Below are 57,671 nucleotides of genomic sequence, written 5' to 3'. Positions count from 1 at the left end.
TGTTTCTCTTCCATAGAATTGAACATGGTATCTAAAATAACGACTTTACCACCCGTAGGTAGTGCATTGTAATACATTTTTAAAGCTGAGTGTTTTTCCTCATCTGTAAGGTGATGAAAGGCGAATGATGAAATTATAGTATCATAATCTTGAACATCAAAATTTAAAAAATCACCAGTAACAAAAGATAAACCCGTCTTTGCTTCACCAATCTTAAGCATGTCTTCGCTTGGTTCAACAGGTGTTACTTTTAAGCCGCGTTGCATCAGTTTATGGGTTAAATTACCAGTCCCTGGTCCAAATTCGATCGTATGACCGAATGCTTCTTGGCTTGCTTGTTGTAACATAAAATCATAATTGACAAATACATCTTTATACTCAGGATTTTCTCCTGAAACAGCACCATCATAATCATGTGCCCATTCTTTAAATATATCCATAAAAGGTAATGACACCTTAAATCACTCCTATAAGTTTAATAAAACTTTTTATTCCTATCAGATTACTCGGAATTAATAATACCATGCACTTTATGAAACTTCAAGTGTTTGATTTTCCTATATTTAATTTTAAAATGCACTTAAAATTTTATAATTACACCCATGTTTTTTCTTTTTTATGGTATAACTTTGTTAAAGGGAGTGGACATATGCCAAGAATATTAATTGTAGAAGATGAAGTAGAAATTGCTGAAATGATTCGATTTTTATTGTTTAAAGAAGGGTTTCAAAAAGTGACTTTAAAACATACGTATCAAGATGCGTTAGATGTTTTAGATGATCAATTTGAAATGTATATATTAGATATTAATTTAGGGGATGGCTCAGGTTTTACTTTGGCCGAAAAAATTAGAAATCAATCGGATGCACCGATTATTTACGTTTCTGCCAATACAGCGGATCAAGATAAATTAAGAGGATTTAAAACAGGTGCGGATGATTATATCACGAAACCATTCAATCCAATGGAACTTGTTGCACGTATAAAAGCAAACTTAGTAAGATATGTCGGTCAACATTACAATAAGCCATATGAATTTGATGAGCGCCGTGCTTTATTGACTGTGCGTGGTACAAAACATGAACTTTCAGGGAAAAGTTATTTATTGATGCAATTTTTATACGAAAATCAAGATATGATTTTGTCTAAAGAACGTATTTATGAAGCGGTTTGGGATAGTCATTTTGTCGATGACAATATCATTATGGTTTATATTCGTAAGTTACGACAATTACTCGAAGAAAATCCAAGTGACCCTAAATTTTTAGTGACAGCTCGTGGCACTGGATATATGTTGAAGTCTGGTAGAAATCTATGAATTTGAGTCAAAAATTTATTTACAGATTAATCGGCTATTTCTTTCTGTTTTATATTTTATTTACATTAGTTGTGCTCGGCACAATCGGCGCCGCGTTTTCTGTTTATCAAGATAAATTATTAGAAACGTATGTAATGGACGAATCGACGACTACGATGCGTAGTTATATTGATACTTCTACTGATAATGTTAAGGTGAAAAAGGTTTTATTAGATAAAGTGAAAGAATCTGGTACACTTTATGTTAAAAAAAATAATAAAATCATCTATCAATCAGGCAAAGAAAAATTATTACCGCTTGCGGAATATGACGAATGGCTGTATTCGACATGGCAAACGGAGAAAGATATTGAAGTCATCTTTGTTGAATATAATCCAATGTTAAGATCAAAAATGAAATTTGAAGTGGATGCGAAAGATCGATATGACTATTTAAAGAAAAAACACATGTCTTTATTTAAGTATGTCAAAGGTAAAGGTGTAGAAAAGGTTATCGGTAATTTGAACGTTAAAGATGTGAATCGCGAAATCTTTAGAAATTATAATACGGATGATTATTCGAAGTATGCATTTACAACTTTTACTAAAAAGAAAGTGAAATACTTTATTGTGAAAAAGAATGAGGATGTTCAAGATGAGCGTTCAATATACTCTGATGATTTAAAATACAATAAAGAGCTTGTAGATGCGTTAAAGATATTTGCGAAATGGTTCTCTGTCTTTAATATCATCATCATTTTAATTATTATTTTCATCGCATGGTTAATTGGTGGTAGGTTAACAAGACCACTACTTCATTACATTTCATGGGTAGAACAACTTGGACTTGAGCATTATCAATCACCAAATAATACGAAACTCTATAAAAATGGTTATTTAAAAAGAAAATACCGTATGTATGACGCGGTCGATAAAGCTATTAGTAAATTGACGCATAAGTTATCCAACGATAAAGATTATAGACAAAAGGTGAATAAATTACGTGAAGATTGGGTGCGAGGCATTACGCATGATATTAAAACACCGCTCAGCTCGATATATGGTTATTCTAAAATTTTAAATTCAGGCATGGAAATGACGGATGAAGAACGTTTGAAATTCACGAAGATTATTGAGGATAAATCAGAATACATTGACCAGTTATTAAAAGATTTAAATATGACGTATCAACTTAAAAATGATGGCATCGATATTCATCCTGAACCTGTGTTATTAAATGGATATATTAAGGATTTTGTATCGAAATTTAATAATGATTATTTAGCCTATGTCAATGATACTGAAATTTCAGTGATGATAGATAGTGAACGAATGGACCGTGTGATGAATAACATTATTACGAATAGTTTCTTACACAATAAAGATGTGAATGTTTGGATTAATACTTTTGTTGAGGGTAACGAAGCCATCATCAAGATTTCAGACAATGGTTCAGGCATTGATCCTAATGATTTGCCACATATTTTTGATCAATTTTACCGAGGACAAAAAACGACAGATCATCATAGTGGCTCAGGTATTGGTTTAAGTGTAAGTAAACAAATCGTTGAAGCTCATAACGGTAAAATCGAAGTTCATTCAAGTGGTGAAGGGACGCAATTTGAAATTCGTTTACCTGTACAATAATTCATTTAATTTTCATTGAAATCGAATAAAATGATGATAGAAATCATGAAAATTCTGAATATTTTATTGACAATAACTTGAAAAAACCTTATAGTTAAACAAAAATCAAATACTTATCAAGAGAGACCGAGGGACTAGGCCCAGTGACGTCCGGCAACCTGCAAATGTAAGGTGCTAACTCCTACAGCGATTAGCTGAAAGATAAGCTTAAGACATCACTTATCTTTTAAGTGGTGTCTTTTTTAATATAAGGAGGATGTTTATGACTTTAGAACAACGTGTGATTCAATATATCAACCAAAATCAAAAAGTTTACCAAAATATTAGCCATCAAATTCATGCACACCCGGAGCTTGGGAATGAAGAATTTTTTGCTTCTAGAACTTTATCTAAGCAATTAGAAAAAGAAGGATTTCAAGTTGAACGAGACATTCATGGCCATGAAACAGGATTTATTGCAACGTATGATTCAGGAGAGCCAGGTGCCAATATCGCATTTTTAGCAGAATACGATGCGCTACCTGAAATTGGACATGCTTGTGGACACAATATTATTGGTACGAGTAGTGTACTTGCTGGTATCGCACTGAAACAAGTGATTGATGAAACAGGTGGTGTGATTCGTGTGTTTGGTTGTCCAGCAGAAGAAGGTGGCGTTAACGGGAGTGCGAAAGCCACGTATGCCAAAAATGGTGTCTTTGATTCAAGTGATGTTGCTTTAATGATTCACCCTGGTCATGAGTCCTATCGAACAGTGCCGACACTTGCGGTAGATGTATTTGAAGTAGAATTTTTCGGCAAAAGTGCCCACGCTTCTGAGAATGCACATAATGGTATTAACGCACTCGATGCGATGATCAGCTTCTTTAATGGTATTAGTCAATTGCGTCAACATATTAAAAAGACAGATAAAGTACATGGTATTATTTTAGAAGGTGGCGCAAGTGCGAATATTGTTCCAGAGTACACAAAGGCGAGATTTTATACACGTAGTATTTCAAGAAAAGACTTAAACATTTTAACCGGTAAAGTCGACCGTGTGGCACAAGGAGCGAGTATTACTGCAGGTGCGACATATAAATTAACACATATTCAAAATGGCGTAAATGAATTTATTCGAAATGATTTATTAGACGACTTGTTTGAGCGTCATGCAAAAATGCATGATGAAGTTATTTTACACGATGATTTTGGTTTCGGATCAACGGATACAGGGAATGTAAGTCATATCATACCGACCATTCATCCACATATTAAAATTGGACCTTCAACATTGGTCGGTCATACTTATGAATTTGAACAAGCGGCAAAAAGTCCACACGGTGACCATGGATTGTTCCAAGGTGCAAAAATCATGTCGACAATGGCGCTAGAACTGTTAAAAGATTCAGCACAATTAGAAGAAATTAAGGCGTTACACAAGATATTAAAGGAGCAAGTATATGGCTAAACTGAATTTGAAGTTGAATTTATTAGAATTATACGGAGACAAAGTTGTATATTCATCAAGACCGTCTTATGAATACAATCCGTGGTTACAACCTGAAACGCATCAATCAAACTTACTTACTTCACGTGAGTTACTTATTGCATCACCATTGCCAGTTATTGTGCATGAAGCGACAGTGACAGATAAAATTAAACAACTTTTTGATGCTGTGAATATCGATATGCCAAATCATTATTTGACATATGAAACAAAGGCAGATTATGAAAATGTACTTAAGACTTGTGTTGAAGAGGGAAAACAATTGTACTTCCAATATCCACATGGTGAAGGATTAGTGCCAGAAGGAAGCTATGCAGTGGATAGACAATTATTTTTAGATTTAAATAATAAAACATTGCTTTCAAAATGGACAGGAGGCAAATATTTGCCGCATCGAGAAGTGATTGAAAAAGCCAAATTAGAAAGTGTTTTAGCTCAATTTGATTATCCTTATGTGATCAAACCAGGTGGTGAGCATCCAACTGCTGGTGGTTATGGTGTGATGATTTGTTATAACGATGAAGATAAACATAAGAGTTTAGCAAGAATTCACGAAGACAATGAAACAGAGTTATTTATTGTAGAAGATTATATTCAAGCAGATAAAAATTACTGTGTACAATATGCGAGTGATGGGCAAACGATAGAATACATAGGTGCATCTCTACAAATCACTGAAAAATACGGTAAATATCGTGGTAATGAAATTGATCATGAAGTACCTGAGGCCATTATCGAAGCAGGACGTAATATTATGCAAAATGGTGTTGACGCAGGGTATAGAGGCATCGCGGGATTTGATTTATTAACCGATGAAACAGGTGCAATTTATGCGATTGATTTAAATTTTAGACAAAACGGTTCAACTTCATTGTTATTATTAGAAGATTATTTAAATGGGGATTATAAAAATTTCTTAGCTTACTATTCAGAAGGTGATAATGAAGCGTTCTTTAACACAATATTAGAAGCGGTAAAGCATGGCATATTGTTTCCATTGAGTTATTACGATGGTGATTACAAAGAGAAAAATGAATTTCCATCAAGATTTATTGGTATTTGGCATGGAGATTATAAAACGATAGAACAGTTTAAAAAGGCATTAGAAGAAAAAATTAAGTCTGGAAATAAAGAAAAGGCGTGAGCATGCTCACGCCTTTATTTTTATACCGAAGAGTTCAATAATATCTTGTGCTTGATAAGGGTTTAGAATAACACCTTTTAAATCATCCGGTTGTACAGTAATGCCTTCGATGTCACTATCGGATAAGTCAACGTCTAAAAGCGATGTTTCGACTAAGTTTAATTGCTTTAAGCTGCTTTTTTGTATTTGCCATGATTTTGTCGTTGTTTGAAAAAAGTAGCCTTCTTTTGCAGTAATCGATTTAAAAGTCATGCCATCTAACTGACATAATGCAAAGTTAAAATAATCTAATTTACATTCTTCAAAGAGTACAGCCTTTAAATGCATTTGATCTAGTGAGAAGCCAATCATCTGACATTGATTAAAATGAACACGTCTTAAACTGGCATCTTGAATAATACAATTTGATAGAGTACATTGTTCAAAAATGCAATCTGTAATATGTAAAGTTTGCTCGAATGGTTCAAAGGTACATTGTGTAAACTTTAATGTATCGAGTTCCTTTAAGTCTTCTTCTATAAATATTTCGCAATTGATGTAATGTATTTGATAATCATCTCGTGATAAGTAAACTTTGGTATCTTCAATCGTTTCAGTAGGTTGACATTTCGGTTTAGGCTTCATCCATTAATCCTAACGTGCCTAACGCACCTGAATATTCACCATTTGGAATAAAGTGTGGTTTGAAGTTTCGAAGTACCGTATAGTTCATCACGATATCACGAAGTAAATCATTGTTTAAGAAACTTGATCCGATATAGACAACATACTCTGCACCGAATTCGCGTGCTGCGTGAATAGATACGGTTGTTACCGTTTCACCGACAACACCAAGGACTGCAGCGATTTTATCTGCATCAGAGAACTGATGAATGTCTTTATTGTGTAATACATTACCGAAGTTTGCAGCTGTTAATTCACCTGGTATCGGTGTTTTATCACCTTTATAAATGTGTTTCACTTTCAAATCGATAATGTCACGGTCACCTTGTTTGGCAAGTGATGTCAATTTGTCATAGTCTTCAATGCCAGTTAATAAATAACTTAAACCTTGCATCATACCGCCACCAGCACCTGTACCACCAGCACGAATTTGCGTGTCGCCATTTACAAAGTGGATTGAAGTGCCTGTCCCAACATTAGAGAAGACAAACTTGTCAATCGATTTCCCTTGCTCTAATAAAAATGTTTGAATCCCTTTAAACGTTGCATCAAACTCGATCGATTGAAATGCTTGTTGTGGAATTAAACTTTGTAAATAAGTAGCTTTACCACCAGTAAGAGCAACTTGTGCATCAGGATATGCTTTTAACCATTCTGCAACTTTTTCAATTTCAGTAGACTTATATTTTTTGAATGTTCTTTCATTATTTTCGATTTGGACGATTTTTATTAATGTACCGCCAGCATCGATACCGATTTTCATATATATACCTCATTTGTATTTTATGCTATTATACTACTACAAAGACTTAAGAATTTAAAGGAGCATTCTCACATGAAACAGTTAAGCCCATTCATTATTACAGACAATGTGACAAAAGCTTTAGAAAGCTATCAACATGCATTTGGTGGTGAAATTAAAATATTAAATGAACACCAAGGTAATGTGTTACACGGTGAACTGCATGTGAATGATACCATTGCCATTCATGTATCTAGTAATTATGGTAAGCCATTTTCAAACGAAAACGTTCATATCGTAATGACGTTTGATACTTTAGAAGAAGAGCAAACTGCATTTGAAAAATTATGCGAATTTGGTTCTGTAAAAATGCCATTAGAGAAAACATTCTTCGGTTCAATGCACGGACATGTATTGGATGAATTAGGCGTTACATGGTTATTTAATTATTTTTTCTAACACTTCATTATTGAAGTGTTTTTTATTTTGAACTTTTGGGTATTATCTAAAAAAAGGAGAGGTAGACTATGTTTAAAACATCAGAGATTACAATTGACCAGTATAATGAGAAGTACCGTAAAAGTTTAGAAGCATTTGAATTAGATGAGCGTCAAAAAATTTATTCGTCATTACCTTTAGAAGTATTAGACGAAGGTTTAATGGATCCGAATCGTAGACCGTGTGTTGTGTTGAATGATAATGAAGATGTCGTAGGATTTTTTGTGTTGCATCAATATTATCAACATGAAGGTTATGATACGCCTGTAAATGCGGTTTATGTGAGAAGTTTATCTGTTAATAATAAGTTTCAAGGGAATGGTTATGGTACTGAAATCATGATGCATATTCCTGAATTTGTTCAAACGGTATTTAAAGATTTTGATCATTTATTTTTAGTAGTAGATGCAGAAAACCAAGGGGCTTGGAATGTGTATGAACGTGCTGGTTTCTTGCATTTAGCAACGAATCCAAATGGACCGATTGGTAAAGAACGTTTGTATTATTTAGATTTAGATAAAAATTACGTATCACTATTAAGACTTGTTGAAGGCAACGATATTGATTTAGTATTGGATGGTAAAACGATTGGCCACGCAGGTATACGTGAAATGGGAGATACAATTGAAATTGTATCATTAGATATTCATGAAAATCATGATGCTGTAAAAGAAAACTTTATTAGACAAATTGCGACGTATGTTAGAAAACATTATAAGGCAGTTAAAAAGATTGAAGTAAATGTAGAATCTAATATGGACGTGTATTTAAAGAACAATTTTGTAGCGATGGATGAAAGCAATAAAAATCGATTAACAAAATTAATTCGTTACTAATGTATTGCAGTTATTAACAATTCTTGATATGATTTAGTGTGATAATTGCGTTTATGAAAGGACGAATCTAATGAAAATTTCTGAGTACACTAAAGAAATGATGGACGAAAGTTCATTTATTGATATGGCTTATTTATATTTAACTGAAAAAGGTAAAGACGTTAATCTTTACGATATGATCGATGAATTTCAAACGATTGGTCAATACAAAGATGAAGAAATCGAAACACGTATTGTTCAATTCTATACAGATTTAAATACAGATGGCCGTTTCTTATCAACTGGCGAAAATTTATGGGGTTTACGCGACTGGTATTCAGTAGACGATATTGAAGAAAAAATCGCACCAACCGTTCAGAAATTTGAAGTTCTTGATGAAGAAGACGAAGATGATCCTAAATTAACTTTATTAGGTGAAGAAGAAGTGGATGATGAATTAGCCATCTTAGAAGACGAAGAAGATGAAGATTTAGCAGATCCAGAAGATGAAGATGTAGAAGATGAATTAGAAGAAGCAGGCCTAGTCGTTGAAGCAGATGAATTTGACGATGAAGACGAAGACGAAGACGATGACTTCGAAGATGAGGAAGAAGAACTATAATCTTTGTTGACATTTGATGAAAAAATGATTATTATTTTACTTGGGCTCCTTTAATTAGGACAACGTATAAATTTTACGCTCCCTTTGCAAACGCAAATGGAGCGTTTTTTATTTTTTAGGAGGTATTTATGACTAAATTTATTTTTGTAACAGGTGGGGTTGTATCATCACTTGGTAAAGGTATTACGGCTGCAAGTTTAGGAAGATTACTTAAAAACCGTGGATTAAATGTAACGATTCAAAAGTTTGATCCATATTTAAATGTAGATCCAGGTACAATGAGTCCATATCAACATGGTGAAGTATTTGTAACTGATGATGGTGCTGAAACGGACTTAGACTTAGGGCATTATGAGCGTTTTATTGATATCAATTTAAATCAATATTCAAACGTAACAGCAGGTCGCGTATATTCTCATGTATTAAAGAAAGAACGTCGTGGTGATTACTTAGGTGGAACAGTCCAAGTCATTCCACACATTACAAATGAAATTAAATCACGTCTTTTATTAGCTGGAGAATCAACAAAAGCTGATGTTGTCATCACTGAAATCGGTGGTACAACAGGGGATATAGAATCATTACCATTCTTAGAATCAATCCGCCAAATCAAAAGTGATTTAGGTCGTGAAAATGTTATGTACATTCACTGTACATTATTACCTTACATTAAGGCAGCTGGTGAAATGAAAACAAAACCAACTCAACACTCAGTGAAAGAGTTACGTGGTTTAGGTATTCAACCGGACATGATCGTTGTTCGTACTGAATATGAAATGACAGAAGATTTACGTGATAAAATTGCGTTATTCTGTGATATCGACAAAAATTCAGTAATTGAATGTCGTGATGCGGATACGTTATATCAAATTCCATTAGCATTACAAGAACAAAAAATGGATGACTTAGTCATTAAACGTTTAGGTTTAGAAGCTGAAGATCATGCTGAATTAACTGAGTGGACAAATTTACTTGAAACAGTACGTAACTTAGAAGGTAAAACACGTATTGCATTAGTAGGTAAATATGTTGCTTTACAAGATGCATACCTTTCAGTTGCAGAAGCGTTAAAACATGCAGGATATTACTACAAAAAAGACGTAGAAATTGACTGGATCAATTCAGAAGAATTAAACGTATCAAACTATAAAGAACGTTTGAAAGATCATGATGGTATATTAGTGCCAGGTGGATTTGGTGAACGTGGTATTGAAGGTAAAATTTTAGCAACACAATATGCACGTGAAAACAACATTCCATTCTTCGGTATTTGTTTAGGAATGCAACTTGCAACAGTTGAGTTTGCACGCAATGTTGTAGGATTAAAAGGCGCGCATTCAGCAGAACTTGATCCAAACACACCATATCCAGTAATCGCATTATTACCTGATCAAAAAGATGTAGTAGATTTAGGTGGTACATTACGTTTAGGATTATATCCATGTGAAGTACAAGAAGGTACTAAAGCATTTGAAGCTTATGGTGAAAAAACAGTACAAGAACGTCACCGTCATCGTTATGAATTCAATAACGAATTCCGTGAAATGTTAGAAAATAAAGGCTTAGTATTCTCAGGATTATCTCCAGATGGTCGTTTAGTTGAAATCGTAGAAATTCCAGAACATAAATGGTTTGTGGCTTGCCAATTCCATCCAGAATTCTTATCACGTCCAACACGCCCACAACAATTATTCCGTGAATTCATCGGCGCAACAATTTCATAATATAAATCCGCCTTTATGGCGGATTTTTTGTTTTTTGAGGTGTATGTTTGGTGGATATGCAGGATATGTTTGATATGTTTGATATGTTTGTGCGAGTGGCTAGTATCGGTGAAATACTAGCCAGTCACGCATAAAAACAGCCCAAAATGGAACTGAGTGGCTAGTATCGGTGAAATACTAGCCAGTCACGCATAAAAACAGCCCAAAATGGAATTGAGTGGCTAGTATCGGTGAAATACTAGCCAGTCACACAAAAAAACAGCCCAAAATCGTACTGAGTGGCTAGTATCGAGCAAATACTAGCCAGTCAATCGCAATAAAAAACAAAAAAATAGCTGAGCAGCTAGTATCACTCAAATACTAGCTACTCAGCCATAAAAAAAGACCCAATTCAATCCTATAAAAACCTATTATGCTTCATCCAACATTTCTTTCATATTAGCATAAATGACATAATAAATATAATTCATTGCCATTGCATGTGGTGTGATGATTCTTGAGAAATCTTCACTTGGTACGATTGCACGTGGTGTTGAAAGGTCAATGAAATTCATGCTTTGAATGTTTTCATGAGCATTACAAATTAAGACGTAATCAATATCTGAAACTTCTAATGCTGTTACGAATTCTACAACATCTTCATTATAAGTTTCAGCCATCACAATCACGCGATCTGTTTTATCGACAACTGTATCTGTAATCCAAACTTTGCTGTCAGGTAGTGATTCGTTACTATTTACAATATATTCTTCTAAGTACTTTAAATCACCAAAGCCTTTTACCCAAATGTTTCCTTCACCTACAACAGCTTGTGCGAGTAGTCGACTTGCGATGTCTAATTCTACTTCTTGCGCATCTATTTTTTTGAAGATACCATTAAGTTGCGTATTAAAAATTTTAAGCATAAGTACACCTTCCATAATGTAATTATAATCATATTAACATAAAGGAGAAAGCCTTTGAAAATTTTAATTATTGATGATGAAATAAATATTCGCTTACTATTAACAGAAATCTTTAAACTTGTAGAATATGAAACGAAAGAGGCAAGTAATGGTCAAATGGGTCTTGAATTGTTAGAGCAAGATACATTTGATTTGATAATTTTAGACCAGCGTATGCCGGTCATGAATGGAGAAGTAACTTTAGCGAAAATTAGAGAAAAATTTGATGTACCTGTCATTATGATTTCTGCATTTCAAACGAAAGCAGAAGTTGATCAATTATTAGCCCTTGGAGCGAACGAAGTGGTAATGAAACCGTTTGATATACAAGAATTGCTAAAGATTGTGAAAAACTACACAAATTCTTGAGTGTAATCAAATGCAAACAATAAAATTAAGTGGTATAATCATGTTATAAAAATTGTGCAAAAGCACACAAGGAGGATATTATCCATGCCATTAGTTTCAATGAAAGAAATGTTAATCAAAGCAAAAGAAGAAGGTTATGCAGTAGGTCAGTATAACTTAAACAACCTTGAGTTCACACAAGCAATTTTAGGTGCATCTCAAGAAGAAAACGCACCAGTTATTTTAGGTGTATCTGAAGGTGCAGCAAAATACATGGGTGGATTCTTCACTGTTGTTAAAATGGTAGAAGGTTTAATGGAAGATATGAAAATCACTGTTCCAGTTGCAATCCATTTAGACCATGGTTCAAGCTTTGAAAACTGTAAAGCAGCGATTGATGCTGGTTTCACTTCAGTTATGATCGATGCTTCTCATCATTCATTTGAAGAAAACGTTGCAATCACTAAACAAGTTGTTGAATATGCACACGCAAAAGGTGTTTCTGTTGAAGCGGAATTAGGTCGCGTTGGTGGACAAGAAGACGACGTTGTTTCTGACGGTGTTGTTTATGCTGATGCAGCTGAATGTAAAGAGTTAGTTGAAAAAACTGGTATCGACTGTTTAGCGCCAGCTTTAGGTTCAGTTCACGGTCCTTACAAAGGTGAACCAAACTTAGGATTCAAAGAAATGGAAGAAATCGGTAAAGAAACTGGTTTACCATTAGTATTACACGGTGGTACTGGTATCCCAACGAAAGATATTGTTAAATCAATTTCTTTAGGAACAGCTAAAATCAACGTTAACACTGAAAACCAAATCGCATCTGCGAAAGCGGTTCGTGAAACGTTAGCAGCGAACACTGAAGTTTACGATCCACGTAAATATTTAGGACCAGCTCGTGAAGCAATTAAAGCGACAGTTAAAGGTAAAATCCAAGAATTTGGTACTTCAAACAAAGCTTAATTTTCTGAATATAATAAAAGTCCATCGATTTCATTTTCGATGGGCTTTTTTTCTTGACTATAAATGTCGTGTAGCTTATATTTAACTTCATGATTTCTTTTTGCAATGTTAAATTATTTTAGTTTATAATGGGTATATATTATATAGTTATTTTTAATGGAAAAAAGTTAAAGGAGTACAGACATGTCTCAAGAAGTAATAAAAATTAGAGGTGGCAACCCACTTAAAGGGAAAGTTACAATTAGTGGTGCTAAAAATAGTGCTGTTGCATTAATTCCTGCAACATTAATGGCTAACTCAAAAGTAACTTTAGAAGGGTTACCAGAAATTTCAGACGTTAAGACTTTAATGAGTCTTTTAGAAGATTTAAATATTACAACTACATTGGTTGAAGGTGATGTTTTGGAAGTGGATCCTTCAAACGCAGTGAATAAACCACTACCAAACCACAAAGTTCAATCATTACGTGCTTCTTACTATATGATGGGTGCTATGTTAGGTAAATTTAAAAAGGTGATTATCGGATTACCGGGTGGATGTCCATTAGGACCTCGCCCAATTGACCAACATATTAAAGGTTTTGAAGCGTTAGGTGCTAAAGTTACTGAAGAAGCAGATGGTATGCATTTAGTTGCTGAAGAGCTTGTTGGTGCAAAAATCTTTTTAGATGTTGTCAGCGTAGGTGCAACAATTAACATTATGTTAGCAGCTTCTATGGCAAAAGGTAAAACGGTGATTGAAAACGCAGCTAAAGAACCTGAAATTGTTGATGTTGCGACTTTATTAAATAAAATGGGTGCGAAAATCCGTGGTGCAGGTACAGATACATTAAAAATTGAAGGTGTTGAAACGTTACACGGTACAACACATGCAATTATTCCTGACCGTATTGAAGCGGGAACATATATGTGTGCTGCTGCAATGATGGGTGATGAAGTGAAAGTTGAGAACATCATTCCATTACACATGGAGCCATTAACAGCGAAATTAAAAGAAATTGGTGTAGACGTTGAATTGTATGAAGATTATGCGATTATTCGTCGCCCAAAAACATATGCACCAGTCACAATTACGACGAATGTATATCCTGGTTTTGCGACAGACTTACAACAACCTTTCACACCATTATTATTCTTATCAAATGGGACATCTACTATTATCGATACGATTTATCCTGAACGTTTTAGACACGTTGCTGAATTACAAAAGATGCAAGGTGATATTACAGAAGGTAAAGGATTTGCATCGATTTCACATTCAAAACTTAAAGGTGCTGAAGTTGCAGCATCGGATTTAAGAGCGGGTGCTTGTTTAGTTATTGCTGGACTTGCAGCTGAAGGTGTAACAACAGTATTTAATATTAAACATATTGATCGTGGGTACTCTGGTATTGTTGAAAAGTTAAAAGCTTTAGGCGCAGATATTTGGAGAGAAACGATATAAAACAGTCTTCGGACTGTTTTTTAATTATAAAAATTATACCTTGATATATTTTTTATATCGGAGTATACTGACATTAGAGGTGATGATTATGGAAATTTGTCCATATTTAGAAGAAACATTTAAGATCCTCGGGAGAAGTTGGAATGGTCTATTGATCAATTATTTATCACGATCAGAGGGGCATGCAGCGCACTTTTCAGATATTAAACGTGATTTAAAATCCATTACACCGCGTGCTTTAAGTTTAAAGCTCGCTGAGTTATCTGAGTGGGGATTGGTCGAGAAAAAAGTGATCTCAACAACGCCACTATCGATTAAATATATTTTAACTGATAAAGGTTATGCATTGTCTCAAGCAATGATACCAATTGAACATTGGGCTCAAGAACATCTCGAGCTAAAAGACGACGCAATTTAGTCGTCTTTTTTTCATGTATAGAAATAAAAACAAATAATACACCAAAGTGCTAAATGTGTTATACTATTTAAGAAAAATACTAAGATCCAAAGGAGAATGAAGATGGAACGTAGTTTGTCAATGGAATTGGTGCGTGTAACAGAAGCGGCAGCATTAAAAAGTGCGCGCTGGGTAGGTAAAGGTTTAAAAAATGAAGCAGATGATGCAGCGACAACAGCAATGCGTCAAGTGTTTGATACGATTCCAATGGATGGTGTAGTCGTTATTGGTGAAGGTGAGATGGACGAAGCACCGATGTTATATATTGGCGAAGAATTAGGTACGAAAGAAGGCCCACAAATTGATATCGCAGTCGATCCTTTAGAGGGGACAACATTAGTTGCTGAAGGTTCTTGGAATGCGATGACGGTATTGGCAGTAGGGGATAGAGGTACGTTATTACATGCACCAGATATGTACATGGAAAAGATTGCAGTAGGTCCTGAATGTAAAGGTGTTGTAGATATTTCTAAATCAGTTACTGAAAACTTACACGCAGTTGCTAAAGCGAAAGGTAAAGATATTACAGATGTGACAGCGACTTTATTAAATCGTGAACGTCACCAAGGTATCATTAAAGAGATTCGTGAAGCAGGTGCACGTATTAAATTAATTGAACATGGAGACGTTGCCGGTGCAATTAATACCGCGTTTGATTTTACAGGTGTAGATATTTTATTTGGTTCAGGTGGTGCGCCTGAGGGTGTCATCGCTGCTGTAGGTATTAAAGCGTTAGGTGGGGATTTCCAAGGTATTTTATTACCTGAAGATGCTGAACAAGAAGAACGTTGCCGTAAGATGGGTATCGAACCAAATACCGTATTACAGTTAGATGATATGGTTAAAGGTGATGACGCAATCTTTGCCGCAACTGCTGTAACTGACGGTGAATTAATGAAAGGTGTTCAATTCAAAGGTGGATACGCTGAAACACATTCATTAGTTATGCGTGCGAAATCTGGTACTGTACGATTTGTGCAAGGACGTCATAGCCTTGAAAAGAAACCGGGTTTAGTCATTGGTGAAAGTGATCAAATTTAATAAAATTGTGTAAAAGACTGGATATCCAGTCTTTTACTTTGTTATTTTATAGAATCGTGATAAACTATCTATTGTTTCCTCAAATATTCTCCACTCAAAAATATTCTCAAACTATTTTCAAAATATAAATTCAATCAGATAGAGGTGGCTTAATTGGCAGAACGTGAACGAACGAGTCCACAATATGAATCATTTAATGATTTATACAAAAATTACAATACAAAAGCTTTAACATTAAGAGCGAAAGAACTTGGTTTAATTAATTATAGTAAATTAAATAAAAAAGAATTAGTGCTTGCCATTATGGAAAAACAAATGGAGAACGATGGCAATTACTACATGGAAGGTATATTAGATGACATTCAACCCGATGGTTATGGTTTTTTAAGAACAGTTAACTATTCAAAGGGTGAGAAAGACATTTATATTTCTGCCAGTCAAATACGTCGTTTTGAAATCAAAAAAGGCGATAAAGTAACAGGGAAAGTACGTAAACCAAAGGAAAACGAAAAATATTATGGCTTATTACAAGTAGATTTTGTGAATGACCAAAATGCGGAAGAAGTGAAAAAACGCCCTCACTTCCAAGCGTTGACACCATTATATCCTGATACACGTATTCGTTTAGAAACTACAAAGACTAACTATTCTACACGTATTATGGACCTTGTATCACCGATAGGTTTTGGGCAACGTGGTATGATTGTTGCACCACCAAAAGCAGGTAAAACATCATTACTTAAAGAAATTGCGACAGCAATTTGTACGAATCATCCAGAAGCGAAATTATTTATTTTACTTGTAGGCGAACGTCCTGAAGAGGTAACCGATTTAGAACGTTCTGTTGAGCAAGCTGAAGTAGTACATTCAACGTTTGATGAGCCACCTGAACATCATGTTAAAGTAGCTGAATTGTTATTAGAACGTGCAAAACGACTTGTTGAATTAGGTCAAGATGTTATTATTTTAATGGATTCAATCACACGCTTAGCACGTGCGTATAACTTAGTGATTCCACCAAGTGGGCGTACATTATCGGGTGGTTTAGATCCTGCAAGTTTACATAAACCGAAAGCATTCTTTGGTGCAGCACGTAATATTGAAGCGGGTGGCAGTTTAACGATTCTTTCTACAGCGCTTGTAGACACAGGTAGCCGAATGGATGATATGATTTATGAAGAGTTTAAAGGGACTGGTAATATGGAATTAACGTTAGACAGAAAATTAGCTGAAAAACGTATTTTCCCTGCGATTGATATTCGCCGTAGTTCTACACGTAAAGAAGAATTGCTATACGATAAGAAAGAACTTGAAATGGTTTGGCAGCTTAGAAATTTATTTACGGATGCCCCTGATTTTACTGAGCGTTTCTTACGTCTCATTAAACAAAGTGACTCTAATGAAGCGTTCTTTGATGAACTACGTGATCGCATGGTACAGTCTGCAAAAACAGGTAAACCAATCATCTAAAAAAGTATTGCTTTTTAAATCATAAACTGATATAGTATGTAAGTATTGACGTGGAAATATCCACGAATAAACTCTGTTCCAGATGGTTCAGGGCAAAGGAGCTGAAAATAATGAAACCAGGAATTCACCCAGAATACCGTAAAGTAATTTTCATGGATTCAACTACTGAATTCAAATTCTTAAGCGGTTCTACTCGTACTTCAAACGAAACTATGACATGGGAAGATGGTAACGAATACCCAGTAATTCGTTTAGATATCTCATCTGATTCACACCCATTCTACACAGGACGTCAAAAATTCGCTGCAGCGGATGGTCGTGTGGAACGTTTCAACAAAAAGTTCGGATTCAAATCTGCAAACAATTAAGAACTTATCAGAGTACAAGACTTTTGTCTTGTACTCTTTTTTTGTCTCAAAATATAATGATTTTGTGGTATAATAAAGCGATTATGCTTTAAAAGGTGGTTTATGAAATGTATGAAAACTATCATGCAGGTTGGATAGAATGTATTACTGGGAGCATGTTCTCAGGTAAAAGTGAAGAGTTAATTAGACGTTTACGTCGTGGTTTATATGCTAAACAAAATGTGATTGTCTTTAAACCAGAAATTGATAACCGTTATTCTGAACAAGAAGTAGTGAGTCATAATGGTACTGCAATTGAAGCAATTAACGTGAAAGACTCAAGCGAGATATTAGACCATGTGAAAGAGTCACATGATATCATTGCTATTGATGAAGTGCAATTTTTTGATAATGGTATCGTGGAAGTGGCAACAAAGTTAGCTGAAGCAGGACATAGAGTGATTGTTGCTGGATTAGATATGGATTTCAGATGTGTGCCATTTGAACCCGTTCCTGAATTGATGGCAGTAGCAGAACATGTGACCAAATTACAAGCTGTATGTGCAGTTTGCGGAGCGCCAGCAAGTAGAACGCAACGCTTAATCGATGGTGTGCCAGCAAAATTCGATGACCCGATTATATTAGTGGGTGCTAAGGAAAGTTACGAACCACGTTGTCGTGAACATCACGTCGTAAGAAAATAAAATTAAAGGAGCCTATTATGTTTGATCAATTAGATATCGTAGAAGAACGTTACGAACAATTAAATGAATTATTAAGTGATCCAGATGTTGTAAGTGATAGTGATAAATTAAGAAAGTATTCTAAAGAACAATCAGATTTACAAAAAACTGTAGACGTATATCGTGAGTACAAATCAGTGAAAGAGCAGTTAGAAGATGCTTTAGAAATGTTAAAAGAAACAAATGATCCAGAAGAAGAGGCAATGATTAAAGAAGAAATGAATGAATTAAAGCCTCAAATCCCAGAATTAGAAGAGCAATTGAAATTATTATTGATCCCTAAAGATCCTATGGATGAGAAAAACGTTGTTATGGAGATTCGTGGTGCTGCAGGTGGAGACGAAGCGAATATCTTTGCTGGAGATTTATTCCGTATGTATTCTAAATACGCTGAAATGCAAGGTTGGAAAATTGAAATCAACGAAATGACGGAAGCAGACCATGGTGGTTTCAAAGACATCAGTTTTACAATTATGGGTTCAGGTGCATACAGTAAGTTGAAGTTTGAAAATGGAGCTCACCGTGTTCAACGTATCCCAACAACAGAAAGTGGTGGACGTATCCATACATCAACGGCTACAGTTGCGGTATTACCTGAAGTAGAAGATGTTGAAATTGAGATTCGTCAAGAAGACTTAAAGATTGATACATACCGTTCATCAGGTTCGGGTGGTCAGCACGTTAATACGACAGACTCAGCTGTACGTATTACCCACTTACCAACAGGAATTGTTGCCACGTCATCTGAAAAGTCACAAATTCAAAACCGTGAAAAAGCATTAAAATTATTAAAAATCCGTGTATACGACAAAATGATGCAAGAAGAACGTGCGAAATACGATGAGCAACGTAAATCAGCAGTGGGTACAGGTGACCGTTCTGAACGTATTCGTACATATAACTATCCACAAAACCGTGTAACCGACCACCGTATTGGTTTAACGATTCAAAAGTTAGATCAAATTATGGAAGGTAAAGTTTCAGAAGTGATTGAAGCTTTAATCATTGCAGAACAAACAAGTAAATTAGAAGCGATGAATGATGGACAGCTATAAACTAAGTGATGTACTAACATATGGAACGAAGACATTGAGAGAAAATGACCAACCAGAGATTGGTGCGCGTTTTCTTTTAATGGATTTGTTTTCTTTGTCACAAATGGATATTGTCATGAATGAAAAAAAGCTTTCACAATCCCAGTGGCTATTGTATCAATCAGGAATTGAAAGACTTTGTGAAAATGAGCCGTTATCACACATTATAGGGTGGCAATATTTTTATGGTGAACGATTTAAAGTAACACCTGATACATTAACACCAAGACCAGAAACGGAACATTTAATCGATGTTGTTAAATCTCATTTAAAGCGTGGCGATGTGGTTGCTGATATTGGTACAGGTACAGGGATCATTGCGATTACTTTAGCTAAACTTGAAGCGATTACTATGTATGCTGTGGATATTAGTGAGCATGCTTTGGTTGTTGCAAATGAAAATGCAGATACACATCAAGCGAATGTCACTTTTTTGCAAGGCGATTTGTTGCAACCTTTGATTGAACAACAAATCAAATTAGATGTGTTAGTCAGCAATCCACCTTATATCGCTGAAAGTGAGCGACATTTAATGAATGCTCAGGCTTTACAGTTTGATCCTCACATCGCATTGTTTGCTGAAGATGAAGGTCTTGCATTGTACAAACGTATGATTGAAGATTTAAAATATGTGATGAAGCCAAATGCTTTAGTGGCTTTTGAAATCGGTCATGCACAAAGTGAAGCCTTAATGAAATTTATTCATGTGTATTATCCAAATGTAAAAGTAAATGTTGAACAAGATATAAATCAATTAGACCGAGTATTATGGTTTCATTGGTGTGAATAAGTTATGCACAAAGTATTTGGAGTTATCCACAGAATGTGTATAACTTTTTTGCTATCATGTCATTTACAGTAAGAGAGAGGGTGAAGGCTATGGAAACGCATGTTTGGGATGTGCGTAACTATGTGGATGACTTATCCACATATCCACAGATTGATGAAATTATAAATGCATTAAAGGCCAATGAAGTCGTTGGTATTCCAACTGAAACGGTTTATGGTTTAGCTGGTAATGCGATGAGTGATGAAGCTGTGGATAAAATCTTTAAAGCAAAAGGAAGACCAAGTGACAATCCGTTAATTGTGCATATATATGAGCAAGAACAAATTCATTCATTTGCACAAATTCCAAATCAAACGACAGATATGTTAATGGATGCATTTTGGCCAGGACCAATTTCATTTATTTTACCTATGAAAAAAGATGTATTATCACAATTGTCTTTTGGCCAAATGGATACCGTTGCAGTAAGAATGCCTAGTGATAAAGTGGCGAGACAATTACTTAAATTATCGTATTTGCCAATTGCGGCGCCATCTGCAAATACGAGCGGAAAACCATCGCCAACACATGCTGAGCATGTGATTAATGATTTAGATGGTAAAATATTTGGTGTAGTGGTCAGTGATCCTGTGGAAGTAGGGATTGAGAGTACTGTGATTGATTGTACGAGTTACCCGTTTAAAATTGCTAGGCCAGGTGCCATTACACAATCGATGATAGAGTCGATTGTTCCTGGATGTATCGTGCCATTTAATTATGATTTAAAACAACCGATTGCACCAGGAATGAAATATCGTCATTACGCACCTGAAGCACAATTGATTAAAGTAGCACCTTTTGAAACGTTTCAGTTACAAGCAGATGAAGCGATGATTGCACCTGTTAGTGAACATCATAAAGTGAATGGTGCTGTATTTCCTTTAGGTCAAACTTATGCTGATATTACAGGGGCGATGAGAGATTTATATCACAGTTTAAGAAGTGCTGATCAACAAGAAGACATTAAAGTGATTTATATCACGGATTTTGAAGAAACAGATGAAAGCATGGCGCTATTAAATCGTATGAATAAAGCTGTTTCAGGAAAGTAGGGAGTTTATGAAAGTATTATTCGTATGTACAGGTAATACTTGTCGTAGCCCAATGGCTGAAAGTATTGCTAAAAGTTTATCTCATGAACACGAATTTGCTTCAAGAGGCATTAGTGCAATGGATGGTGCAGAAACGTCAACTAATACATTAAAAGTGATTCAAACGTATGAATTGAAACCTGTATCGAATGCATCGTTGTTCACGCAAAATGACTTAGAATATGATTTAATTTTAACGATGACCGCATCGCATAAAAATTATGTCAAAGCTTTATTTCCAAATGATAAGACATACACTTTAATAGAATATGTTAACGGTGTGTCTCAAGATATTATGGACCCTTATGGTGGCAGTTATCCAATTTATGAAGCGACTTACTTTGAATTGAAACAACATATCGAAAAATTAATCGCCAAACTCAGTGAAAAATAAATTGTGAAAAAAATGCACCACTTTATCATATACGTATTGTTTTAACATGTATTTAAATACGTTATAATAAATATGTATCAAAAGATTGGGGGTAATGTTGTGAAAATTGCAATTGCAAGTGATCATGGTGGCTTTTTATACAAAGAAAAAATTAAAGCTTACTTAACTGAAGTCGGAATTGAATTTAAAGATTTTGGCCCTAGTGATGAAAATTCAGTAGACTATCCAGATTATGCAAAGCCAGTTGCCGAAAGTGTTGCAAATGGTACGTATGATCGTGGTATTTTAGTTTGTGGTACGGGTATTGGTATGAGCATTGCTGCCAATAAAGTTGACGGTATTCGTTGTGCACTTGTATCAGATGTATTTACTGCTGAAGTAACAAGACAACATAATAATTCTAATGTATTGGCTTTAGGTCAACGCGTGATTGGTGAAGGGTTAATGTTATTGATTGTTAAAACTTGGCTAAATAGCGAATTTGAAGGCGGTCGTCATCAAAATCGCATTGACAAAATTTCAGCAATTGAGTCTTGTAATGGATAATTTAACTATGATGCAACAAGATTTTGATCAACTGATGGAAGCGTTAAAGGAAATACAATTTTTTAAGCCAGGAGAATTGTGTGTCATCGGTTGTTCAACATCTGAAGTGCTCGGTCATAAAATAGGGACAGACAGTTCTATGGAAGTGGCACAATACTTTTATGAACAATTAATGAAAGTAAGCTTAGAAACTGGTGTAACATTCTGTTTCCAAGGTTGTGAGCACATCAACCGCGCAATAACCATTGAATCTGATGCATTAACTAAACTGCGTGATTATACAAAAGTAAATGTTAAACCTGTTCGTAAAGCGGGAGGCAGTATGAGTACATATGCATTTGAGCAAATGGTGAATCCTTGCGTGATTGAACATATACAAGTGGATTGCGGTATTGATATTGGTCAAACACTTATAGGTATGCATGTAAAGCATGTACAAGTACCAGTTAGAGTGCCGGTAAAACAAGTAGGTGAAGCGATTGTGACTTTATGTACACATCGAGATAAATTAATTGGCGGAAGTCGCGCACATTATCAATAAGGAGAGATTATATGTCATCAATTCAAAAACAAGATCAAAAAGTATTCGAAGCGATTCAAAAGGAATTTGATCGCCAAAATAAAAATATCGAATTAATTGCATCTGAAAACTTTGTTTCTAAAGCGGTTATGGAAGCACAAGGTTCAGTTTTAACGAATAAATACGCTGAAGGATTTCCTCATAAGCGTTATTATGGTGGTTGTGAATTCGTTGATATCGTAGAAGATTTAGCACGTGATAGAGCGAAAGAAATTTTTGGAGCTGAGCATGCAAATGTGCAACCACACTCTGGTTCACAAGCCAATATGGCTGTATACCGTGTTGCATTAGAACATGGAGATACTGTTTTAGGTATGGACTTATCTCATGGTGGACATTTAACGCATGGATCACCTGTTAACTTTAGTGGAATTGATTACAAGTTCGTTGCTTACGGTGTAGATAAAGAAACTGAAATGATTAATTATGATGAAGTTCGCCGTTTAGCTCATGAACATCAACCAAAATTAATCATTGCTGGTGCATCTGCGTATTCTCGAACAATTGACTTTGAACAGTTTAAAGTGATTGCTGATGAAGTTGGTGCGAAATTGATGGTAGATATGGCACATATCGCAGGTTTAGTGGCTGTTGGTTTACATCCAAATCCAGTGCCTTATGCTGATTTTGTAACGACGACTACTCATAAAACATTACGCGGTCCTCGTGGCGGTATGATTTTATGTAAAGAAGAATACGCAAAAGCAATTGACAAAGCGATCTTCCCTGGTATCCAAGGTGGCCCATTAATGCATGTTATCGCTGCTAAAGCAGTTGCATTTGGTGAAGCGTTACAACCTGAATTTAAAGCTTACCAAACACAAGTGATTGCCAATGCAAAAGCATTATCTGAGCAGTTACAACAACGTGGTTTACGTGTTATTTCTGGTGGAACTGACAACCATGTATTTACGATTGATGTTACAAGTGTTGCTCTGACAGGTAAAGTTGCTGAACACGCTTTAGATGAAGTGCATATTACAACAAATAAAAATACAATTCCGTTTGATACGAACTCTCCGTTTATTACTAGTGGTGTACGTATTGGAACGCCTGCTGTTACAACAAGAGGATTAAAGGAAAAAGAAATGGTTGAAATTGCGAATGTCATCGCAGATGTTTTACATGACCATGAAAATGAAGCGGTATTACAATCAGCAAGAGAACGAATCAGTGCAATTACTGATGCATTCCCTTTACATGATTAAGGTATAGAAAATAAAAAATAGGAAGTGTAACCATGGCAAAAGTAGTAGTATTTGATCACCCATTAATTCAACATAAGTTGAGTTATATCCGAGATGAAAAAACAGGCACTAAAGAATTTCGTGAACTTGTAGATGAAGTAGGTATGTTAATGGCCTATGAAGTCACACGTGATTTAGAACTTGCAGATGTTGAAATTCAAACGCCTGTCACTAAAATGACAGCGAAGCGTTTAGCTGGTAAAAAAGTAGCTGTAGTACCTATTTTACGTGCGGGATTAGGAATGACTGATGGTGTATTAAAAATGATTCCTGCAGCACGTGTAGGTCATATTGGTTTATACCGTGATCCAAAAACATTACAACCTGTTGAATATTTTGCAAAGTTGCCACAAGATATTGAAGAGCGCGATTTTATCGTTGTTGACCCAATGCTTGCAACTGGAGGTTCAGCGATTGAAGCAATCAATTCATTAAAAAAACGTGGCGCAACAAAAATCAGATTCATGTGCCTAATCGCAGCGCCTGAAGGTGTGAAATTATTACAAGAAGCACATCCTGATGTAGATATTTATATTGCGGCATTAGACGAAATGTTAAATGACCATGGTTATATCGTACCAGGTCTAGGTGATGCTGGAGACCGTTTATTCGGAACGAAGTAAGTTTAACGTATTTCAAATCTATTAAATTATTAGGAGACGATCATGAAAAAAATTATGACCGTATTTGGAACAAGACCAGAAGCAATCAAAATGGCACCTCTTGTTCTTGCTTTAAAAGAAGATCCAGACTTACAACCCGTTGTTGTTGTTACTGCACAACATAGAGAAATGTTAGATCAAGTTTTAGAGATTTTTAATATTACACCAGATTATGATTTGAATATAATGAAACCTGGACAAACACTTACTCAAGTGACAAGTCGTGTGTTGGTTGGCTTAGAAGAAGTGATTCAGAAAGAAAAGCCTGACATGATTTTAGTTCATGGTGATACGACAACGACATTTGCTGGAGGCTTGGCTGCATTTTATAATGAAGTCGCAATTGGACATGTGGAAGCAGGACTTCGTACTTACAATAAGTACTCTCCATATCCTGAAGAAATGAATCGTCAAATGACAGGTGTATTGGCGGATTTACATTTTGCGCCAACAGTGGATTCAGCACAAAATTTATTGAACGAAAACAAACCGGAAGCATCGATAGTCATCACTGGTAATACTGCGACGGATGCATTGCATACAACAGTTAATGATGACTATCAATCGGATATTTTAGATCAAGTTAAGGATAAACGTTTGATTTTATTAACTGCACATCGCCGTGAAAATATTGGTCAACCAATGCATAACATCTTTAGTGCGGTGAGACGCATTGTAGATGAATATGATGATGTAGAAGTGATTTATCCAATGCACAAAAATCCAAAAGTCCGTGAAATTGCAGCACAACATTTAGAGGGTCATGATCGTATTCAATTGATTGAACCTTTAGATGTGATTGATTTCCATAACTTTGCAGCTAGAAGTCATTTTATTTTAACGGATTCAGGTGGCGTTCAAGAAGAGGCGCCTTCATTAGGGAAACCGGTATTAGTACTTCGTGATACGACTGAACGTCCTGAAGGTGTTAAAGCAGGTACATTAAAGTTAGCAGGTATTGAAGAAGAAAATATTTATCAATTAACAAAGCAATTATTAGATGATGAAACATTGTTTAATCAGATGAGTGAAGCAAGCAATCCTTATGGAGATGGTCAAGTTTCTAAACGTATTTGTGAACATATTAAATACTATTTTAACTTGACAGATGTAAAACCTGAGCCTTTCACGTCTTAAACATTTTCAAAATCTCGAATTAAAGTTGTAAACAGATATTTTGTACTATATTTGGCGAATATGTGTCTAAAATGTGAACAGAAGAAAAATTTTAATTTTTCAAAGTTTTGTCATGCCATTGACACATATTTTGCCCTATATTATCATAAACTTTGGAATGAAACGGTTTTCATTCGCGTGAAAACTATTTCTAAGGAGTTTTCTTAATATGTCACATTTTAAGACATTTTTTAAGGCTTATTTGCAGTACTATCTTTACTTAATCCTCGTGTTAGCAGGGGTGTATGCCCTTACAACTAGCACTTTTGTCTTAGGATTAATCATCGGTACGATCGCATCTTGCGTGAGTGCTTTTGTATGGTATCATTACTTACATCGAGCAATCGAAAGTGATGCACTATACATCTCAAGTGGTATGGGTGTTCGCTTTTTAATAGCGGTAACAGCTTGCCTCTTCTGGGTGAGGTTTCCTGAGCACATCAACATCTTAGGCGTCGGGCTCGGCCTCATGTTAACGTATGTCATGATCCTCATACATACGATCATCAATTTAAAAAATTTATAAGGGTAGGTGAAGAAATGGGACACGAATCACCCCTCTATGTTTGGAATTTCATGGGACATGATATTATTTTTAACTTGAGTTCTATGTTAATGCTTACAGTTACAGCAGTTATTGTCTTTTTAATTGCGATGATTTGTACACGTAATTTAAGCGTTAGACCTCATGGTAAACAAAACTTCATGGAATGGATTTTCGATTTTGTTAGAGGAATTATCAACAGTAACATGGATTGGAAAAAAGGTGGACGATTCCACTTCTTAGCAGTTACATTGATATTATTCATCTTTGTAGCGAACATGCTAGGATTACCATTCTCAGTTGTCGTAGGACACACTTTATGGTGGAAATCACCAACTGCGGATGCAACAGTAACATTAACTTTATCAACATTAATGGTTGTGTTATCACACTATTATGGTGTTAAAATGCGTGGTACTGGAAATTACTTAAAGAGTTTCGCTCAACCAGTTTGGTTTATGGTACCTTTCAAAATTATTGAAGAGTTCTCATCAACTTTAACGTTAGGTCTGCGTCTTTACGGTAACATCTTTGCAGGTGAAGTTTTACTTGGTTTATTAAGCGGTATTGCAGCGGGTGGCGTTTTAGGTGCCTTTGGTGCAGCAATTCCAACAATTATTTGGCAAGGTTTCTCAATTTTCGTAGGATCAATCCAAGCCTACATTTTCGTAATGTTATCAATGGTTTATATGTCACATAAAGTGTCAGATGACCATTAATATAAAATAAAAAACTATATTATTTCTTTAGGAGGAAATTATTAATGAATTTATTAGCAGCAGCAATCGCAATTGGTTTAGCAGCATTAGGAGCAGGTATCGGTAACGGTTTAATCGTTTCTCGTACAGTTGAAGGTGTAGCACGTCAACCTGAAGCACGTGGTCCATTAATGACTATCATGTTCATCGGTGTAGGTTTAGTTGAGGCCCTTCCAATTATCGCGGTAGTAGTAGCATTCATGGTAATGAACCGTTAATTAATAGATTATTTCCCGGCGAAGTCATTCGTGATTTCGCCATTCATTTATGAATATAACTGCGATGAAAGGAGCGTTACACTTGAATTTCTTAATTTTAGGTGCTGCCGGACACGGTGGTGTTGAATGGGGTACAATCGCGTTTACGCTTGTTACTTTCATTATTTTATTAGCGTTATTATCTAAATTTGCTTTTGGTCCTTTGAAATCGATTATGGATGAGCGCCAAGATGCAATTAATAAAGATATCGACGAAGCAAAGAAACAAAACGAAGCAGCAAAACAATACGCTGAAGAAAATAAAGCTTTATTAGCGAAAACGCAAACAGAAGTTGCTCAAATTATTGAGTCAGCAAAAGCTCAAGCAAAAACAGAACACGAGCAAATTTTACACGAAGCAAATGTACGTGCGAACAGCTTAGTTGCTAACGCACAAGTTGAAATTGAGCAAGAGAAGAAACGTGCGATTGCAGATATTAATGATCGCGTTGCTGAATTATCAGTATTAATTGCACAAAAAGTAATTAATAAAGAAATTAATGCAGCAGATCAACAACAATTAGTACGTGACTTCATTCAAGAGGCAGGCGAGAAATAATGGCTAAAGTCGTTAATAAATTCGCCGAGAGCTTGTTCGAAGTTTCTAAAAATGCAGGTGTTGTAGAAACTGTTTTTGCTGATTTACAAGAAATCGAGAAAGCATTAAAAGATAATGAAGCTTTTAAAACTTTCTCAGACAATCCAAAAGTTTCAAAAGATGAGCGTTTAGCGTTCGTATTAAATACGTTTAAAGGTGTGGATGCACCTTTATTAAACACAATCAAACTTTTAGCAGATAAAAAGCAATTAGGATTATTACCTGAAATTGCAAAAGCATTTTCAGCATTCCGTGATGCTGATTTAAATCAAGCACATATGAAAGTTGAATCTGTATATCCTTTATCTACTGAAGAGTTAGATGCAATTGGTGCTAGTTTTATCAAACGTACTGGTTACCACAAATTATTAATTGAAAATGTAATTAATGAATCATTAGTGGGCGGTATTCGCGCTACAATCGGAACGACAGTATATGATGGGTCAGTATTGAATGACTTAAATAGACTAGAAAAATCGTTTCATCAACAATAATTTTTAAGGAGTGACATAAATGGCCATCAAAGCTGAAGAAATCAGTGCGTTACTTAAATCTCAGATTGAAAACTATGAGTCTGGTGTAACAGTAACAGATGTAGGTACTGTAATCCAAGTCGGTGACGGTATCGCATTAGTACATGGTTTAAACGACGTTATGGCAGGGGAACTTGTTGAATTTCATAACGGCGTATTAGGTCTTGCACAAAACTTAGAAGAAGATAACGTAGGTGTGGTTATTTTAGGACCATATTCAGATATTAAAGAAGGCGACGAAGTAAAACGTACTGGTCGCATTATGAGTGTGCCTGTAGGTGAAGAATTAATCGGTCGTGTGGTTAACCCATTAGGTCAACCAATTGACGGCAGAGGACCACTTAACACAACTAAAACACGTCCAATCGAATCACCAGCAACTGGTGTTATGGATCGTAAATCAGTTGATGAGCCACTTCAAACAGGTATCAAAGCGATTGACGCATTAGTACCTATCGGACGTGGTCAACGTGAGTTAATCATCGGTGACCGTCAAACTGGTAAAACAACTGTAGCTATCGATACAATCTTAAACCAAAAAGACGAAGACATGATCTGTGTGTACGTTGCGATTGGTCAAAAAGAATCAACAGTACGTACTGCAGTTGAAACTTTACGTCAACACGGTGCTTTAGATTACACAATCGTTGTATCAGCATCTGCATCTCAACCTGCACCATTATTATACATCGCGCCATACGCTGGTGTAGCAATGGCAGAAGAGTTCATGTTCAATGGTAAACACGTATTAATCGTATATGATGATTTAACAAAACAAGCAGCAGCTTACCGTGAGTTATCATTATTATTACGTCGTCCGCCAGGTCGTGAAGCTTACCCAGGGGATGTATTCTACTTACATAGCCGTTTATTAGAACGTGCAGCTAAATTAAATGATGATTTAGGTGGCGGTTCTATTACTGCATTACCATTCGTTGAAACACAAGCAGGGGATATCTCAGCTTATGTACCTACAAATGTAATCTCAATCACTGATGGACAAATCTTCTTACAATCAGATTTATTCTTCTCAGGTGTACGTCCAGCGATCAACGCCGGATTATCAGTATCACGTGTAGGTGGTTCAGCACAAATTAAAGCAATGAAAAAAGTTGCGGGTACGTTACGTTTAGACTTAGCATCTTACCGTGAATTAGAATCATTCGCTCAATTCGGTTCTGACTTAGATCCACAAACAAAAGCAAAATTAGAACGTGGTAAACGTACGGTTGAAGTATTAAAACAAGACCAAAACAAACCACTTACTGTAGATAAACAAGTTGTTATCTTATATGCATTAACTAAAGGTCACTTAGATGATATTCCTGTTCAAGATATTACACGTTTTGAAGATGAATTCTTAAGCTGGGTTGGTAACAACGCATCTCACTTATACAGTGAAATTCGTGAAACTAAAGGTTTACCAGCAGATGAGAAATTCGTTGAAGCAATTGATGCATTCAAGAAAGTCTTCAAGAAATCAGAGTAGTATTTTAGGAAATTAATCAAAAGGTGGTGACTAACTGTGGCTTCATTGAGAGAGATTAAAGGCCGTATAACTTCAACGAAGAAAACGAGCCAAATTACAAAAGCGATGCACATGGTATCTAACTCAAAGTTACGCCGAGCGGAAGAAAATGCGAAAGCGTTCTATCCATATATGGATAAAATGCAAGAAGCAATTATTGCAATTGGTGGTAATAATAGTGATGCGACGCATCCGATGTTACAAAAGCGTCCTGTTAAGAAAACAGGTTATCTTGTGATTACTTGTGATAAAGGTTTAGCAGGTCCTTACAATGCAAACATCTTAAAAAATGTAACAAATGCAATCAAAGAACGTCATAACAATGACCATAATGCTTATGGTATTTTAGTCATCGGTCGTGTTGGTCGCGATTTCTTAAAATCACGCGGATACAATGTTGAAGGTGAAGTTGTTGGTTTACCTGAACAACCATCTTTCAAATCGATCAAAGAAATTACTCAAAAAGCAGTTTCAAAATTTGAAACAGGCCATTATGATGAAATCTTTATGCATTTCTCACATTTTGTTAGTGTTTTAGAGCAACAAGTACAAGAACGCAAAATCTTACCAATTTCTAAAGATGATGTGACTGGTGAAACAACATTAAGTAATTATGAGTTTGAACCAGATAAAGATGCAATCTTAGAAGTCATCTTACCGCAATATGCTGAAAGCTTAATTTACGGTGCATTATTAGATGGTAAGGCAAGTGAGCATGCTTCTCGTATGACAGCAATGAAAAATGCAACAGACAATGCAAAAGAATTAATTGATGATTTATCATTACAATATAACCGTGCACGTCAAGCAGCAATTACGCAACAAATTACTGAGATTGTCGGCGGCGCAGCGGCACTAGAATAAACTTTGGGAGGAATAAACATGGCAGTAGGTCACGTAATCCAAGTTATGGGTCCTGTAATTGACGTTAAGTTTGAACATGGTCAATTACCAGCATTAAACAATGCCTTAACTTTAGATATCGTACGTGAAGAAGGTACAACTAAACTTGCTTTAGAAGTTGCCCTTCACTTAGGTGATGATGCAGTTCGTACAATCGCGATGAGTTCAACAGACGGTGTTAAACGTGGTGCGGTTGTTACAGATACAGGTTCACCAATTTCTGTACCTGTAGGTGACGTTACATTAGGACGTGTATTCAACGTATTAGGAGATAAAATTGACTTAGATGGAGAAATTCCTGCAGATGTTCGTCGTGATCCAATTCATAGACAAGCACCTAAGTTTGAAGAATTATCAACTAAAGTTGAAATTTTAGAAACAGGTATTAAAGTAGTAGACTTATTAGCACCTTACATTAAAGGTGGTAAAATCGGATTATTCGGTGGTGCCGGTGTAGGTAAAACTGTATTAATTCAAGAATTAATCAACAATATCGCTCAAGAGCACGGTGGTATTTCAGTATTCGCAGGTGTTGGTGAAAGAACACGTGAAGGTAACGACTTATTCCACGAAATGAGTGACTCAGGCGTTATTAAGAAAACAGCAATGGTATTCGGACAAATGAACGAGCCACCTGGTGCACGTATGCGTGTAGCTTTATCTGGTTTAACAATGGCTGAATACTTCCGTGATGAACAAGGTCAAGACGTACTTTTATTCATCGATAACATCTTCCGTTTCACACAAGCAGGTTCAGAGGTATCGGCATTATTAGGTCGTATGCCATCTGCCGTTGGTTACCAACCAACACTTGCTACTGAAATGGGTCAATTACAAGAACGTATCACATCTACAAACGTAGGTTCAGTTACATCTATCCAAGCGGTATTCGTACCTGCCGATGACTATACTGACCCAGCGCCAGCAACTGCTTTCGCTCACTTAGATGCAACAACTAACTTAGAGCGTAAATTAACTGAGATGGGTATCTACCCAGCCGTTGACCCATTAGCGTCAACATCTCGTGCGTTAACACCAGCTGTTGTTGGAGAAGAGCATTACCATGTAGCGCGTGGCGTTCAAGCAACATTACAAAAGTACCGTGAATTACAAGATATCATCGCTATTTTAGGTATGGATGAATTGTCTGATGAAGATAAAAAGACAGTTGCACGTGCACGTCGTATCCAATTCTTCTTAAGTCAAAACTTCCACGTTGCGGAACAATTTACTGGTCAAAAAGGTTCTTATGTTCCTGTAGCGCAAACAGTTCAAGACTTTAAAGCGATTTTAGAAGGTAAATATGACCATATCCCTGAAGATGCTTTCCGTTTAGTTGGTGGCATTCAAGACGTTTTAGCGAAAGCGAAAGAAATGGGCGTAGAAGTATAATTTAATTAGGAGGTAATACAATGAATACAATCGCAATTGATATTGTCACTCCTAATGGATCAGTTTACTCAAACGACCAAGCTGAACTTATCGTTTTACAAACTGAAACAGGTGAAATGGGTGTGATGGCTGGACATATTCCTACAGTCGCACCACTTAAAATTGGTGCAGTTCGTGTGTCTATTGGTAATTCAAAAGAACATATTGCTGTTACTGAAGGATTTGCCGAAATTAGACCCGGGCAAGTAACTGTACTTGTACAAGCTGCTGAAGTTGCAGATGAAATCGATATCGAACGCGCGAAAGAATCATTAAAACGTGCTGAAGAGCGTTTGCAACATCAGAAACAAGAAAATGTTGACTTCCAAAGAGCGGAACGTGCGTTACACCGTGCGATTAACCGTATTGAAGTTTCAAAGTTTAGATAAAGGTTTTTAACCTTGAACAAAGCCGAACAAAATTAGAATTCGCATTTGGAATTTTGGTTTTGTTCGGTTTTTTATCATTTAATAACAGAATTGAGTGTGAAGTTATGGATGCTGTTTATGCACTGCCAAGTTTAGTTTTATATGTCATTATGTTTTTTGTTAGCTTTTATGCACTTAGAGCAGTTAGACTTGATCAATGGTTTAAAAAAATGCATACGACAGAAATCCAAATACTCCTGCTTTTAATGAGTATGGTACTTGGATATTTAAGTAGTCGATTTATTATGGATATCATTATATTTAGCAATCAAATGCTACAGTTTTTTTAAAAGTGTGTTTCTAATTGAAATTTGATAAAATAACAAAGAGGTGATTACATGCAAAACAAAATAAACAAAGAAAAAATAAAGCGTTTTTTCTATCAACCTAAAACCAGCGAAATACGTGGCACAATTGTTCAACATCGAAGTATACCGTTAATCTCAATCTTTATTGTGGTGATTGTGTTATCAATACTGATGTTTGTGATTGGCTTAATGATTGGTTACGGTGTTTTGCATTCACCATTAGAAATATTCAATCCAAAAACATGGCAACATGCTATGGAACTGACAGGGAGTAAAAAATGATGGAAACAATATTAACATTTGATGAAATTAAAAAGATTATTCCGCACCGTTACCCATTTTTATTAATTGACAGAATTGTTGAATTAGAAGATGGAAAGAAGTGTACAGGTCTTAAGCAAGTCAGTGGTAATGAGCCGTTTTTCCAAGGGCATTTCCCAGAATATGCAGTAATGCCTGGCGTATTAATTGTAGAAGCTTTAGCGCAAGTAGGTGCTGTAGCAATGTTAAAATTAGAAGAAAATCAAGGAAAACTTGCAATGTTTACTGGCATTGATAAATGTCGATTTAAACGTCAAGTCACTCCGGGTGATACTTTAATGTTAGAAGTTGAGATGACACGTGTTAAAGGACCATTAGGTAAAGGTGTAGCAAAAGCAACTGTAAATGGTGAATTAGCTTGTAGTTGTGAAATTAGCTTTGCGATATTAGAAAAATAACCAGAATGATTGCATACGTGCAGTCATTCTGGTTTTATTTTTTTCTTCAGTTTTTACTTGTTGCTAAGCGTTTTTGAACCAGTCTCTATTTTTTAGCTTCGTCTTTCAGCTTTGGTTTTGATTGCATGAGTCGGTTAAATGCTGTGATCAATTCGCTGCCACTTAATCCATCTGCCACGAGTTGCTCTAATAACTTTTCAGCATAGGCTTGTCGATGTGTGTAGATGTGACATTCTAACACGACAGAAATTTTTTCTTTGAGTTGATGAACGCTCTTTATCGTTGCTTCAAATAATGCAGGATCATTAGACGGTCTAGTAATCACAACACGGGTATCTAATACTGTTTCTAAGTTCATGTAGTTTTGCATTTTGTCTAAATGCAAATCATCAATCAATATTTCTAATAACCAACTGCCATCTTCTTTGTTTATAATGACGCCGTCATGTAATTCATATTCTTCAACTGATTCATTATCAATAATTTGAAATCTTACTGCTTTAAATGTTTTCATAGGCATTTCCCTCCAATTTCAATGATATAAAATGAAAAAATTTATATCAAAATACAAAGATTTATAAAATATAGTCGATGTTGCACCATTTTTAAAAAATTGATGTTATTGCTTTAATTTTAGAACAGTTCATTGTTTATTTCATCAATTATTGCTTTTTTTATTTTCATTCGATTTATTTTATATTTTGTTTGGAAGGAGGTGAAAACATGATAAACAAAGTCATCCTTGCAGGTCGTATTGCAAATGAACCTGTGTTAAATAAGTTTTCAAATGATTTTGCAGTGACTACATTTAATATTGCGGTTGATCGTGGTTATAAAAGAGACAGTGAAAAACAAAATGTAGATTTTCTGTATTGTAAAGCATTTAATAAAACGGCACGAAATATTCATGCATATTGTAAAGTAGGGAGTGGCGTTTGTATTACAGGTCAAATTCATAATAATAAGTTTGAAAAAGACGGAAAAGTGCAGTACATGACAGAAATCATGATTGAAAATATAAAATTTTTACCGAGCTTTGGTAAAATTCAAACTGGCGATATGCTACCAAAAACGCCTGATGAAATATGGCAAGAGATGTCTGATAATGAAAAAACGCATCTCATGATGTTGAAAAAAGAATCGTATTTAAGAGAATACGTGAAAAAGCAAAGTCAAAATATTACTGAAAAACATGATACACAAGAACATAAAGAAGTGATTGCAAAAGCAACAGAAGCTAAATGGCAACAAGATCTCAATGAAAGTTTATTAAAAGATAATGAATCATTATCAAAAGAAAGCAACAATATTGAAGTAACTACAGATTCAGAAACTAACACATCTGAAAGTAAAGAAACCAATGAAATAGCTGAGGATATTAAAAACGAAGCAGCTCAAATTGTTGATGAATTGAATCATAAAGCGAATGATTCAGAAGAAGAAATAACGACAGAATTACCCTTTTAACTAAATCCTTTTTATCCCAACTATACAAACTCACATTACTCACAAATAAGGAACACAAACTCAGTGCTGAAGTTTGTGTTTCTTTTTTTATTAAAAGAATTGATTTTTTAATAAATAATATGTGAATGTTCTGAAAATATCATTTTGTGATATGTCTGTAATATTATTGTAATTTTACGACTTAAGTTATTATATTGCTGTAACCTATGAAATCAAAATCCGTGATAAAGTATTAACGTTGAATAAATTTACAAATAAATGAGACGTATATATAGAGAGATTTCAAAATTAGAGGAGAATTAAATTATGAAAAAAATGATTACAGCAACATCTATCGCAGTATTATCTTCAGCAATCGTAGGCGCTAACGCAAACGCTCAAGTACATAAAGTAGAAGCAGGCGAATCTTTATGGTCAATCGCTGATAAATACAATACAACAATTGCAAACATCAAAAAAATTAACAAATTAGAATCAAACTTAATTTTACCAAACCAAAAGATTGAAGTTTTAGTAAACGGTAAATACAAAGTGAAAAAAGGCGATACAATTAAATCAATCGCTAAAAAATATGGTGTTAAAGTTGAGAAAATCAAAAAATGGAACAAAATTAAATCAGATAAAGATTTAAAAGTTGGGAAATTAATTATTTTAGATAAAGGTTCTATGAAAAATAATGTTGCACAAGTAGCAACTGAAAAAGTTGAAACTGCAGTTAAAACAACACAAACAAGTGCTCCAGTTCAAGCGATTCAAACATCATCTGTAAGTGCACCAACTGCTGAAGTTTCACAAGCACCAACTTACAAAGCACCAGTACAACAAACATCATACCAACCAGCTCAAGCGCCAGTTCAATCAGCACCAACAAGTGGTATTCGTTTAGCTAACGGTAACACTGCTGGTTCAGTAGGTTCAGCAGCTGCTCAAGAAATGGCTAAACGTACAGGAGTACCAGCATCTACATGGCAAGCAATCATTGCTCGTGAATCAAATGGTCAAGTAAATGCTTACAACCCATCAGGTGCTTCAGGTTTATTCCAAACTATGCCAGGTTGGGGTTCAACTGCAACAGTTCAAGATCAAATCAACGCTGCAACTAAAGCATACAATGCTCAAGGTTTATCAGCTTGGGGATTCTAATATAATCCATTCAAACACACTAGCAAAAGCTAGTGTGTTTTTTTATTTGCAAATTTCATATACCTTTTCTATACTTAAATTAAGTTAATAAATTTGTTCACTGCTAGGGGTGCCATTTGGCTGAGACGTTTTCACGAACCCTTTACCTGATCTGGATAATGCCAGCGTAGGAAAGTAGTGTTAGGACCTTTGCTAACCTATTTTCTGTCTGAAAATAGGTTTTTTTGTGGATAAATTTAATGACGAATTCATTTTTTAGGAGGCAGTTATGTTTATTGAATCAGTAAAAAAAGAAGCAGAAGTCATTATTGAACAAATCTATCAAGATGACTTTATACAAGGTGTCATCAGAGGGGATATTGACAAAGAAGCCATTCGCCATTATTTACAAGCAGATAGTCGTTATTTGAATGAGTTTGCAAAGATTTATGCTTTGCTTATTCCAAAGTTAAATGATGATGAAGATGTAAGATTTTTATTAGAGCAAATTGATTTTGTAATGAATGGCGAAGTGTCAGCACATTACACAATGGCAGATTATGTTGGGGAAGCTTATCAAGATATTATTAAAAACGGTGCATGGTATCCTTCTAGTGATCATTATATTAAGCATATGTATTACAATGCTTATCATTATAGCGATGCTAGTTTTACAATTTGTGCAATGGCACCATGTCCATACGTTTATCAACAATTGGCGTTAAAAATCACTGAGCGTCATGACTTAACGGGTAATCCTTTAAAAGATTGGGTTGATTTTTATACGAAAAATATGGATGAATTGATGCATCATTTAGATCGATGGGTGGATGATTTTGCACAGCGTGCGACAGATGAAGAAAAAGAAATTTTAAGAAAAAATTTCTTAGAAAGCTGTGTGCATGAACGCAATTTCTTCCAAATGAGTGTAGATCAAGAGAAATGGTCGTTTGAAGGTGAACAATATGTTTAATACAGCATTATCTATTGCGGGTACAGATCCAACGGGCGGTGCTGGAACAACTGTTGATTTAAAGGTATTTCAGTCAAGAAGTGTTTACGGCATGAGTGTTGTGACAAGTATCGTTGCACAAAATACATTAGGGGTACAACAAGTATTTAATCAGCCGGTAGAAGTCATTGAAGCACAATTAGAAAGTGTTTATTCAGACATTGTACCGAATGCTGTTAAAACGGGGATGCTTGCGAGTAGTGACGTTATGGATGTGGTACGTCCTTATATCGAAAAGCATATTCAAACGGTGCCATATGTTATTGACCCAGTAATGGTTGCTAAAAGTGGTGATGCACTACTGGATAAACAAGGACAAATGGCTGTCAGAACTAAGTTATTAGATTTAGCGACTGTTGTAACACCGAATATTCCAGAGTTAGAAACAATTTTAGAAATGAAAGTAGAAACGATGGACGATGTGTTATTAGCAGGCAAGCGATTTATAAAAGAAATCGGCTCACAATCGGTATTAATCAAAGGTGGACATTTAAAAGGGGACGCAACAGATTATTTATTTTTAAATGATACAATGCTTACATTACCAGGTGAGCGCTATAATACAAAACATACGCATGGTACAGGTTGCACATATTCTGCAGTCATTACGTCAGAACTTGCTAAAGGTAAATCCATAGAAGAAAGTGTAAGACTAGCTAAACGTTATATGGATTTAGCGATTAAACATACACCAGAACTTGGGCATGGACAAGGTCCAGTCAATCACTTTGCATTTAAAGGGGAATAAAAATGAGATTAAATGAGATTAGAAAAGATAACCCATTGATTATTTGTATGACTAATGATGTCGTAAAAAACTTTACTGCAAATGGCTTATTAGCACTTGGTGCGAGTCCAGCAATGGCAGAAGCGAAAGAAGAAATGGATGCATTTTTATCTGTTGCTGGCGCATTGTTAATCAATATCGGTTCATTACATCCTTCAAGAGTAGAAGATATGCGTGAAGCGGTTAAATATGCGAATAAGCATCAAGTACCCGTTGTACTTGATCCAGTAGCGAGTGGTGCATCATCATTTAGAAAAGAATTTTGTTTAAATTTATTGAATGACTTTGATATTTCAGTAATTAGAGGAAATGCAAGTGAGCTTCTAGCCCTTTTAGAAGAAACAACAATGAAAGGGACAGATAGCAGAACAGATTTAAATAACGTTGAAATTGCTAAACGAGCACATGAAATATTTGGTTCAGCGATTGTTATTACAGGAGAAGTAGATACGATTGTACAAGATAATCGTGTTGCCTTAGTGAAAAATGGCACATCATTATTAACAAAAGTTACAGGTGGCGGATGTTTATTAGGAGCAGTTGTTGCGAGTTTTGTATATAATAAGGTTAAACCGACATTAGAAGACTTAACTGAAGCACTTGCAGCATATACTGTTGCGAGTGAATTCGCATGTAAGTTACCTAATGGTACGCTACCGGGCCATTTTGCAGTACATTTAATTGATCAATTGTATGAAATTACTGAAGATGATATCGTAGCGAATCAGAGAGTGGAAGAAGTGTAGTGGATGAAGCAAAATTTTGATCAATCAATATTGAAGGTTTATTTTATTGCAGGGACACAAGATACACCTTCAAAAGATGCTTTTATCAGCATTTTACAATCAGCATTAGAAGCGGGCATAACTTGTTTTCAATTACGCGAGAAAGGTGAGAATGCCTTAACTGGTGAGGCAAAGCTTGCACTTGCAAAAGAAGTGAAAGCACTTTGTCAAAAATACAACGTACCATTTATTGTGAATGATGATATTGAACTTGCAAAAGCAGTGGATGCAGATGGCATTCATCTAGGGCAAGATGATGAGAAAATTGAAAATATCATCCATGACTTTGAAGACAAAATCATTGGATTATCAGTAAGTACGTTGCAAGAATATGATAATTCAGATTTAGCACATGTCGATTATATTGGGGTTGGACCTGTTTATCAAACAAGTTCTAAAAGTGATGCGAAACAACCGGGTGGTATTGAATTGATTCGTAAAATGCGATTATATGATAAACACATTCCTATCGTTGCAATTGGTGGTATTACATCTACAAATTGTGAAATGATATTAAAAGCAGGTGCAAATGGTATTTCTACCATTTCATCAATCACAAAAGCTAATGATGTTAAAAGTGTGGTTGAAGCATATAAAGCGTATTATCAATCATAAATACGTGACAATATTGTAATATTAGTTTAAGTATGTGCATTTATATGTTAAAATTACCTCTATGTGAATAAAATTTTTGAGGTGAAGAAATGAAAAATAAGGCATTGTTGCCACTGCTTCTAGGGATTACAGTATTCTTAGCAGGTTGTGATTATTCAAAACAAGAAAATCGTAAAGGTTTCTTCTATGATACGTTTGTACATCCTTTAGACCAATTAATTCATTGGTTAGGATCAAACATGGGCCACAATTACGGTTTAGCAATCATTGCAATTACTTTAATTGTACGTTTAGCGTTGTTCCCATTTATGATGAGAACATACAAGAACCAAAGTATCATGAAAGAAAAAATGGCTTTAATTAAGCCACAATTAACAGAAATTCAAGAACGTACGAAGCGTGCTCGTACACAAGAAGAAAAAATGCAAGCACAACAAGATATGATGGCATTATATAAAGATAACGGTATTAACCCATTAAACATGGGATGTTTACCATTGTTAATTCAATTGCCAATCGTTACTGGTTTATTCTATGTATTAAAATATCCTACAGAAGGCGGTATTACAAAATACCCACACTTCTTATGGTTTGATTTAACAAAAACAGATATCGCATTAACAGTCATTGCGGGTATTGTTTATGCAGTACAAGCTTATGTATCAATGCAAAATATTCCGGATGAACAAAAACAACAAATGAAAATGATGATGTTCATCTCACCAATTATGATCGTTTGGATGTCAGCAATAGCTCCTGCTGCATTACCATTATATTGGGCAGTAGGTGGCGCGTTCTTAGTATTCCAAACATGGTTAGGGAATAAGTTCTATAGTAAGAAAGTACACGAAGAATTAGCACCAATGATTGAAGCGCATGAACGAGAAGAAGCTGCACAACGTAAGAATACGAAAGTAGCACCAAAAAAGAAAAAAAGAAAATAAAAACATAGAGGCTGGGACATAAGTGTTCTGCCACAAGCAAAAACCGGACAAAACGTATAAATCGCTTTTTGATTTATCGTTTTTGTTCGGTTTTTGTTGTAGTGGCAACTTATGTTCCGCCGTTTAGTCTCTTTATCATTAGGTAACAATTACTTTGTACTCAACCGCATAAAATAAAGGCTAGGACATTTGTCCTAGCCTTTATTTTATGCCATTCCACTCGTGAAAAAACATCTCTATAAATTGCTCCATATAAGCATGTTTTTCTTCAGCGAGTTGCTTACCTGTTGTTGTATTCATTAAGTCTTTTAATTTGAATAGTTTTTCATAGAAATGATTAATCGCTGTTGATGGTTCACGATATGTTTTAGTTAAATCTTCTCGCACTTTAATGTTAGGGTCATACATCGCTTCACCGAATTTGCCAGCAAACTGAAATGTACGTGCAATACCAATCGCACCTAAAGCATCTAATCGATCTGCATCTTGAACAATATGTCCTTCAAGAGATTTTAATTTCCCTTCATTAATACCACCTTTAAAGCTCATATATTTTAATATATGTATGATTGCTTCTCGGTCTTTTTGAGGTAATTCGATTTGATTAAAGAATAGTTCTAAATTTGCATAAGCAGTTTCTTCATCAAATAATTTCTCATCAACAGTATCATGTAGTAATGCAGCCATTTCTACTATAAATAAGTTGGCTTTTTCTTTTTTAGCAATATATAAAGCAAGTTTTCTTACACGTTCAATATGATAATAATCATGTCCTGAACGTTCTTTTTCTAATAGTACTTTCACATAGTCTTCAGCTTGTTTAATCATGTTATTTGTCATTTGTGAAAAATTCCTTTCTTTTATGTTTACATTTTTTAAAGTGGTGGTATAATAAATCTATAAATTATCAGAAAATTCTTAAAACTAAGGGGATGTTATTTATGAATCTATCATATCGTTTTGAATTAACTAAAAAACAAAAGATGATTGGTTTTTCTTATCTCGCTTTACATTCACTATTTTTCTTAAATATTGCAGCAGATTTTGTATTCTTTCATTTATAATATATAAATTTAAGAAAATGAATAAAATCTTAAAGGGATTGAGTCGATATTATTGGCTCAATCCCTTTTTAGGTGATTATAAGATTGGTGAAATCAATCTTGCTATAGCTTCTTTTATTTTTATCCATAATACACGAGATTCATAAATTTCAGTAGTTAATTGCGATGAGACTTTAATATCTTCTAAAAATGTATTCTTTAGTTCTGTTGCGACTTTGGCATCATATATAAATGCATTGACTTCAAAGTTTAAATCAAAACTTCTAAAGTCCATATTTGCTGTACCAACACTTGCAACTTCATCATCAATTAGGACCATTTTCGTATGAATAAATCCTTGTTCATAAATATAAATGTTACAGCCATATTCTAATAAGATACCAACGTTTGAATAAGTTGCCCAGTATACAAATGGGTGATCGGGTTTATTCGGTATCATAATGTTCACTTCAACACCTGTCATTGCAGCGATTTTAATCGCATCAAGTAATGAGTCGTCTGGAATGAAGTAAGGTGTTTGAATGTAAATCGATTTTTTGGCACTGGTAATCATTTTTAAATAACCATATTTAATGTGTTGTTCTGTTGAATCTGGGCCGCTTGAAGATATTTGTACGCCAATATCACCTTGCGAATGAACATCTGGGAAGAATTTCTCTTCGTAATGTAAATTATTACGATTGAATTGTGAGTTCCAATCCATCATAAATCGAAGTTGTAATGCATTTACCGCATCGCCTTCGATTTTGAGATGTGTGTCACGCCAATAACCAAATCGTTTGTCTAAACCTAAATATTCATCACCGACATTAAAGCCACCAATATACCCAATCTTTCCGTCGATAACAACAATCTTACGGTGGTTTCGGTTGTTCATCCTTAAATTGATTAATGGGAGACTAGACTTAAAGAATGCTTCTACTTGGCCACCTAATGCTTTAAAGTCTTTAAAACGAGATAATGTTAATGTTCTTGACCCGATATCATCATAGAGCATTCGTACTTCTACGCCTTCTTTTAACTTTTCTTCTAAAGCATCGATGATTTCTTTACCAATCCCATCACGTTTAAAAATATAATATTGAATGTGTATATGATCTTTAGCATTTTTTATATCATGTAATAAACTATCAAACTTTTTACGACCATCTGTGAGAATGGTTATTTTATTGTCTGTTGTTAAGAAAGAAGCATTGTTGTTTAATAGCATGCGAATTAAATCTTGATGTTTAGAAAGTTCTAAAGAATGACCTTTAAGTTCATTCTTATCTAGTGCTTCTATTTGCTCATTAACGATATGTTCAAGACCGACTTTATCTTGTTCATCGAGTTTAAAAATATCTTGTCGCCAAATTTGTCTACCGAATAATAAATAGGCGATAAAGCCGATAATCGGTAAAAAGAATAAGACAAATAGCCATGCCCAAGTTGAACCTGCTTGTCTTCTTTCCATAAATATAATGACAAAGGCTAAAAAGAGGTTGATAATAAATCCTAAAAAGAATAAAACAGATGAAATATTATAGAAATCAATAAGTTGAAATATATCCATATAAACCTCCTTTTTATTTATTATACATGATAATCATATTTAAGGCAGTTTGACATATACCCTTATAGGGTATAGAATGTATTTATTAAAACGACTGTTGTGGAGGTATACGATGACAGCGGATTTAGCAACTAAAAAAAATCTTCAAACAAGATTGAATCGTATCGAAGGTCAAGTCAGAGCGATTAACCGAATGATACAAGAAGATGTTTATTGTGATGATGTATTAACGCAAATTGCTGCAACAAGACAAGCTTTAAATTCGGTCAGTCATTTGTTGTTAGAGCAACATATGAAGACTTGTATTGTAGATAAAATTAATCACAATGAAACAGAACAAGCAATGGAAGAATTACTAAAAACATTTAAAAGAATGAAAGGATGATTCAAATGGAAAAAGTAATTAAAGTTGAAGGTATGACATGTAATCATTGTAAAGCTAGTGTAGAAGAAGCGGCAAATGGTATTGAAGGTGTTCAAGGTAAAGTCGATTTAGAACAAGGTACATTAACACTTCAAATGGAAAATGATCAAATAGAAGCTGTTAAAGCGGCAGTCGAAGATATCGGTTTTGACGTAATCATTTAACAATCTTAATAATCAGTTTTCAAAAAATTTACACAAATAAGTCTCAAGGCCTATAGATTTCTATATTGAATTAAAGTAGAATATAGGTATTAAGAAGATTGGAGCGATATTATGGAGAAAAGACCTGAAAAGTTGAAAAACGTAGTGAATTTGCTTTCATCGCTCGGTGTAAATATTTCAATAACTAAATCTAGATTAGATGCAATGCGTACATTACCACATGTTGCGCCTGCAAAGTTAAAATAATTCATAGAAGCAATGAATTTATTAATTGAGTATAAAAAAGCACTTAAAATGTCTAAAACATTTCAAGTGCTTTTTGTTTTTTTCGTGATTATTTTTTACAGTATTTTATTTTTATTTTTATTTTTTACAGTATTTTATTTTTATTTTTATTTTTTACAGTATTTTATTTTTATTTTTATTTTTTAAATTTAATTTGCTTATGTAGCGGCTGAATTTTGATGTTGTCGTAATTACTTGAGTGATAGAATATCGATAAAGCAACGCCAATACCACACATCACTGCCCAAAGTGCACTACCACCGTAACTTATAAATGGTAGTGGGATACCCGTAATTGGCACAAGTTGAATCGTCATACCGATATTTTGGAAGACATGGAAGACAATCATACTAATAAATCCAATTAAAAATACTGTACTAAATGGGTGCTCTGCATATTGTGCAAGTTTAAATAAATGTGTAAATAAAGCTAAAAACAAGATTAATATTAAAATGGCACCGATAAAGCCAAATTCTTCACCAATGACTGAGAAGATAAAGTCAGTATGGTTTTCAGGAATGTAAACTTCTCCACCTTTAAATCCTTTACCAAACAATCCACCTGAACCAATTGCTTTCATTGATTCCATTAAGTGAAAGCCTTCGCCATCGGAATATTGTGCTGGATTTAACCAAGAATTGATACGGCCGAGTTGATACGTCTGTATGCCTAGTGTTTTTTCAATCAAAGCCGGTTTATAGATGATGGTTAAAATAATGCTACTACCGATGACAAACATTGTAATTAAGAAAGGTGCTAAAATGCGCCATGTTACACCTGATACAATAACAATCCCTAATATAATAGCAAGTAATACAAGTGTAGTTCCTAAGTCATTTTGTAATAAGATCAATAACATAGGTAAACTTGAAACAAACGCTATTTTAAGAAGGAGCATTAAATCTGTTTGCATCGATTTATAATAAGTAAAGCGATTATGATCATAAACCACTTTGCTCAAAGTTAACATTAATATGATTTTCATAAACTCAGAGGGTTGGATACTTAATAAACCGAAAAAGACATACCAACTTTTTGCACCATTGATTACTGGTGTAAATGATGAGTCGGGTAATACGAGTAGTCCAAGTAATAAAATGTTGCCTATGAAATAAAAGACATATGTCCATTTTAGTAAGAACTTTGGACTAAGTAGCATTATAAATAATGCAATACCAAAACCTAAAATATAATAAAAAACTTGTCTAATTGCGAAATTGGTCGAATATTGTCCACCTGTCATCGCTGATGAAATAATACTCACACTGATTGCTAAAAATGCAATCACTATAATGATTAGCCACCAGTCAATGCGTTCTAATAACGGTCTCTTTTCGCGATTGCGTATTGAAAAAGGCATAATGTAACTCCTAAACATAAAATGATATGTTTATTATACATGAAAATGAACGAAATATTGTATAATTATCTCTTTAAAAGTTTCTTAATGTATCTTTCTTGTTGGATTCATCATGTTTCTTTTAGCGGGTTAGGAATGAATGTGGTAATATGAAGTTTAGAGATTAATTTGGAGGAGATACAATTGAAAAAAGAAAATATTTGTATCATTTATGGTGGAAAAAGTGCAGAACATGATGTATCGATTTTAACTGCACAGTCTGTAATTAACGCAATGGATAAAGCACGTTATACAGTGGATACGATTTATATTGATAATGATGGATTATGGATTAAAGGCCCAGAAATTACAGCACCGATTGAAGATGCTGAAGTATTAAGATTGAATGGCGAGAAAAGCCGTTCAATTACAAATATGTTATCTGGTCGTGAAAATGGTGAAGCTTATGATGCGGTATTCCCATTATTACATGGACCAAATGGTGAAGATGGCACGATTCAAGGTTTATTTGAAGTACTAGATATTCCTTATGTAGGTAATGGAGTCCTTGCCGCAAGTAGTTCGATGGATAAACTTGTGATGAAACAATTATTTGCAAATCGCGGATTACCTCAATTACCGTACGTTTCATTTTTAAAAAGTGAATACGAAAAATACCGTCATAACATTTTAGAGCTTGTGATGAATAAATTAACATTCCCTGTATTCGTTAAACCAGCAAATAATGGTTCTTCTGTCGGCATTTCAAAATGTGTTGATAAAGAAAGTTTAATTCAAGGGATTGAAGAAGCATTTAAATTTGACCGCAAATTGGTCATTGAACAAGGTGTGGAAGCAAGAGAAATCGAAGTTGCTGTATTAGGGAATGATTATCCTGAAACGACGCTTGCTGGTGAAGTTGTTAAAGATGTAAGCTTCTACGATTACAAAGCGAAATATAAGGACGGTAATGTCAAACTACAAATTCCTGCTGATATTCCAAATGAAGTACATGAAACATTACGTAATATGGCTATTGAAGCATTTAAAGCAACAGATTGTTCAGGTTTAGTGCGCGCTGACTTCTTCTTAACTGAAGACAATTCTATTTACATCAATGAAACAAATGGGATGCCTGGTTTCACTAAATTTAGTATGTATCCATTATTATGGCAAAACATGGACGTTTCTTATAGTGAGTTAATTACTAAATTGATTGATTTAGCAAAAGAGCGTTATGAAGCAAAGAAACAATTACAATACAAAATTGATTTATAAAAGAGTGTGAAATGATGATTAAACGTAATGCAAAATGGTTAAGTGATGCAGTTGGCGGAAAGTTGAATGCAACTGAATCACTTGAATTTAATGGTGTGAGTATCGATTCAAGAAAAATCGATCAAGGCGTTTTATTTATTCCTTTCAAAGGTGAAAATGTTGATGGTCACAAATATGTTCAACAAGCGTTAGAAAGTGGTGCTTCTCTTGCACTTTGGCAGCAAGACGTGCCATTACCTGAAGGATTGTCGGTTATTGTCGTTGAAGATACTTTAACAGCATTGCAACAAATGGCGAAAGCTTATTTAAATGAAGTGTCACCGAAAGTGATTGCGGTAACTGGATCAAACGGTAAAACAACAACAAAAGATATGATTGAAGCAGTATTAAAGCCGAATTTTAAAGTGAAGAAAACACAAGGTAATTATAACAATGAAATTGGATTGCCGTTAACGATTTGTCAATTAGATGAAGACACAGAAATATCTATTTTAGAAATGGGTATGAGTGGATTTGGTGAAATAGAATTCTTATCTCAATTAGCACAACCAAGTATTGCGGCAATTACTAACATTGGTGAATCACATATGCGTGATTTAGGTTCACGCGAAGGAATTGCGAAAGCGAAGTTTGAAATAACTGCGGGCTTGAATGGACCATTATTATATGATGGCGATGAACCGTTATTAAAACCACTAGTAGATCAATACAGTGGTGAAGTATTGAGTATCGGGTTTAATGAAAGTAATGATTTATACATTCATCATTTAGTTTCATTAGAGCAATCTATTGAATTTGATATCAATGACACGTCATACTCAGTATCTACTTTAGGTGCACATAATGCAAGAAATGCAACCATTGCGATTCAAGTTGGTAAGCTTCTAGGATTATCAGATGAAACCATCCAACAAAATATTCAATCGCTTTCTTTAACTGGTATGCGTATGGAACGTATTCAAGGCATCAACGGTTCACTATTAATCAACGATGCCTATAATGCTAGTCCAACGAGTATGAAAGCGGCAATTGATACAGTGAGTCAAATGCAACAAGCACGTAAAATTATCGTATTAAGTGATGTATTAGAGTTAGGGCCGGATGAAGAACGTTATCATCGTGAAGTGGGTCGTTATTTTGAAGATCAAGGTATTGATTTATTACTTACATATGGTGATGCAGCAAAATACATTTCAGATGAAGCAAAGCAATTTACTGAAGTGAAGCATTTCGAAACAAAAGATGAGATAGCAGATTATTTAAAGTGTGTATTGAATCATCATACAGTATGCTTGTTTAAAGCAAGTCGCGGCATGGCATTAGAAACTATTATTACATCATTAAAGTAAGAAAGTTGTACATGAACTTGTAATAAAGAATAAAAATATTTTTAATATACAAAATATCGTATACCTACAGTAATGTAAGCGTACGATATTTTTTTATTTTGGTTAAAATACCATTATTTCGTCATTCGTTCGTTTGCTTATTTTTGTTAAGGGTGTTAGTATAGAGAAGTTGAAGTGTAGGAGTAGTGAAAAATTACTCACAGAAAATATGCGGTAAAGAACCGCTCGGAAAATTAAAGGAGAAATTATATTGCAAAAATTTAGAGAATTAGGTATTTCTGAAGAAACGATTCAATCTTTAGAAAAAATGGGATTTAGTGAACCAACACCAATCCAAACAGATAGTATTCCACATACAATGGCTGGATTAGATGTGTTAGGTCAAGCGCAAACAGGTACTGGTAAAACTGGTGCGTTCGGGATTCCATTAGTTGAAAAAGTAAAAAACAAACAAGGAATTCAAGCGTTAATCCTAGCACCTACTCGTGAATTAGCTGTTCAAGTTGCTGAACAATTAAAGGCATTTGGACGTGGACAAGGAGTTCAAGTTGCGACTGTATTTGGTGGTATGCCAATCGATCGTCAAATTAGAGAACTTAAAAAACGTCCACAAATTATTGTAGGTACGCCAGGTCGTGTCATTGACCATTTAAATCGTCGTACTTTAAAAACAGAAGACATCAACACGTTAATCTTAGACGAAGCTGATGAAATGATGAACATGGGATTCATCGATGATATGCGTTTTATCATGGATAAATTACCGAAAGAAAATCGTCAAACAATGTTGTTCTCTGCAACAATGCCTAAAGCGATTCAAGAGTTGGTTCAAAAGTTCATGAACAATCCTGTTATCGTTAAAACAATGTCTAGTGAAGATTCAAACCCACAAATTGATGAGTACTACACAATTGTTAAAGAATTAGAAAAGTTTGATACATTTACTAATTTCTTAGACGTTCACCAACCAGAACTTGCTATTGTATTCGGACGTACAAAACGTCGTGTAGATGAATTAACAAGTGCGTTAATTACAAAAGGTTACCGTGCTGAAGGATTACACGGTGACATTACACAAGCGAAACGTTTAGAAGTATTAAAGAAATTCAAAAACGATCAAATCGATATTTTAGTTGCAACAGATGTTGCGGCACGTGGATTAGACGTTTCTGGTGTATCACATGTTTATAACTTTGATATTCCGCAAGACGTAGAAAGTTATACACACCGTATCGGTCGTACAGGCCGTGCTGGTAAATTCGGTATGGCGATTTCATTTGTTAACCCAGTTGAAATGGATTACATTCGTCAAATCGAAAATGCCAAAAATCGTAAAATGCAAGCGATGCGCCCACCAACACCAGGTGAAGTGATGAAAGCTCGAGAAAACGATGTGAAATCAAAAGTTCAAGATTGGGTATCTAAAGATACAGAACAACGTATTGAAGAAATTGCTAAAGAATTAATTGCTGAATACGGTGATGTTAAATTAGTGGCTTCATTATTACAAGAACTTGTAAAATCAAACAATGATGTTGATGTACAATTAACATTTGAAAAACCACTTGGTCGTAAAGGTAGCGGTAAATCATCTTATGGTCGTCGTGGAAATGGTGGCGGTAACCGTTCGAAAGATAGCCGTAATCGTGGACCAAGAAAAGATTCAAAAGACAACCGTCGTAAAAACTTTGAAAAAAAATCAAAACCATCATCAGGTGGAAAGAAACCTTTCAAAGGTAGAACATTTGCTGATCATAAAAAATAATTAAGATAAGACACTTCAATGTAATCTTAAAACGTTTAACGAGACACTTAGATGTCTCGTTTTTTTGTGCATATTTTTGATATAATTTTCTTATGATTAATAAAAAACGAAAAATAAACGAAAAATAAACGATTAAATTCAATTTAAGGGGTGAGGACAAATATGATCAAAGGCATAGGTACAGATATTTTGGAACTGAGCCGTATTGAAAAATATATTCATCAAGAGAAATTTATTTTACGTATTTTACATCCTGATGAAATTAAGGTGTATCAACAATTAACGCTTGATAAGAGGAAAATTGAATATTTGGCAGGACGTTTTTGTGTCAAGGAAGCTTATAGTAAAGCATTAGGTACGGGTATCGGAAAACTTGCTTTTCATGATATTTGTTGCTTAAATGATACGTTAGGTAAACCATATATTAAAGGTGACAACAATGCACATGTATCAATTTCTCACTCAGAATTGTTTGCACAAGCTTTTGTAGTCATTGAGTCGTATAATGAGTAAGAATTAATAATAAATAATAGGTGATCACATGAATAATCAATTTTATAGACCGAGTATCGTCAAAGTCGATTTAGATGCAATATTGCACAATTATCGTTTGTTTAGTGATATGCATAAAGGAAAAACAACGATAGCAGTAATTAAAGCCAATGGTTATGGCTTAGGAGCAGTGCCGATTGCGAAACATTTAGGTGCGCATGGTGCTAAATTTTTTGCTGTCGCAACACTAGATGAAGCTTTTGAGTTGAGACAATCAGGAATAGAAGAAAAAATATTGGTGCTTGGTGTTGTTAAGCCGGAATTTATTAAACAAGCGAGTGAAAGCAATATTAGTCTCACTGTACCGAGTTTAGATTGGCTAAAAGAAGCTAGTGCATTAGCAACAGGTAGCAAGGTGAATCTTCATGTCAAATTAGATACTGGTATGAATCGTATTGGTATACATGATATTCATGAATATAAAGAAGTAGTGCGTATGATTTTGGCCAATGATACTTTTAATTTTGAAGGAGTATTTACGCATTTTAGTGTGGCGGATGCAGAAGATGATCATACAGACGATGCATATTTAGATTTTGAAACAAAGGTCAATAGTAGTCCGAAACCAGAATACATCCATTGTCAAAATTCAGCGGCTTCAATTCGATTTGATAAGTCGTTTTGTAATGCTATTCGTTTAGGGATTAGTTTGTATGGCTATTATCCTTCACCATTTGTGAAATCTCAATATCCACTCGATTTAAAACCGTCGATGCAACTTACAAGTGAAGTATGCCATGTGAAAACAATACAAAATGGTGATGCCGTAAGTTATGGACGTACGTACGTTGCAAAAGACACACATTTTGTTTCAACTGTACCGCTTGGATACGCAGATGGTATTCCTAGAAAGTTACAAGGATATAAAGTAACTGTTGGCAATCAAACTGCAGAAATTATTGGTCGCGTTTGTATGGACCAACTGATGCTAAAAACCGATGCACCTGTTCAAATGGGAGATCGTGTTATTATTATTGATAATAAAGATAATGACCAATCAATTGATGTAGTCGCAGATCATTTAGAAACGATTAACTATGAAGTGCTTACTTCGTTAGGAAGAAGATTACCAAGAGAATACCATCAAAATAATGATATAACTATAAAGAATGATTTGTTACAATAGAAAAGCAATGTGTATTTTTTGAGTATTATATTTAGATGTGTTCTTAATAAATGAGGGAGGAAGACGTTGGATAAAATAGAATCGATTATAAAGCGTTACGATGACGTTTTATTACGTTATATAGAGACAGAAAACAACAACGTACTAAGAGAGATCGAAGCAATTGCTGATGAGGCAATTCGACTAGATGTTTCACCCGAGGAAATTATTGCATTACATAAAGATATCATTTTAGAAAATCAACTAGACACAAGACAACATACAATGGCACTAGATGTATTATATGAGATGTTTGTGGGCTACGGTTTCAGTTATCGAGATTACAAAGCGCTCGTTCAAAGAATGGAACGCGTCGATAAAGAAATGGAAGTAGCGAGTAGTTTACAATCGACTATGTTAAAAACAAACATCCCACAATTAGACAATATTCAAATCGGAGCAATTAGTGTACCAGCACATAAAGTAAATGGAGACTATTTTAACTTAATTGACCATCAAGATGGTACGATGAGTTTTGCGGTTGCGGATGTTATTGGAAAAGGTATTCCTGCAGCACTTGCCATGAGTATGATTAAGTTTGGAATGGATTCATATGGACATTCTCAATTACCTTGTGATGGTTTAAAGCGACTCAATCGCGTTGTTGAAAAAAATGTAAATCAAAATATGTTTGTGACGATGTTCTATGGCTTGTATGAGGAAGTGAATCATACATTGTATTATAGTTCTGCTGGCCATGAACCTGGTTTTATTTATCGCAATAAATTAGATAAATTTGAAGAAATGACTGTTCGTGGCACAGTTTTAGGTGTTCACCCTACAACAAGATATGATCAAGATGAACTAAAGTTAGAAATTGATGATATGGTGATTGTATTCACGGATGGTGTATCGGAAACACGACTCATTGATGGTACTTTTTTTGAGGCGGTAGGATTACTAGAAATCATTCGCAAATATAAAGATTTACATCCACAAGATATTGTACAAGTCGTTTACGAAGAAATCTTAAAAATTGGCGATGTGAAAAAACGTGATGATTTAACAATATTAATTATTAAACGAACAAAATAAAAAAATGTGTTTAAAGTGTTTGGATAAGGGTATTTGTATTTAAACTAAAATTGGTAGAAATCAAGGAGAAGAATGATGAACTTAACAATTGACTCACAAAAACATGATACGTATTACGAAATTAAAGTCGGCGGCGAACTTGATGTGTATACAGCACCTAAGTTAAGAGAAGTATTAATGCCAATTCGTACAGAAGGTTTATATGATATCCACTTAAATATTAAAGACGTTACATATATGGATTCAACTGGCCTTGGTTTATTTGTAGGGACTTTAAAGGATTTAAACAAAAACAATAGAGAGCTTTATGTATTAGGCGTAAATGCTAGAATTGAACGCTTATTTGATATCACTGGTTTAAAAGAATTAATGCACGTAAATGAGACGGAGGCTAAGTAATATGGAAAAAATGTATGATTATATTGAAATGAAATTTCCAGCTACAGCTGAATATGTCGGTTTAGTGCGTTTAACGTTATCAGGTATTTTAAACCGTGCTGGTGCGACTTATGATGATATTGAAGATACAAAGATTGCTGTAAGTGAAGCAGTAACGAATGCAGTAAAACATGCGTACAAAAACGATGAAACTGGCGATGTGCTTGTTGGATATGTCATTTTCAAAGATAAAGTAGAAATTATTGTGTCTGATTCAGGGCAAAGTTTTGATTACGAAAAAACTAAAAAAGAATTAGGTCCATATAAAGAAAATGAAAATGTTGATTTTATTCGTGAAGGTGGATTAGGTTTATTCTTAATCGAATCATTAATGGACGAAGTAAATATTAAAAAGGATGCTGGCGTGACAATCAGTATGACGAAATTCATAAAAGAGGTGTAGAGATGTCTAAACAGGATTTTACACCTGAAGAAATCAATGCTTGGATTAAGTTATATCAAGATACTAACGATGAAATTGCATTAGAAACATTAGTGCACCATTATAAGAAATTAGTTGAATCGTTAGCATACCGTTATTCAAAAGGACAAAGTCATCATGAAGATTTGGTTCAAGTAGGGCACGTTGGATTAATTGGTGCCATAAATCGATTTGATGTTTCTTTTGACCGTAAGTTTGAAGCATTTTTAGTACCGACAGTAATTGGAGAGATTAAACGCTATTTACGTGATAAAACATGGAGTGTACACGTTCCTAGACGTATTAAAGAAATTGGTCCCAAAATTAAAAAGGCCACTGATGAATTGGTTAATACGTTAGGTCGATCACCCAAAATCATTGAAATTGCGAATCATTTAGAAGTTACTGAAGAAGAAGTGCTTGAAGCAATGGAGATGGGCCAAAGCTATAATGCATTAAGTGTGGACCATGCTATTGAAGCGGATAAAGACGGTTCAACGGTTACATTACTTGATATCACAGGTGAGATCGAATCGGGTTATGAGTTAACAGAAAAGAGAATGATATTAGAACGCATCTTACCTTTATTATCGGATAGAGAAAAAGAAATTATTCAATGTACTTTCATAGAAGGATTGAGCCAAAAAGAAACAGGTGAAAAAGTAGGCTTAAGCCAGATGCATGTTTCAAGATTACAAAGAAGTGCAATTAAAAAGTTAAGAGAAGCAGCACAAAATGCAGATCAAGATGCCTAATTGGCATCTTTTTTTGTTAAAATAAACAAAACGCTTTAAGGAGGCAACTATGGAACAACACATATTAGATTTAATTATCGAAAAATTACCCTTTAAGAAAGATCAAATTAAAGCAGTCTTAAATTTACTCGAAGAAAAAAATACTGTTCCTTTCATTGCACGTTATCGTAAAGAGGTTACGGGTGGATTAGATGAAGTAGAAATCAAAGCCATTGAAACAGAATATGCTTATATGGCAAACTTACAAAAACGTAAAGATGAAGTGATTCGTTCTATAGAAGGGCAAGGGCTACTTACTGATGAATTAAAACAAGAAATACTTGCTCAAGTGAAATTGCAACGTGTAGAAGATTTGTATCGACCATTCAAACAAAAAAAGAAAACACGAGCAACGGAAGCGAAGAGAAAAGGTTTGGCACCTTTAGCGGATAAAATATTAAACTTTGAAAACTTTGATATTCAAAATGAAGCATTGCAATATTTAAATGAGGAAGTCACATCAGTTGAAATGGCAATTCAAGGTGCAGTTGATATTATTGCTGAAGTGATTGCGGACGAACCGAAGTTCAGAACATATATTTTAAAGTATGTTATGGATAATGGCGTGATTGTAACGAGTAAGAAAAAGAAAGCCGAAGATGAAAAAGGCATTTTTGAGATGTATTACGACTATCAAGAGCCTGTGAATAAAATTGTGCCACATAGAATACTAGCCATTAATCGTGGTGAAAAAGAAGATGTCTTAAAAGTATCGATTGAAGTAGATGAAAGCAAATTAAAACAATATATTCATAATCAAATGATAAAGAAAAAAGCCAATACGAATCAATGGCTTGATCAATCCATTGAAGAAAGTTTAAAAAGGTTGATTTTACCATCAATTGAACGTGAAGTACGTGGCGAATTAACACAAAAAAGTGAAGCGCAAGCGATTGATATTTTTGCAGTAAATTTAAAAAACTTACTATTACAAGCACCATTAAAAGGAAAAATGATATTAGGTGTTGACCCAGCATATCGCACAGGATGTAAATTAGCAGTCATTAATCCATTTGGTAAGTTTATTGAAAAAGGTGTAATTTATCCACATCCACCAGTATCAAAACAACTAGAAGCTAAAAAGAAAGTATTAGACTTTATTCAAAAACATCAAATTGAATTAATCGCAATTGGTAATGGTACGGCGAGTCGTGAAACAGAGCAGTTTATTGCACATTTGATAAAAGACAACAACTTATCATGTCAATTTATTATTGTAAATGAAGCGGGGGCTTCGGTTTATTCTGCTTCTGAAATTGCAAGAAAAGAATTCCCAGATTTCCAAGTAGAAGAAAGAAGTGCAGTATCGATAGCAAGACGAGTACAAGATCCATTATCTGAATTAGTAAAAATCGATCCAAAATCGATTGGTGTCGGACAATATCAACATGATGTGAATCAAAAGTTATTAAATGATACATTATCGTTCGTCGTCGAAACAGCAGTGAACCAAGTTGGTGTGAATGTTAATACAGCATCAAGTGCTTTATTACAGCACGTTTCTGGATTATCTTCAGCAGTTGCGGATAACATCATTCTTTATCGTGAAGAAAATGGTCCAATTAAACATCATAAAGAGATTGAAAAAATAAAACGACTTGGGAAAAAGACATTTGAACAAAGTATTGGTTTCATGAGAATTCCTGATGGTGATGAACCTTTAGATAATACAGGTATTCACCCAGAGAGTTATGAAGCAAGTTATGAATTGTTAAAGTTATTAAATTTATCAATCAATGATTTAGGTACGGATCAATTAAAAACGGCATTATCGACAATTGAAATCACTCAAACTGCAGCGACATTAAATATAGGGGAACCGACTTTAGAAGATATAATTAAAGCGTTAATGGCACCAGGCCGTGATCCACGTGACGATTTTGAAACACCTTTATTAAAGTCAGATGTTTTATCAATTGAAGATTTGAAAAAAGGTATGAAATTGTCAGGTACTGTTAGAAACGTAGTGGATTTTGGTGCGTTTGTAGATATAGGCGTAAAACAAGATGGATTAGTCCATATTTCGAAACTTGCAGATCGTTTTGTTAAACATCCTACAGATGTTGTGAGTGTAGGGGATATTGTCGATGTTTGGATAGATGATGTGAACCTTGAAAAAGGAAAAGTTGCATTAACAATGAAAAATCCTAATGGATAATCAAGCACTGCAGCAATTAACAGAATCAATTTCACTAAATTTTTTTGAGAAACCATTTCAACATCAAGTGACATTTAATAAGCGATTAAGAACGACGGGAGGTAGGTACCTCTTAAGCAGCCATAACATTGAAATTAATCCAAAACAATATGAATTTCATGGCAAAGAAGCGCTGATTGATATTATTAAACATGAATTAGTACATTATCATCTTCATATTGCAGGTCTTGGATTTCAACATCGCGATCGAGACTTCAAAGTGCTCTCCGAAAAAGTTGGTGCACCGAGGTATTGTAATCCATTACCAAATAATAAACATCGCTATGTGTTTACTTGCACAGGGTGCAGTACCCAATACTTTAGACAAAGACGCATTAATATTAAGAAATATCGCTGTTCTAAGTGTTTAAGTGAGTTACAGTTAACACGTAAAGTTTAATTTTACGTGTTAACATTTTTTTTTGAAATAAAGTGTTGACTTATGCTTGAAAACATATTAATATTAATTTCGTTGCTTTAACAACGGCCCCTTGGTCAAGCGGTTAAGACACCGCCCTTTCACGGCGGTAACACGGGTTCGAATCCCGTAGGGGTCACCATTTTATTTTTTGGTTTTAATATCGATTAAAAAATAAAAATAAAACTTTTTGAAAATAAGTGTTGACTTTCAAACTTGAGCGTTATATAATAAATCTTGTTGCTAAAACAGATGACAAGCTTTTAAATGGCCAACGCGCGGTCGTGGCGGAATGGCAGACGCGCTAGGTTGAGGGCCTAGTGGGAGTTAATCCCGTGGAGGTTCAAGTCCTCTCGGCCGCACTTAAAAACTTCAATTATATATGCGGGTGTAGTTTAGTGGTAAAACCTCAGCCTTCCAAGCTGATGTTGTCGGTTCGATTCCGATCACCCGCTCCATAAAAATTTTAATGAACATTGAAAACTGAATGACAATATGTCAACGTTAATTCCAATAATTTGAGTGAACTTAGTTCACTCCCAAAGAGTGGTTGGCTTAACCAATCAAGAGCTTATATCAAGCAATCTTTCATGGAGAGTTTGATCCTGGCTCAGGATGAACGCTGGCGGCGTGCCTAATACATGCAAGTCGAGCGAACGGACAAGAGTGCTTGCACT

Annotated in this window: 65 protein-coding genes, 3 tRNA genes, 1 rRNA gene, 2 pseudogenes and 2 riboswitches (1 of these 73 running past the window's edge); of the genes and pseudogenes, 63 read left to right on the top strand and 8 right to left on the bottom strand. The window is 34.7% G+C overall.

All coding sequences use genetic code 11. The annotated features are described in order from the left end of the window. Positions 1–347, bottom strand: a pseudogene (locus ER639_RS12460) (class I SAM-dependent methyltransferase); its annotated part reaches 10 nt to the left of the window's first position; the annotation flags it as partial. A 302-nt stretch (positions 348–649) separates the two neighbouring features. Here ER639_RS12460 and ER639_RS09655 point away from each other — a divergent pair. The 4 genes from ER639_RS09655 to ldmS all read left to right on the top strand — a co-directional run bounded on the left by ER639_RS09655 (position 650) and on the right by ldmS (position 5,576). Next, positions 650–1,318, top strand: a complete 669-nt coding sequence (locus ER639_RS09655) for a response regulator transcription factor (RefSeq protein ID WP_129065583.1) — start codon at positions 650–652, stop codon at positions 1,316–1,318. Next, positions 1,315–2,943: a sensor histidine kinase gene (locus ER639_RS09650; RefSeq protein ID WP_129065582.1), complete on the top strand. Its 1,629-nt coding sequence runs from the start codon at positions 1,315–1,317 to the stop codon at positions 2,941–2,943. The genes ER639_RS09655 and ER639_RS09650 overlap by 4 nt, the downstream gene beginning before the upstream one ends. 110 nt (positions 2,944–3,053) lie before the next feature. Further along, a riboswitch (SAM riboswitch) is annotated at positions 3,054–3,151 on the top strand. Positions 3,152–3,205: 54 nt separating this feature from the next. Then, positions 3,206–4,393 (top strand): M20 family metallopeptidase, encoded by a 1,188-nt coding sequence (locus tag ER639_RS09645; RefSeq protein WP_129065581.1) that lies wholly within the window; start codon positions 3,206–3,208, stop codon positions 4,391–4,393. Next, positions 4,386–5,576 (top strand): L-aspartate--L-methionine ligase LdmS, encoded by a 1,191-nt coding sequence (gene ldmS, locus ER639_RS09640; protein ID WP_129065580.1) that lies wholly within the window; start codon positions 4,386–4,388, stop codon positions 5,574–5,576. The genes ER639_RS09645 and ldmS overlap by 8 nt, the downstream gene beginning before the upstream one ends. A 6-nt stretch (positions 5,577–5,582) precedes the next feature. Here the strand turns inward: ldmS and ER639_RS09635 are convergent, their stop codons facing one another. After that, positions 5,583–6,200 (bottom strand): pentapeptide repeat-containing protein, encoded by a 618-nt coding sequence (locus ER639_RS09635; protein WP_129065579.1) that lies wholly within the window; start codon positions 6,198–6,200, stop codon positions 5,583–5,585. After that, positions 6,190–7,002, bottom strand: coding sequence for a type II pantothenate kinase (gene coaW / locus ER639_RS09630; RefSeq protein WP_129065578.1), 813 nt, complete (start codon positions 7,000–7,002; stop codon positions 6,190–6,192). Before coaW ends, ER639_RS09635 begins: the two co-directional genes overlap by 11 nt. Before the next feature lie 72 nt (positions 7,003–7,074). Here coaW and ER639_RS09625 point away from each other — a divergent pair, with 72 nt between their 5' ends. The 4 genes from ER639_RS09625 (at position 7,075) to ER639_RS09610 (ending at position 10,640) form a co-directional block, all read left to right on the top strand. Next, the gene (locus ER639_RS09625; RefSeq protein ID WP_129065577.1) at positions 7,075–7,440 is read left to right on the top strand and encodes a VOC family protein; all 366 of its coding nucleotides are present in this window, start codon (positions 7,075–7,077) and stop codon (positions 7,438–7,440) included. A 68-nt stretch (positions 7,441–7,508) separates the two neighbouring features. Further along, the gene (locus tag ER639_RS09620; protein ID WP_129065576.1) at positions 7,509–8,315 is read left to right on the top strand and encodes a GNAT family N-acetyltransferase; all 807 of its coding nucleotides are present in this window, start codon (positions 7,509–7,511) and stop codon (positions 8,313–8,315) included. A 70-nt stretch (positions 8,316–8,385) separates the two neighbouring features. After that, positions 8,386–8,916, top strand: a complete 531-nt coding sequence (rpoE, locus tag ER639_RS09615; protein WP_129065575.1) for a DNA-directed RNA polymerase subunit delta — start codon at positions 8,386–8,388, stop codon at positions 8,914–8,916. 128 nt (positions 8,917–9,044) lie between these two features. Continuing rightward, a complete protein-coding gene (locus ER639_RS09610) occupies positions 9,045–10,640 on the top strand; it encodes a CTP synthase (RefSeq protein WP_129065574.1) in 1,596 nt (531 codons plus the stop codon). Positions 10,641–11,050: 410 nt separating this feature from the next. Here ER639_RS09610 and ER639_RS09605 read toward each other — a convergent pair whose 3' ends face one another. Continuing rightward, positions 11,051–11,545, bottom strand: a complete 495-nt coding sequence (locus tag ER639_RS09605) for a DUF2529 family protein (protein ID WP_129065573.1) — start codon at positions 11,543–11,545, stop codon at positions 11,051–11,053. A 54-nt stretch (positions 11,546–11,599) separates the two neighbouring features. Here ER639_RS09605 and ER639_RS09600 point away from each other — a divergent pair, with 54 nt between their 5' ends. The 29 genes from ER639_RS09600 to fabZ all read left to right on the top strand — a co-directional run bounded on the left by ER639_RS09600 (position 11,600) and on the right by fabZ (position 34,022). Beyond that, on the top strand, positions 11,600–11,953 hold the full coding sequence (locus ER639_RS09600; RefSeq protein ID WP_129065572.1) for a response regulator: 354 nt from the start codon (positions 11,600–11,602) through the stop codon (positions 11,951–11,953). Between the two features lie 84 nt (positions 11,954–12,037). Beyond that, positions 12,038–12,895 (top strand): class IIb fructose-bisphosphate aldolase FdaB, encoded by an 858-nt coding sequence (gene fdaB / locus ER639_RS09595; RefSeq protein WP_129065571.1) that lies wholly within the window; start codon positions 12,038–12,040, stop codon positions 12,893–12,895. Positions 12,896–13,078: 183 nt separating this feature from the next. Next, complete coding sequence (locus tag ER639_RS09590; protein ID WP_129065570.1) at positions 13,079–14,338, top strand: UDP-N-acetylglucosamine 1-carboxyvinyltransferase; 1,260 nt, start codon at positions 13,079–13,081, stop codon at positions 14,336–14,338. Between the two features lie 88 nt (positions 14,339–14,426). Beyond that, the gene (locus ER639_RS09585) at positions 14,427–14,756 is read left to right on the top strand and encodes a winged helix-turn-helix transcriptional regulator (RefSeq protein ID WP_129065569.1); all 330 of its coding nucleotides are present in this window, start codon (positions 14,427–14,429) and stop codon (positions 14,754–14,756) included. A 102-nt stretch (positions 14,757–14,858) separates the two neighbouring features. Beyond that, positions 14,859–15,836: a class II fructose-bisphosphatase gene (gene glpX / locus ER639_RS09580; protein WP_129065568.1), complete on the top strand. Its 978-nt coding sequence runs from the start codon at positions 14,859–14,861 to the stop codon at positions 15,834–15,836. Positions 15,837–15,989: 153 nt separating this feature from the next. Further along, a complete protein-coding gene (rho, locus tag ER639_RS09575; RefSeq protein ID WP_129065567.1) occupies positions 15,990–17,306 on the top strand; it encodes a transcription termination factor Rho in 1,317 nt (438 codons plus the stop codon). Between the two features lie 110 nt (positions 17,307–17,416). Next, complete coding sequence (locus tag ER639_RS09570; RefSeq protein ID WP_129065566.1) at positions 17,417–17,674, top strand: type B 50S ribosomal protein L31; 258 nt, start codon at positions 17,417–17,419, stop codon at positions 17,672–17,674. 107 nt (positions 17,675–17,781) lie between these two features. Then, entirely contained in the window at positions 17,782–18,357 is a 576-nt protein-coding gene (locus ER639_RS09565) for a thymidine kinase (protein WP_129065565.1), read from the top strand. Between the two features lie 17 nt (positions 18,358–18,374). Next, complete coding sequence (gene prfA / locus ER639_RS09560; protein ID WP_129065564.1) at positions 18,375–19,451, top strand: peptide chain release factor 1; 1,077 nt, start codon at positions 18,375–18,377, stop codon at positions 19,449–19,451. Then, the gene (gene prmC, locus ER639_RS09555) at positions 19,435–20,280 is read left to right on the top strand and encodes a peptide chain release factor N(5)-glutamine methyltransferase (RefSeq protein WP_129065563.1); all 846 of its coding nucleotides are present in this window, start codon (positions 19,435–19,437) and stop codon (positions 20,278–20,280) included. The genes prfA and prmC overlap by 17 nt, the downstream gene beginning before the upstream one ends. 89 nt (positions 20,281–20,369) lie before the next feature. Further along, positions 20,370–21,371 carry an L-threonylcarbamoyladenylate synthase gene (locus tag ER639_RS09550; protein WP_129065562.1) on the top strand — a complete coding sequence of 334 codons (1,002 nt, stop codon included), beginning with the start codon at positions 20,370–20,372 and terminating at the stop codon, positions 21,369–21,371. A gap of 7 nt (positions 21,372–21,378) precedes the next feature. Continuing rightward, positions 21,379–21,804 carry a low molecular weight protein arginine phosphatase gene (locus ER639_RS09545; RefSeq protein ID WP_129065561.1) on the top strand — a complete coding sequence of 142 codons (426 nt, stop codon included), beginning with the start codon at positions 21,379–21,381 and terminating at the stop codon, positions 21,802–21,804. A 99-nt stretch (positions 21,805–21,903) separates the two neighbouring features. After that, positions 21,904–22,350 carry a ribose 5-phosphate isomerase B gene (gene rpiB, locus ER639_RS09540; protein ID WP_129065560.1) on the top strand — a complete coding sequence of 149 codons (447 nt, stop codon included), beginning with the start codon at positions 21,904–21,906 and terminating at the stop codon, positions 22,348–22,350. Continuing rightward, positions 22,343–22,891 (top strand): TIGR01440 family protein, encoded by a 549-nt coding sequence (locus ER639_RS09535; RefSeq protein WP_240664031.1) that lies wholly within the window; start codon positions 22,343–22,345, stop codon positions 22,889–22,891. The genes rpiB and ER639_RS09535 overlap by 8 nt, the downstream gene beginning before the upstream one ends. Positions 22,892–22,902: 11 nt before the next feature. Beyond that, on the top strand, positions 22,903–24,138 hold the full coding sequence (gene glyA / locus ER639_RS09530) for a serine hydroxymethyltransferase (protein WP_129065559.1): 1,236 nt from the start codon (positions 22,903–22,905) through the stop codon (positions 24,136–24,138). A gap of 32 nt (positions 24,139–24,170) precedes the next feature. Then, the gene (gene upp / locus ER639_RS09525) at positions 24,171–24,800 is read left to right on the top strand and encodes a uracil phosphoribosyltransferase (RefSeq protein WP_129065558.1); all 630 of its coding nucleotides are present in this window, start codon (positions 24,171–24,173) and stop codon (positions 24,798–24,800) included. Between the two features lie 42 nt (positions 24,801–24,842). Further along, on the top strand, positions 24,843–25,976 hold the full coding sequence (gene wecB / locus ER639_RS09520; protein WP_129065557.1) for a non-hydrolyzing UDP-N-acetylglucosamine 2-epimerase: 1,134 nt from the start codon (positions 24,843–24,845) through the stop codon (positions 25,974–25,976). A 208-nt stretch (positions 25,977–26,184) separates the two neighbouring features. Beyond that, positions 26,185–26,541 (top strand): ATP synthase subunit I, encoded by a 357-nt coding sequence (locus ER639_RS09515; RefSeq protein ID WP_129065556.1) that lies wholly within the window; start codon positions 26,185–26,187, stop codon positions 26,539–26,541. Positions 26,542–26,555: 14 nt separating this feature from the next. After that, on the top strand, positions 26,556–27,278 hold the full coding sequence (gene atpB / locus ER639_RS09510; protein WP_129065555.1) for a F0F1 ATP synthase subunit A: 723 nt from the start codon (positions 26,556–26,558) through the stop codon (positions 27,276–27,278). 44 nt (positions 27,279–27,322) lie between these two features. Then, complete coding sequence (gene atpE / locus ER639_RS09505; protein ID WP_041636195.1) at positions 27,323–27,535, top strand: F0F1 ATP synthase subunit C; 213 nt, start codon at positions 27,323–27,325, stop codon at positions 27,533–27,535. Between the two features lie 64 nt (positions 27,536–27,599). Next, entirely contained in the window at positions 27,600–28,133 is a 534-nt protein-coding gene (locus tag ER639_RS09500; protein ID WP_129065554.1) for a F0F1 ATP synthase subunit B, read from the top strand. Then, positions 28,133–28,666 carry an ATP synthase F1 subunit delta gene (gene atpH, locus ER639_RS09495; RefSeq protein WP_129065553.1) on the top strand — a complete coding sequence of 178 codons (534 nt, stop codon included), beginning with the start codon at positions 28,133–28,135 and terminating at the stop codon, positions 28,664–28,666. The genes ER639_RS09500 and atpH overlap by 1 nt, the downstream gene beginning before the upstream one ends. Positions 28,667–28,685: 19 nt before the next feature. After that, a complete protein-coding gene (gene atpA, locus ER639_RS09490; protein WP_129065552.1) occupies positions 28,686–30,194 on the top strand; it encodes a F0F1 ATP synthase subunit alpha in 1,509 nt (502 codons plus the stop codon). A 36-nt stretch (positions 30,195–30,230) separates the two neighbouring features. Further along, complete coding sequence (gene atpG / locus ER639_RS09485; protein WP_129065551.1) at positions 30,231–31,097, top strand: ATP synthase F1 subunit gamma; 867 nt, start codon at positions 30,231–30,233, stop codon at positions 31,095–31,097. Between the two features lie 18 nt (positions 31,098–31,115). Beyond that, positions 31,116–32,528 (top strand): F0F1 ATP synthase subunit beta, encoded by a 1,413-nt coding sequence (gene atpD / locus ER639_RS09480; RefSeq protein ID WP_129065550.1) that lies wholly within the window; start codon positions 31,116–31,118, stop codon positions 32,526–32,528. 20 nt (positions 32,529–32,548) lie between these two features. Next, positions 32,549–32,956: a F0F1 ATP synthase subunit epsilon gene (locus ER639_RS09475; protein ID WP_129065549.1), complete on the top strand. Its 408-nt coding sequence runs from the start codon at positions 32,549–32,551 to the stop codon at positions 32,954–32,956. A gap of 104 nt (positions 32,957–33,060) precedes the next feature. After that, positions 33,061–33,285, top strand: coding sequence for a DUF1146 domain-containing protein (locus ER639_RS09470; protein WP_129065548.1), 225 nt, complete (start codon positions 33,061–33,063; stop codon positions 33,283–33,285). Positions 33,286–33,333: 48 nt separating this feature from the next. Then, the gene (locus ER639_RS09465) at positions 33,334–33,585 is read left to right on the top strand and encodes a DNA-directed RNA polymerase subunit beta (RefSeq protein ID WP_129065547.1); all 252 of its coding nucleotides are present in this window, start codon (positions 33,334–33,336) and stop codon (positions 33,583–33,585) included. Continuing rightward, the gene (fabZ, locus tag ER639_RS09460; protein ID WP_129065546.1) at positions 33,585–34,022 is read left to right on the top strand and encodes a 3-hydroxyacyl-ACP dehydratase FabZ; all 438 of its coding nucleotides are present in this window, start codon (positions 33,585–33,587) and stop codon (positions 34,020–34,022) included. The genes ER639_RS09465 and fabZ overlap by 1 nt, the downstream gene beginning before the upstream one ends. A gap of 85 nt (positions 34,023–34,107) precedes the next feature. On the opposite strand, the gene ER639_RS09455 is transcribed toward fabZ, so the two are convergent. Beyond that, a complete protein-coding gene (locus tag ER639_RS09455; protein ID WP_129065545.1) occupies positions 34,108–34,536 on the bottom strand; it encodes a YwpF family protein in 429 nt (142 codons plus the stop codon). A gap of 209 nt (positions 34,537–34,745) precedes the next feature. Here ER639_RS09455 and ER639_RS09450 point away from each other — a divergent pair, with 209 nt between their 5' ends. From ER639_RS09450 to yidC, 7 genes and pseudogenes are all read left to right on the top strand, one after another. Continuing rightward, complete coding sequence (locus tag ER639_RS09450) at positions 34,746–35,489, top strand: single-stranded DNA-binding protein (protein WP_129065544.1); 744 nt, start codon at positions 34,746–34,748, stop codon at positions 35,487–35,489. 870 nt (positions 35,490–36,359) lie between these two features. Further along, positions 36,360–36,632: pseudogene (locus ER639_RS12450) on the top strand (transglycosylase SLT domain-containing protein); the annotation flags it as partial. Positions 36,633–36,727: 95 nt separating this feature from the next. Beyond that, positions 36,728–36,822: riboswitch (TPP riboswitch) on the top strand. A gap of 78 nt (positions 36,823–36,900) precedes the next feature. Continuing rightward, positions 36,901–37,584, top strand: a complete 684-nt coding sequence (gene tenA / locus ER639_RS09440) for a thiaminase II (RefSeq protein ID WP_129065543.1) — start codon at positions 36,901–36,903, stop codon at positions 37,582–37,584. Next, entirely contained in the window at positions 37,577–38,371 is a 795-nt protein-coding gene (gene thiD, locus ER639_RS09435; protein WP_129065542.1) for a bifunctional hydroxymethylpyrimidine kinase/phosphomethylpyrimidine kinase, read from the top strand. The genes tenA and thiD overlap by 8 nt, the downstream gene beginning before the upstream one ends. Positions 38,372–38,373: 2 nt before the next feature. Further along, a complete protein-coding gene (gene thiM, locus ER639_RS09430; protein WP_129065541.1) occupies positions 38,374–39,156 on the top strand; it encodes a hydroxyethylthiazole kinase in 783 nt (260 codons plus the stop codon). A 3-nt stretch (positions 39,157–39,159) separates the two neighbouring features. Then, a complete protein-coding gene (thiE, locus tag ER639_RS09425; RefSeq protein ID WP_129065540.1) occupies positions 39,160–39,810 on the top strand; it encodes a thiamine phosphate synthase in 651 nt (216 codons plus the stop codon). 89 nt (positions 39,811–39,899) lie between these two features. Further along, complete coding sequence (yidC, locus tag ER639_RS09420; protein WP_129065539.1) at positions 39,900–40,754, top strand: membrane protein insertase YidC; 855 nt, start codon at positions 39,900–39,902, stop codon at positions 40,752–40,754. A gap of 201 nt (positions 40,755–40,955) precedes the next feature. On the opposite strand, the gene ER639_RS09415 is transcribed toward yidC, so the two are convergent. Beyond that, positions 40,956–41,594, bottom strand: a complete 639-nt coding sequence (locus ER639_RS09415; protein WP_240664028.1) for an HD domain-containing protein — start codon at positions 41,592–41,594, stop codon at positions 40,956–40,958. A gap of 101 nt (positions 41,595–41,695) precedes the next feature. Between ER639_RS09415 and ER639_RS12510 the strand changes: the two genes are divergently transcribed. Continuing rightward, entirely contained in the window at positions 41,696–41,818 is a 123-nt protein-coding gene (locus ER639_RS12510) for a hypothetical protein (protein ID WP_255420567.1), read from the top strand. A 76-nt stretch (positions 41,819–41,894) separates the two neighbouring features. Here ER639_RS12510 and cls read toward each other — a convergent pair whose 3' ends face one another. Then, a complete protein-coding gene (cls, locus tag ER639_RS09410; protein WP_129065538.1) occupies positions 41,895–43,370 on the bottom strand; it encodes a cardiolipin synthase in 1,476 nt (491 codons plus the stop codon). 112 nt (positions 43,371–43,482) lie between these two features. On the opposite strand from cls, the gene ER639_RS09405 reads away from it, so the two are divergent. The 3 genes from ER639_RS09405 (at position 43,483) to ER639_RS12445 (ending at position 44,204) form a co-directional block, all read left to right on the top strand. After that, on the top strand, positions 43,483–43,755 hold the full coding sequence (locus tag ER639_RS09405) for a metal-sensitive transcriptional regulator (protein WP_129065537.1): 273 nt from the start codon (positions 43,483–43,485) through the stop codon (positions 43,753–43,755). A gap of 5 nt (positions 43,756–43,760) precedes the next feature. Continuing rightward, positions 43,761–43,958 (top strand): heavy-metal-associated domain-containing protein, encoded by a 198-nt coding sequence (locus ER639_RS09400; protein ID WP_129065536.1) that lies wholly within the window; start codon positions 43,761–43,763, stop codon positions 43,956–43,958. A gap of 111 nt (positions 43,959–44,069) precedes the next feature. Next, a complete protein-coding gene (locus tag ER639_RS12445; RefSeq protein WP_240664026.1) occupies positions 44,070–44,204 on the top strand; it encodes an Lmo0850 family protein in 135 nt (44 codons plus the stop codon). 175 nt (positions 44,205–44,379) lie between these two features. On the opposite strand, the gene ER639_RS09395 is transcribed toward ER639_RS12445, so the two are convergent. Next, positions 44,380–45,603, bottom strand: coding sequence for an FtsW/RodA/SpoVE family cell cycle protein (locus ER639_RS09395; RefSeq protein ID WP_129065535.1), 1,224 nt, complete (start codon positions 45,601–45,603; stop codon positions 44,380–44,382). Positions 45,604–45,786: 183 nt separating this feature from the next. Between ER639_RS09395 and ER639_RS09390 the strand changes: the two genes are divergently transcribed. From ER639_RS09390 to ER639_RS09320, 15 genes are all read left to right on the top strand, one after another. Beyond that, positions 45,787–46,860, top strand: coding sequence for a D-alanine--D-alanine ligase (locus ER639_RS09390; RefSeq protein ID WP_129065534.1), 1,074 nt, complete (start codon positions 45,787–45,789; stop codon positions 46,858–46,860). 14 nt (positions 46,861–46,874) lie between these two features. Further along, on the top strand, positions 46,875–48,209 hold the full coding sequence (locus ER639_RS09385; RefSeq protein ID WP_129065533.1) for a UDP-N-acetylmuramoyl-tripeptide--D-alanyl-D-alanine ligase: 1,335 nt from the start codon (positions 46,875–46,877) through the stop codon (positions 48,207–48,209). A gap of 250 nt (positions 48,210–48,459) precedes the next feature. After that, the gene (cshA, locus tag ER639_RS09380) at positions 48,460–49,974 is read left to right on the top strand and encodes a degradosome RNA helicase CshA (protein ID WP_129065532.1); all 1,515 of its coding nucleotides are present in this window, start codon (positions 48,460–48,462) and stop codon (positions 49,972–49,974) included. A gap of 162 nt (positions 49,975–50,136) precedes the next feature. Then, positions 50,137–50,487 carry a holo-ACP synthase gene (acpS, locus tag ER639_RS09375; protein ID WP_129065531.1) on the top strand — a complete coding sequence of 117 codons (351 nt, stop codon included), beginning with the start codon at positions 50,137–50,139 and terminating at the stop codon, positions 50,485–50,487. A gap of 28 nt (positions 50,488–50,515) precedes the next feature. Beyond that, positions 50,516–51,652, top strand: coding sequence for an alanine racemase (alr, locus tag ER639_RS09370; RefSeq protein ID WP_129065530.1), 1,137 nt, complete (start codon positions 50,516–50,518; stop codon positions 51,650–51,652). A gap of 75 nt (positions 51,653–51,727) precedes the next feature. Then, positions 51,728–52,726 carry a PP2C family protein-serine/threonine phosphatase gene (locus tag ER639_RS09365; RefSeq protein ID WP_483306240.1) on the top strand — a complete coding sequence of 333 codons (999 nt, stop codon included), beginning with the start codon at positions 51,728–51,730 and terminating at the stop codon, positions 52,724–52,726. Positions 52,727–52,801: 75 nt separating this feature from the next. Beyond that, positions 52,802–53,125: an anti-sigma factor antagonist gene (locus ER639_RS09360; RefSeq protein ID WP_129065528.1), complete on the top strand. Its 324-nt coding sequence runs from the start codon at positions 52,802–52,804 to the stop codon at positions 53,123–53,125. 1 nt (position 53,126) lies between these two features. Further along, positions 53,127–53,567 carry an anti-sigma B factor RsbW gene (gene rsbW, locus ER639_RS09355; protein WP_129065527.1) on the top strand — a complete coding sequence of 147 codons (441 nt, stop codon included), beginning with the start codon at positions 53,127–53,129 and terminating at the stop codon, positions 53,565–53,567. A 2-nt stretch (positions 53,568–53,569) separates the two neighbouring features. After that, the gene (gene sigB, locus ER639_RS09350) at positions 53,570–54,340 is read left to right on the top strand and encodes an RNA polymerase sigma factor SigB (RefSeq protein WP_129065526.1); all 771 of its coding nucleotides are present in this window, start codon (positions 53,570–53,572) and stop codon (positions 54,338–54,340) included. A 49-nt stretch (positions 54,341–54,389) separates the two neighbouring features. Next, on the top strand, positions 54,390–56,537 hold the full coding sequence (locus ER639_RS09345) for a Tex family protein (RefSeq protein WP_129065525.1): 2,148 nt from the start codon (positions 54,390–54,392) through the stop codon (positions 56,535–56,537). Beyond that, entirely contained in the window at positions 56,530–56,976 is a 447-nt protein-coding gene (locus tag ER639_RS09340; RefSeq protein WP_129065524.1) for a SprT family protein, read from the top strand. The genes ER639_RS09345 and ER639_RS09340 overlap by 8 nt, the downstream gene beginning before the upstream one ends. A gap of 85 nt (positions 56,977–57,061) precedes the next feature. Beyond that, positions 57,062–57,136 (top strand) — tRNA-Glu (locus ER639_RS09335). Positions 57,137–57,272: 136 nt separating this feature from the next. Beyond that, positions 57,273–57,356 (top strand) — tRNA-Leu (locus ER639_RS09330). Between the two features lie 22 nt (positions 57,357–57,378). Continuing rightward, positions 57,379–57,452 (top strand) — tRNA-Gly (locus ER639_RS09325). Positions 57,453–57,581: 129 nt separating this feature from the next. Next, positions 57,582–57,671, top strand: a 16S ribosomal RNA gene (locus ER639_RS09320); the annotation flags it as partial.

Source organism: Macrococcus sp. DPC7161 (assembly GCF_004117835.1).
In the GTDB taxonomy this organism is placed as follows: Bacteria; Bacillota; Bacilli; order Staphylococcales; family Staphylococcaceae; genus SDSC01.
This window is presented reverse-complemented; position numbering and strand designations above follow the sequence as displayed.

Coding starts and splice junctions, on each gene's coding strand:
- ER639_RS09655 (WP_129065583.1), top strand. CDS start 650: ATGCCAAGAATATTAATTGTAGAAGATGAAGTAGAAATTGCTGAAATG.
- ER639_RS09650 (WP_129065582.1), top strand. CDS start 1,315: ATGAATTTGAGTCAAAAATTTATTTACAGATTAATCGGCTATTTCTTT.
- ER639_RS09645 (WP_129065581.1), top strand. CDS start 3,206: ATGACTTTAGAACAACGTGTGATTCAATATATCAACCAAAATCAAAAA.
- ldmS (WP_129065580.1), top strand. CDS start 4,386: ATGGCTAAACTGAATTTGAAGTTGAATTTATTAGAATTATACGGAGAC.
- ER639_RS09635 (WP_129065579.1), bottom strand. CDS start 6,200: ATGAAGCCTAAACCGAAATGTCAACCTACTGAAACGATTGAAGATACC.
- coaW (WP_129065578.1), bottom strand. CDS start 7,002: ATGAAAATCGGTATCGATGCTGGCGGTACATTAATAAAAATCGTCCAA.
- ER639_RS09625 (WP_129065577.1), top strand. CDS start 7,075: ATGAAACAGTTAAGCCCATTCATTATTACAGACAATGTGACAAAAGCT.
- ER639_RS09620 (WP_129065576.1), top strand. CDS start 7,509: ATGTTTAAAACATCAGAGATTACAATTGACCAGTATAATGAGAAGTAC.
- rpoE (WP_129065575.1), top strand. CDS start 8,386: ATGAAAATTTCTGAGTACACTAAAGAAATGATGGACGAAAGTTCATTT.
- ER639_RS09610 (WP_129065574.1), top strand. CDS start 9,045: ATGACTAAATTTATTTTTGTAACAGGTGGGGTTGTATCATCACTTGGT.
- ER639_RS09605 (WP_129065573.1), bottom strand. CDS start 11,545: ATGCTTAAAATTTTTAATACGCAACTTAATGGTATCTTCAAAAAAATA.
- fdaB (WP_129065571.1), top strand. CDS start 12,038: ATGCCATTAGTTTCAATGAAAGAAATGTTAATCAAAGCAAAAGAAGAA.
- ER639_RS09590 (WP_129065570.1), top strand. CDS start 13,079: ATGTCTCAAGAAGTAATAAAAATTAGAGGTGGCAACCCACTTAAAGGG.
- ER639_RS09585 (WP_129065569.1), top strand. CDS start 14,427: ATGGAAATTTGTCCATATTTAGAAGAAACATTTAAGATCCTCGGGAGA.
- glpX (WP_129065568.1), top strand. CDS start 14,859: ATGGAACGTAGTTTGTCAATGGAATTGGTGCGTGTAACAGAAGCGGCA.
- ER639_RS09570 (WP_129065566.1), top strand. CDS start 17,417: ATGAAACCAGGAATTCACCCAGAATACCGTAAAGTAATTTTCATGGAT.
- ER639_RS09565 (WP_129065565.1), top strand. CDS start 17,782: ATGTATGAAAACTATCATGCAGGTTGGATAGAATGTATTACTGGGAGC.
- prfA (WP_129065564.1), top strand. CDS start 18,375: ATGTTTGATCAATTAGATATCGTAGAAGAACGTTACGAACAATTAAAT.
- prmC (WP_129065563.1), top strand. CDS start 19,435: ATGATGGACAGCTATAAACTAAGTGATGTACTAACATATGGAACGAAG.
- ER639_RS09550 (WP_129065562.1), top strand. CDS start 20,370: ATGGAAACGCATGTTTGGGATGTGCGTAACTATGTGGATGACTTATCC.
- ER639_RS09545 (WP_129065561.1), top strand. CDS start 21,379: ATGAAAGTATTATTCGTATGTACAGGTAATACTTGTCGTAGCCCAATG.
- ER639_RS09535 (WP_240664031.1), top strand. CDS start 22,343: ATGGATAATTTAACTATGATGCAACAAGATTTTGATCAACTGATGGAA.
- glyA (WP_129065559.1), top strand. CDS start 22,903: ATGTCATCAATTCAAAAACAAGATCAAAAAGTATTCGAAGCGATTCAA.
- upp (WP_129065558.1), top strand. CDS start 24,171: ATGGCAAAAGTAGTAGTATTTGATCACCCATTAATTCAACATAAGTTG.
- wecB (WP_129065557.1), top strand. CDS start 24,843: ATGAAAAAAATTATGACCGTATTTGGAACAAGACCAGAAGCAATCAAA.
- ER639_RS09515 (WP_129065556.1), top strand. CDS start 26,185: ATGTCACATTTTAAGACATTTTTTAAGGCTTATTTGCAGTACTATCTT.
- atpB (WP_129065555.1), top strand. CDS start 26,556: ATGGGACACGAATCACCCCTCTATGTTTGGAATTTCATGGGACATGAT.
- atpE (WP_041636195.1), top strand. CDS start 27,323: ATGAATTTATTAGCAGCAGCAATCGCAATTGGTTTAGCAGCATTAGGA.
- ER639_RS09500 (WP_129065554.1), top strand. CDS start 27,600: ATGAAAGGAGCGTTACACTTGAATTTCTTAATTTTAGGTGCTGCCGGA.
- atpH (WP_129065553.1), top strand. CDS start 28,133: ATGGCTAAAGTCGTTAATAAATTCGCCGAGAGCTTGTTCGAAGTTTCT.
- atpA (WP_129065552.1), top strand. CDS start 28,686: ATGGCCATCAAAGCTGAAGAAATCAGTGCGTTACTTAAATCTCAGATT.
- atpD (WP_129065550.1), top strand. CDS start 31,116: ATGGCAGTAGGTCACGTAATCCAAGTTATGGGTCCTGTAATTGACGTT.
- ER639_RS09475 (WP_129065549.1), top strand. CDS start 32,549: ATGAATACAATCGCAATTGATATTGTCACTCCTAATGGATCAGTTTAC.
- ER639_RS09470 (WP_129065548.1), top strand. CDS start 33,061: ATGGATGCTGTTTATGCACTGCCAAGTTTAGTTTTATATGTCATTATG.
- ER639_RS09465 (WP_129065547.1), top strand. CDS start 33,334: ATGCAAAACAAAATAAACAAAGAAAAAATAAAGCGTTTTTTCTATCAA.
- fabZ (WP_129065546.1), top strand. CDS start 33,585: ATGGAAACAATATTAACATTTGATGAAATTAAAAAGATTATTCCGCAC.
- ER639_RS09455 (WP_129065545.1), bottom strand. CDS start 34,536: ATGAAAACATTTAAAGCAGTAAGATTTCAAATTATTGATAATGAATCA.
- ER639_RS09450 (WP_129065544.1), top strand. CDS start 34,746: ATGATAAACAAAGTCATCCTTGCAGGTCGTATTGCAAATGAACCTGTG.
- tenA (WP_129065543.1), top strand. CDS start 36,901: ATGTTTATTGAATCAGTAAAAAAAGAAGCAGAAGTCATTATTGAACAA.
- thiD (WP_129065542.1), top strand. CDS start 37,577: ATGTTTAATACAGCATTATCTATTGCGGGTACAGATCCAACGGGCGGT.
- thiM (WP_129065541.1), top strand. CDS start 38,374: ATGAGATTAAATGAGATTAGAAAAGATAACCCATTGATTATTTGTATG.
- thiE (WP_129065540.1), top strand. CDS start 39,160: ATGAAGCAAAATTTTGATCAATCAATATTGAAGGTTTATTTTATTGCA.
- yidC (WP_129065539.1), top strand. CDS start 39,900: ATGAAAAATAAGGCATTGTTGCCACTGCTTCTAGGGATTACAGTATTC.
- ER639_RS09415 (WP_240664028.1), bottom strand. CDS start 41,594: ATGACAAATAACATGATTAAACAAGCTGAAGACTATGTGAAAGTACTA.
- ER639_RS12510 (WP_255420567.1), top strand. CDS start 41,696: ATGAATCTATCATATCGTTTTGAATTAACTAAAAAACAAAAGATGATT.
- cls (WP_129065538.1), bottom strand. CDS start 43,370: ATGGATATATTTCAACTTATTGATTTCTATAATATTTCATCTGTTTTA.
- ER639_RS09405 (WP_129065537.1), top strand. CDS start 43,483: ATGACAGCGGATTTAGCAACTAAAAAAAATCTTCAAACAAGATTGAAT.
- ER639_RS09400 (WP_129065536.1), top strand. CDS start 43,761: ATGGAAAAAGTAATTAAAGTTGAAGGTATGACATGTAATCATTGTAAA.
- ER639_RS12445 (WP_240664026.1), top strand. CDS start 44,070: ATGGAGAAAAGACCTGAAAAGTTGAAAAACGTAGTGAATTTGCTTTCA.
- ER639_RS09395 (WP_129065535.1), bottom strand. CDS start 45,603: ATGCCTTTTTCAATACGCAATCGCGAAAAGAGACCGTTATTAGAACGC.
- ER639_RS09385 (WP_129065533.1), top strand. CDS start 46,875: ATGATTAAACGTAATGCAAAATGGTTAAGTGATGCAGTTGGCGGAAAG.
- acpS (WP_129065531.1), top strand. CDS start 50,137: ATGATCAAAGGCATAGGTACAGATATTTTGGAACTGAGCCGTATTGAA.
- alr (WP_129065530.1), top strand. CDS start 50,516: ATGAATAATCAATTTTATAGACCGAGTATCGTCAAAGTCGATTTAGAT.
- ER639_RS09360 (WP_129065528.1), top strand. CDS start 52,802: ATGAACTTAACAATTGACTCACAAAAACATGATACGTATTACGAAATT.
- rsbW (WP_129065527.1), top strand. CDS start 53,127: ATGGAAAAAATGTATGATTATATTGAAATGAAATTTCCAGCTACAGCT.
- sigB (WP_129065526.1), top strand. CDS start 53,570: ATGTCTAAACAGGATTTTACACCTGAAGAAATCAATGCTTGGATTAAG.
- ER639_RS09345 (WP_129065525.1), top strand. CDS start 54,390: ATGGAACAACACATATTAGATTTAATTATCGAAAAATTACCCTTTAAG.
- ER639_RS09340 (WP_129065524.1), top strand. CDS start 56,530: ATGGATAATCAAGCACTGCAGCAATTAACAGAATCAATTTCACTAAAT.